Below are 57,671 nucleotides of genomic sequence, written 5' to 3'. Positions count from 1 at the left end.
CAACACCGGTGTGCTTGATGGTATGGCCGGCCTGGCGGTGCCGATCCTGGACCGCAATGGGCATGCCGTTGCGGCCCTGAGCGTGGCGACCATCAGTGACCGCCTGGGGCCCAACCGCATGCCAACCGTGGTGGCACTGCTAAAGCGCGAGGCGGCGGCGATTGGCGAGCGTGTCAACCCGTTCGACCCGGTACTGCGCCGGCCTTCGCATGTTTTTGGTTGAATCGGCAGGCAGGACGCCGGCCCCGGCACCATCCCTGCGGGAGCGGGCGTGCCCGTGAAGAATCCAACGCGGTGGCTGGCACCGGCTGCGCCGGTGTTCGCGGCTGAAGCCGCTCCTACATAGGTATCGCGTGAGCCCGAAGCCTGCGCAGTAACTGTGGGAGCGGGCGTGCCCGCGAAGAATCCAGCGGTGGCTGGCACCGGCTGCGCCGGTGTTCGCGGGTGAACCCGCTCCTACAGCGCGGCCTTACTCCACTGCCTCGGCCACGCCCTGGTCCTCACCCAGAAACCCGCCGCTTTGGTGCTGCCACAGCCGCGCGTAGGTGCCATTCTTTGCCAACAGTTCGCTGTGGGTGCCTTGCTCGATGATGCGCCCTTCGTCCATCACGATCAGCCGGTCCATGGCTGCGATCGTCGACAACCGGTGGGCGATGGCGATGACGGTCTTGCCCTGCATCATTTCATCCAGGCTTTCCTGGATGGCCACTTCGACTTCCGAATCCAGCGCGCTGGTGGCTTCGTCCAGCAGCAGGATCGGCGCGTTCTTCAGCATTACCCGGGCAATGGCGATGCGCTGACGCTGGCCGCCGGACAGCTTGATGCCACGCTCGCCCACCAACGTGTCGTAACCGCTGTGACCTTGCCGGTCGCTGAGCTGGCTGATGAAACCATCGGCCTGGGCATTGGCAGCGGCAGCGCGGATTTGCGCCTCGCTCGCATCGGGGCGGCCATAGGCGATGTTGTCGCGAATCGAGCGGTGCAGCAGCGAGGTATCCTGGGTGACCATGCCGATCGCGCTGCGCAGGCTGTCCTGGGTGACCTTGGCGACGTTTTGCCCATCAATACGGATCTCGCCACTGTCCACGTCGTAAAAGCGCAGCAGCAGGTTGATCAAGGTGGACTTGCCGGCACCAGAACGGCCGACCAGCCCGACTTTTTCGCCCGGGCGAATGTGCAGGCTCAGGTCGTTGAGCACCTGCCGCTCGCCGTTGTAGTTGAAGCTGACTTTGTCGAAACTCACTGCACCACCCGTGGTCACCAACTCGACGGCACCCGGTACATCCTGCACCTTGGGGCCGCGGGTGAGGGTGGCCATGCCGTCTTGCACAGTGCCAATGTTTTCGAACAACGAAGTCATCTGCCACATGATCCAGTGCGACATACCGTTGATACGCAGGGCCATGGCGGTAATCGCCGCCACCGCCCCGGTGCCGACCTGGCCCTGGTGCCACAACCACAACGCGTAGCCGCCAGCACCAAAGATCAGGCCCACCACCAGCGCCTGGTTGACGATTTCGAACTGGCTGACCAGGCGCATCTGGCGAAAGCCGGTCTGCTTGAAATCCTCCATGGCCGCACGCGCAAAGTGCGCTTCGCGTTTGGAATGCGAGAACAGTTTCACTGTGGTGATGTTGGTGTAGGCGTCGGAAACCCGCCCAGTCATCGATGACCGCGCATTGGCCTGTTCCTGCCCGACCTTGCCCAGGCGCGGCACGAAGTACAGCATGGCCAGCCCGAACAGCAGCACCCAGGCAATGAACGGCAGCATCAGTTTCAGGGCGAAGCCACCGGCCAGGGCGATGATCGCAATGAAGTACACACCAATGCCAGGCAGGATTTCGATGACGGTGAACAGCACTTCGCGCACCGCCAGCGCTGTCTGCATCACCTTGGTAGTGACCCGGCCAGAAAACTCGTCAGAGAAGAACGACAAGCTCTGGCGCAGCATCAGCCGGTGAAAATCCCAACGCAGCCGCAGTGGCAAGTTGATCGCCAGTACCTGGTGCTGAACCATGGTGCGCAGCGCCACCAGCCCGATACTGACTACCAGGACGATACCGATGCCCCACAGCACATGGCTTTCCTGCGGGCCAATGGTGCCGCCGGCCTGCCAGGCCGACAGCAGGTCGACCACCTGGCCGAGGAAGGCAAACAGCCAGGCTTCGTAGATCGACACCCCGGCACTGAGCAGTGCCAGCGCCAGAATGTAGCCGCGGGCGCCACGTGTGCAGGCCCACATGAAGCGCAACAGTCCAACCGGTGGCGGTGGTACTTCGTCGGGGGGGAAGGGGTCGAGCCATCGCTCAAAGATACGAAGCATGCTTGTCTCCGGAAAATCAATTTTTGCCTGACCGGTAACCATACAGCACATTGCGGCATTCGCCTGTCGGTAGACACCACAGATGCAGGCTTGATCAGGCACGCCGGCCTGGCATGGACTACCTGGCCATCGAGGGATGCGCATGTCGCGATCAGGTATTAAATGACCTGTTTTGGGCAGGTATGAATCAGGCAAATATAGAACTTGCCGCGCGACGACACCGTTATGCTGGCGAACGACAAAAAAACGCTATTTTTGTGGCGGATTTTTTTGCCGTGAACAGGCGCTGCGTCACGTTTCAGAACCTACTGGTAGCGCCGCGTAAATGTCAAATTGCGCCACGGATAATTACTATTTCTTACATTTTTTCACAGCGCTACAGTGATGGAGACTTGACAGAAAAGCAGAACTAAATTTCCGCGAGAGTTACTTTCTGCATGTCTCGGTTTTACCCATTCTACGGCGTTGACCATCGATCAAAGCCTCGCCTATCCTATGTCTACACATAGTAGACAATAAGCCAGTCAGCGCACCTACCCGGAAAGTTGCGCCAGTGAGCGCGTGTGCGCGCGTTTCGGCTATAGGCGCAAAGTCCACTATGAAGTACGAGTTGAACGTCTTCAGGTTCCAACAATAATTAAGACCACAAAGGGCACTCGCGGTGACAAGTAATACTGTTTCTATCGAAGATGTACCGTTAAACCGATTCCATCAATTAATGACCTTGCGTGCCGGTGGTGGCTGGATCCTCGACGGTTATATCCTGAGTATTATCGGGGTGGTGATCGTGCAGTTTTCCGAGTACCTGAAACTGGACTCGTTCTGGCAAGGCATGGTGGCTGCTTCGGCCATGCTCGGGACTTTTTGCAGTGGCTTCCTGGGCGGATGGCTGACTGACAAGATCGGGCGCAAGCGCCTGTTCTTCGTCGGCCCGGTCTTGTTCATCGTCGGCTCTGTAGGCACCTTCTGGGTCGAATCAGGCATTGCCTTGTTCGCACTGCGCTTCCTGGTTGGCGTAGGGGTAGGGCTGGAGTACCCGGTGGCCGGCTCGTTGCTCACCGAGTTCCTGCCGCAGAAACACCGTGGCCGGCGCTTGGCCGGCCTGACCATCCTGTGGTTTGCCGGTGCGGCACTGTCCTACATGGTGGGCAATTTCATTCTGGCACGCGGCGGCGATGATGCCTGGCGCTGGGTACTGGCAAGCGCCGGTGTGCTTGGCGTTTTGCTGTTCATCATCCGCCTGAAAACCCCCGAGTCGCCACGCTGGCTGATGAGCAAGGGCCGTTTCGACGAGGCCGACCGCGTTATCAAGCAGGTCTACGGGCCGTCGTTTTCCATCGCCAACATGCCTGAGCAGGCGAAAGAGCAAAAAGTGTCGCTCGGTGCGCTGATGCGTTCGGGCTACGGCAAACGCATGCTGTTCGTTGCCGTGTTCTGGAGTTCTGCGGTGGTACCGATGTTCGCGGTGTACTCGTTTGCACCCGTGGTGTTGCAGGCACTGAACCTGAAAGGTGCCTGGGCCTCCTACGGGTCGGTACTGATTACCTTGCTGTTCGTTGTCGGCTGTATTGTCGCGACGCGCATGATCGACACCCTCGGGCGGCGCCCGCTGATCATTCACAGCTTCTTGTGGTCGACCCTGGCGTTGCTGGGGCTTGGGGTGTTTTCCAACGGCTCCGAGGTCCTGGTGCTTCTGCTGTTCGGCGCTTATGCGCTGTTCATTGGCGGGGCGCAGGTACTGGAGCTGGTTTACCCCAACGAACTGTTCCCTACCGAGATCCGCGCGTTTGCGGTGGGCATGGGGTCGTCCATGTCGCGGATCGGCTCTGCCGCTGGCACGTGGCTGGTGCCTATTTCGCTGCAGAGCATCGGCATTGGCAACACCATGCTGGTGGCCGCGCTGGTCTCGCTCGCCGGGCTGATCGTATCGGTGTGGCTGGCACCTGAAACGCGCGGCATGAGCCTGGAAGCGGCGGCATCGCTGGAGCGCTGAAGCAGGCGGAAAGGTTGGGGGAAGAGTGGCTGCGATTGGTTTGGCGGGGGGTGGGGTGAGGGCTTGCAGGTGCATGGCTGAGGATTAGGGGTGATGCACAGATCGAGTGCCGCGGATGTTCGCCGAAACATTTACAGCGCCTAGGAGATCGAGCGCCGCAGGTGTTCACCGAAACATTTTCAGCGCCTATGAGATCGAGCGCCGCCCGCGCGGCGCTTCGCGGCTAAAGCCGCTCCTACGTTTGTTTCGGGCCAATTATTTCTGTGGAATTTGCGCGCGAACGCTTTGGCGCATGCCTCGATATCGCGTCGTACAAACAAGGCGGTCGCGCGCGTCTGGCACAGGCGATACTGGCCCGAAACAAATGTAGGAGCGGCTTTAGCCGCGAAGCGCCGCGCGGGCGGCGCTCGATCTCCTAGGCGCTGAAAATGTTTCGGTAAACACCTGCGGCGCTCGATCTCAAAGGCGCTGAAAATCTTGCGACAAGCACCTCGCAGCCAAAATGCCTTATCAGCCCGATCAAAAAATAGCCCCCCAGGCCTGCCTGTGGGGGCTTTTGCTTGTGCCCAGAAAAACCCAAATAAAAGCTGTTGTTTACACAACTTTGCAATTTATTACATTTTCGGTTGATTCCATTTCGCCTTGGTGCTGTAGAATTGACGAGTTTCGCCGAGACCTCTGTGTTTTGTCGTTTTATTGACGTGGATCACAGGTCCTCAACGACACATGTGTCAGATTCACCTTTCAAACCGTTTCAATTTTTAATGCAGAGCCAGTGTTTTGACGAATGGAATGCCGTTACTGGCAATTTCCGGCTTAGGTGCCGAAAGCAGCCAGTTGCATGTACAAGGACTGTATTGGTTAGCCTGTGACACCGCAGAAGACGCCGCCTTGCTATGCCGCCAAGTGCTCGGAGGGATGCCCGAACACGCTAAAGCAACCCTGATCGCCGATGCGCAAGCCATGGCTGATGTGCTGGGTTCGCTCGATGCGGCGCAGGGGCCGGCGGAACTGGCGCTGTACGAAGCCTCCCCACAAGCCACCCTGCACCTGGTCGATGATCTGCCGCGCATTGATGTGCCTGGGCGCGTGCTCGTGCTGCTGGCGCCTGCCGACATCTGGGCGGCCGGCACGGTCGAGCGCTGGTGCAATACGCTGCGCCCGCTGCTGTTGGCCGAGGCTGCGCTACTACTGGTAATAAGCAGCGGGCAGAGTGCCGGGCTGGTGGAGCACCTGCGTGCGTTCAACCAGGGCGTCGACGGGCTGGCCCAGGTGTACCGCGGCAAAGGCGGGGTGCGCTACCTGCAGCATTTCTGGAGCAACCTGCTCGGTAAGGCCGGCACCCGCGACGTTGAGCTGGTGCGCCAGGACGCAGGTTTTGCCGCCGCCAGCGCGCCACAGGCTCCCACCGACACCGGTGGCGACGAGCTGCTATGCCTGGCCCAGCGCTCGGTACTGGAGGGTGCGCCCGCGTTCTCCGAACACTGGCAGGTCTGCGAAAACCTTGACGAATTGGCCGCCAAGGCCAGCCGAGCGGTTTCTGCCACGGTGATATTCGCCATGGACGGTGGGCAGCGTCTGGATAGCCTGGCGCGCCAGCTGCACCAGCTGCGCCAATTGCGTGGCAATGCCCTGAAGCTGGTAGTACGCGAGATGGCGCCGACCCTGCGCTATCAGGATGAGCAGCTGTTGCTGGCCTGTGGCGCCAGCCAGATCGTGCCATTCGGCGCCAGCCTGTCGCGCTTCCTGACCATGGTCGAGAGCATCCAGGGGTACGTCTGGCGCCGGCACCTGCCAAGCGACTTCGATGCCTTGCTCGCACGCCTGCGGCCACTGGCCCTGTGCGGGCTGGTGGCGCCCCGTACGTTCGCCGAAGCCGTGCAGACCATGTGGCACGGGGTGCGTAACGGCGAAATCGTCCACCAATTGCTGGTGTTGCGCCCGGCCCCGGGCCTGACCCCGCTGCAGGCATGCTCGCGTACGGTGTTCCGCCGCGACGGCGACATCGCTTGTGTGGTTGGCGATGTGCTGTTGCTGTTCCTGTTCGCCTGCCGCTCCGAAGGCGTCGAACAGGCGCTTGACCACATCTTCCAGTTGTCATGGAAAGAGCTGTTCATCAGCCAGGAGGTGCTTGCCGGCGTCGACAGCCTGAACACCCCGGCCTTCCTCGACGACAGCTTGCCACGGCCACCCCGGCCAGACCCGGCGGCGCCGCTATCTGCACTGACCAGGCCGGCCCTGGCACCGCGCAAGGTTACCCTGGGCAAGCGGGGTAACGCATGAACTTCGTGCAACTGCTGCAAGTGGTCGGCATTACGGCGCTGGTTACTTTGGGCCTGGCCCTGCTGGTGCTGCGCGTGCACGCCGTGTTGCGCGGCTGGTTGCGCCGCCGCCTTTCCCCCCGTTACCTGAAACCGTTGGGCGTACGCCACCGCGCAGCACGCCGGGAACCCCGCAATGACTAATACCACAGCCTCCCTCCCGGTACTGGCCAGATGGCCTGGACTGGGAGGGTGGAATCTCTATTTCCTGGCCAAGTTCCTGCTAGTCGCCTTGGGCATGCTCGACTTCCAGGTGCTGCCGAACCTGCTGTTTGCTGCGTTTCTGCTGATCCCGTTGCCGTGCAAGTGGCTGCGCATAGCGCGGCAGCTGGTGGCAGTGCCGTTGGGTATCGCATTGTTCTACCAAGACACCTGGTTGCCACCTTTCAGCCGCCTGCTGGCACAGCCAGGGGTGCTGGATTTCTCGTGGGACTACCTGCTCGAACTGCTGGGCCGCTTCATCAACTGGCAGTTGCTGGGGGCACTGGCGCTGTTGCTGGTGGGTTACCTGTACCTGCGCCATTGGTTGCGCCTGAGTACCTTGAGCCTGCTGGGGCTGGCGTGGCTGGCCGTTGGCGGCCTGCCGTCGCTGGTCGCGAGCCATGCGCCCAGCGCAGTGGCAGGCAGCTCGACCGAGCCGGTGCCGGCCGCTGCGCTTGCCGACAATGCCACGCTCGACAGCTGGCTTGAGCGGTTCTTCAGCAGTGAGCGCGAACGGGTGACAGCGTTCCCTGCCGTGAACGCGGATGAGCAGCCGTTCGACCTGCTGGTGATCAACATCTGTTCGCTGGCCTGGGATGACCTGTCTGCCGTCGGGCTGCGGGACAACCCACTGTTGTCGCGCATGGACGTGCTCTTCGATCAGTTCAATTCGGCTACCTCCTACAGCGGGCCGGCTGCCATTCGCGTGCTGCGTGCCAGCTGCGGGCAGTCGTCGCACGCGGGCCTGTACCAGCCGGCCCCGGAGCAGTGCCTGCTGTTCCAGAACCTGGCCAGGCTTGGTTTCCAGAGCAACACCTTGCTCAACCACAGCGGCCGGTTCGACAACTTCATCGGCGACATCACCCAGCAGCACATGCCGCAACCTGGCATGCGCAACACCGACTTCCCACGGGCACTGGTGGGCTTCGACGATTCGCCGATTGCCAGCGACCTGGACGTGTTGCGCCGTTGGTGGGGGCAGCGCAAAGGGACGTCGGCCGAGCATGTGTCGCTGTTCTATAACAGCATCAGCCTGCATGACGGCAACCGTATCGTCACCGCAGACGGCGGTACCCGCGTGGCCGATTACGCCACCCGCGCCAATCGCCTGTTCGGCGAGCTTGGCACCTTCCTCGATGAGCTGGACCGCAGCGGCCGCCGTGTAGTGGTGGCCATTGTCCCGGAGCATGGCGCCGCGCTGCATGGCGACCGCATGCAGCTGTCGGGCATGCGCGAAATCCCCACACCGTCGATTACCCATGTGCCGGTCGGCCTCAAGTTCATCGGCATGGGGCAGCCTGCCCGCAACGAGCCGCTGCGTGTTTCGGCACCGACCAGCTACCTGGCCTTGTCCGAGCTGATCTCGCGCGTGTATGCGGGCCTGGGCCAGCAGCAGGTGCTGGATGTGCCCAGCCTGCTGACCGACCTGCCGACCACCGAGCAAGTCGCCGAAACCTCCGGTGCGCAGGTTTTGAACTACCAGGGGCGCGCCTACATGCGCCTGCAAGGCCAGCCCGACTGGCAGCCCATCCCCAAGGAGCGTCCATGACGCCTGGCAATGCTGACCCCGCCGATCGTAGCGACGATATTGCCCAACTGCGCCAGCACCTGGACATGCCGGGCCTGAACTACCAGGACATCTCCATGCTGGTGGGTGTTCAGCAGGCCATGCAGCGCTGGCCGTTGCTGGCTGAGAGCTGCCGGGCCAACGCCCAGGGCCTGGGCTACGCAACTGCGTCGCAACGCGGCGTGGTGTCGCCATGACCAGCCTGGCGTTGCATGGCGTACGCGGCGGCCTGGGGCGCAGTGCCTTGCTGGCCGCGCTGGGCTATGCGCTGCAGGGGGTGGGCGAGCGGGTGCTGCTGATCGACCTGTGCCCAAGCAACTTGCTCGGGCTGCACTTCAACTTGCCCCTCGACATACGCGAGGGCTGGGCGCTTGCCGAGCGGGAAGGGCGGCCGTTCAGCGATGCCTTGTACGAGGTGGTCGATGGCCTGTGCTTGATGCCGTTCGGCAACCTGCCTGCCGGCACGCAGCCGCCGTTGCCAAACGCTGCGACCTGGCGCACGCACCAGGCCGAGCTGGCCGAGCACTTCGACTGGTTGCTGTTCGACCTGCCACAGCCGCCGGCCGATGCGTTTGGCTACAGCGTCGAGACCGATGTGCAGGTGCTGGTGGTCGAGGCTGAAATGGCTAGCCACCTGCTGCTAGGGCGCCGGCCGATCGAGCACTACGACCTGCTGCTGGTCAACCGCTACGACCCGGCCAGCCGCTTGCAGAGTGACCTGTTGATGGTGTGGCGCGACCTGTTTCGTGATCGCTTGCCGATCCAGCTGGTGCACCGCGACGAGGCCTTTCTCGAAGCCCTGGCGTGCAAGGCACCGCTTGGCCATTACGCGCCGCAAAGCCTGGCCTGCCGGGATGTGCAGAGCCTGGCGGTGCGCTGCCTGACGAGGCGCCAGTCGTGAGCTTGAACCCGCTGTCGGCCTACGCCTGGTTCACTGCACGCGGCGCGCGGTGGCCAGTTGCCGTGCTGTTTACCCTCGGCGTGTGGCTGGCGTTCCTGTTCCTGCGCCTGGAAGCGCCCGCCTGGCAGGCGCTGTTGGCCGAGCGCCAGCGCTTGTACCCGCAGCTGACGGGCAAACGCCCGAGCCTGGGCGACCCTGTGCGGCTGTTGATCCAGAGCCTGTGGCTGCTGCTGCGGCGCCAGCCGGTGCCGCGCGCCCCAGGGCACGCGCGCCGCGCCTGGGCTGCCGTAAATGTGCAGCTGCGGGGCACAGGCAAGTGGGTACGCCACTACCATGGCCTGCTGATCGGCAGGCTGCAACAGCTGCCCGCGCGCTACCGCACCAGTGTCTTCACCCATGCAGCCTCGGCGCGTCTACGCGGCTTGAGCACGTTCGCCCGGCGGGCGTTCTACAGCGTACTGACACTGTGCGCCATCGGCCTGGCCCTGCTGTGTGTGACCGAGCCGTTCGGCTACCTGGCGCAGCTGGTGTTCATTTGCCTGCTGCTGGGTATTGCCATGCTGGTGCGGCACATGCCAGGCCGCTTCCCGACCCTGATGCTGATCGTGCTGTCGACCATCATTTCCTGCCGTTACCTGTGGTGGCGCTACACCTCGACCTTGAACTGGAACGACACCACCGACCTGGTGTGTGGGGTGATCCTGCTGGCGGCCGAGACCTATTCGTGGTTCGTGCTGATTCTGGGCTATATCCAGACCAGCTGGCCGTTGCAGCGCAAACCGGCCAACCTGCCGACCAACCCGCAGCACTGGCCGACCGTCGACCTGCTGATCCCTACCTACAACGAAGACTTGTCGGTGGTGCGCACCACGGTACTGGCCGCCTTGGGCCTGGACTGGCCACGCGAGTGCCTGCGCATCTATATCCTCGATGATGGGCGGCGCGATGCGTTCCGCGCGTTCGCCGACGAAGTGGGGGTGGGCTATATCGTGCGGCCGGACAGCAAGCATGCCAAGGCCGGTAACCTCAACCACGCACTGGGTGTGACCGACAGCGAGCTGATCGCCATCTTCGACTGCGACCATGTACCGGTGCGTTCCTTCCTGCAACTGACCGTGGGCTGGTTCCTCAAGGACCCGAAGCTGGCACTGGTGCAGACGCCGCATTATTTCTTCTCGCCGGACCCGTTCGAGCGCAACCTCGGTTCGTTCCGCCGCCGCCCCAATGAAGGCGAACTGTTCTACGGCCTGATCCAGAACGGCAACGACATGTGGAACGCGGCGTTCTTCTGCGGCTCGTGTGCCGTGCTGCGCCGTAGCGCATTGAAGAGCATCGGCGGCTTTGCCGTCGAGACCGTCACCGAAGATGCCCACACCGCCTTGCGCATGCACCGCCAAGGCTGGTCGTCGGCGTACCTGAGTATCCCGCAGGCAGCTGGCCTGGCCACCGAGAGCCTGTCGGCGCACATTGGCCAGCGTATTCGCTGGGCCCGCGGCATGGTGCAGATCTTCCGCACCGACAACCCGCTGTTCGGGCGCGGCCTGAGCCTGTTCCAGCGGGTGTGCTATGCCAACGCGATGCTGCACTTTCTGGCCGGCCTGCCGCGGCTGGTGTTCCTCACCGCGCCACTGGCGTTCCTGTTGCTGCATGCCTACATCATCTATGCGCCGGCGTTGATGATTCTGCTGTACGTGCTGCCGCACATGATCCACGCCAGCCTGACCAACTCGCGCATGCAGGGCAAGTACCGGCAAACCTTCTGGGGCGAGGTCTACGAGACCGTGCTGGCCTGGTACATCGCACGGCCGACCACGGTCGCGCTGTTTGCGCCGAAAAAAGGCAAGTTCAACGTCACCGCCAAGGGCGGCCTGATGGAGCAGGAGCAGTTCGACTGGCGTATCGCCCAGCCTTACTTGTGGCTGGCGGCGCTCAACGTGGCTGGCCTGGGCTTTGCCGTGTGGCGCTTGTTCACAGGCCCTGCGGCAGAAGTCGGCACGGTGATCGTCAGCTCGCTGTGGGTGGTCTACAACCTGCTGATCATCGGTGCCGCGGTTGCCGTGGCCGCCGAAGTGCGCCAAGTGCGCCGTGCCCACCGCGTGCAGATGTGCCTGCCGGCGGGGCTGGTGCTGGCCAGCGGTCACGCCTACCCCTGCAGCCTGGTCGATTATTCCGACGGCGGCGTCGGCCTGCAGTTGCAACAGGGGCTGGTGCTGAAGCCAGGCGAGCAGGTGCGCCTGCTGCTCAACCGTGGCCAGCGCGAGTTCGCCTTCCAGGCCTATGTCACCCGTACGGTCGGGCAACACGTGGGCCTGGTGTTCCACGACCTCAGCCAGCAACAGCGCATCGATCTGGTGCATTGCACCTTTGCCCGTGCCGATGCCTGGCTTGGCTGGAACGAGCAGCATGAGGTCGAGCGGCCGCTGCGCAGCCTGGTCGATGTGCTGAAACTGGGTGCTGTCGGTTACCTGCGCCTGGTCGAGCACATGCCGCCGTGGCTGCGGGCGTGGTTGCGCCCACTGCGCCTGCTGGTGCACTGGCTGGCCAGTTACAGGCCCCGCACGCCGCGGCCTTTCCCTTCCATGAACCCTGTTGATCGAGACGCATGATGACTGGTTATCCCGCGCGTACCTGGGGCCTGGCGATGGCACTGTTTGCCGCCTTGTCGCAAAGCGCCGCTGCCGCCTCTGTAGCCCCGCTTGCCGAGCCCGCCGTACCCACGGTACCGAACTGGCCGGTGACGAAAACCTTCGAGCAGCTCGGGCATGCGTCCGACAGCCTGCTGCTGGGTGTACGCAACAGCGAGCATATCGAATTCGGCCTGCGACGCGACCGCCTGGCCACCGACGCCAGCTTGCAACTGGACTACACGCCTTCGCCCGCGCTGCTGCCTAACCTGTCGCACCTGCGTGTCTACCTCAACGACGAACTGATGGGCGTGGTGCCGGTGGAGAAGGACCAGCTGGGCCAGCGCGTGCGCCGGCAGTTGCCACTGGACCCTAAGCTGCTCAGCGACTTCAACCGGGTACGCCTGGAGTTCGTCGGGCACTACACCGACATTTGCGAAGACCCGGCGCACAGCGGCCTGTGGCTGAACCTGAACCGCAAGAGCCAGGTGCAGTTGCACGAGCAGGCGCTGGCGCTGGAAAACGACCTGGCGTATTTCCCGCTGCCGTTCTTCGATGCGCGTGATACGGGCAAAGTAGAGCTGCCGGTGGTGTTCAGTGGCGTGCCGAGCCTGGGTGAGCAGCGGGCGGCGGCGATCCTGGCGTCCTACTTCGGCAGCCAGGCCGGCTGGCGCAAAGCAACCTTCCCGGTGCTGTACAACAGCCTGCCGGCCCGGGCCGACAAGCCCGCACCGAGCATCGTGTTCGCGACCAATGACCGCCGCCCGGCATTCCTGGCCGACCTGCAGCAGTTTCCACGGGTCGACGGCCCGGTACTGCAGATGATCGACCACCCGCACGACCGCTTCAGCAAAGTGCTGTTGGTGCTGGGCCGCAATGACGACGACCTGGTCAAGGCCGCCTCGGCGCTGGCGGTTGGCAACAACCTGTTCCGCGGGGCCCGGGTGAAGGTGGAGCAGATGACTGCGCTGCAACCGCGCCAACCCTATGATGCGCCGAACTGGACGCGCACCGACCGGCCGGTACGCTTCGCCGAACTGCTCGATTACCCTGAGCAGCTGCAGGTCAGTGGCCTGCAACCGCGGCCGGTCACGCTGGAGCTGAACCTGCCGCCCGACTTGTTTGTGTGGCGCAACCAGGGTATTCCGCTGCGCACGCTGTACCGCTATACGGCGCCGGCAGTGAGCGACGAATCGCGCCTGAGCATCAGCGTCAACGACCAGTACATCACCAGCATGCCGCTGGTGGGCAATGACCGGCGCGGCGGCACGCTCGAAGAAATGCGCCTGGCGGTGTTGTCCGGTGACAGCACGGCACTGACTGAGAAGTCGCTGGTGCCGGCGCTGAAGATTGGCGACCGCAACCGCCTGCGCTTCGATTTCAGCTTTGCCAGCACCCTGGGCAGTGCCCAGCGCGACCGTTGCCAGACGTCGCTGCCGGTGGACGTGCGTGCGGCCATCGACGACAACTCGACCATCGACCTGTCCGGTTACCATCACTACATCGCCATGCCCGACCTGCGCGCATTTGCCCGCAGCGGCTTCCCGTTCAGCCGCATGGCCGACCTTTCCGAGACCCTGGCCATCGTGCCAGCCAAGCCCACGGCGATGCAGGTTGGCATTTTGCTCGACACGGTTGGCGGGCTGGCCGGGCAGATCGGCTACCCGGCACTTGGCCTGAAGCTGGCTGATGACTGGCAACAGGCCGCAGCGGCAGATGCCGATTTGCTGCTTATCGGCAGCTTGCCTGGGGCGCTGGACGATGTGCCCAACCTTGGCCTGCTGCTCAGTGCCCAGCGTGACTGGCTGCTGCAAGGCCGTAGCACCGGGCTGCCGGGCAGCCAGCGTTTCGATACCGCAGCGGTGCCCGCCAGCAGCCGCGTGGCAGTCAGTGCGCAGGCGCCGATTGCGGCCATCACCGGGCTGAAATCGCCGTTCCATGAGCAACGCAGTGTGGTTGCGCTGCTGGCGAACAGCGACAGCGACTACGCGTTGTTGCGTGACGTGCTCGGCGATGTGGGCAAGCTTGATGCCGTGGCCGGCTCGGTGACGCTGGTGCGCAGCAGTGGCGTGAGCAGCCAGTTTGTCGGCGACTACTACTTTGTTGGCGCACTGCCGTGGTGGCTGTTGCTGTGGTACCACTTGTCCGAGCACCCGGTGCTGCTGGCGGCTATCGCGGCCATCTGCGTGGTGCTGTTCGCCTTCCTGCTGTGGCGGGCACTGCGCTGGGCGAGCCGGCGTCGCCTGGGTGAGGCGCAATGATGATGCGCCAGTGGCTGGCAGGTTTGGTCGCCTTGGGCTTGCCCGTTTTCGTCAGTGCCGCGCCGGCCTGCCCGTGGCCGGCCTGGGACCGCTTCAAGGCCGAGCTGGTGAGTGTCGACGGGCGGGTCATCGACCCGAGCGATGAGCGACTGATCACCACCTCGGAAGGGCAGAGCTATGCGTTGTTCTTCGCCCTGGTGGGCAATGACCGGCAGGCCTTCGCGCAGCTGCTGCGCTGGACCAGCAACAACCTGGCTGAAGGCGACCTGGCCGGGCACCTGCCGGCCTGGCTGTGGGGCCGTAACGGCCAGCAACAGTGGCAGGTGCTGGATGCCAACAACGCCAGTGACGCCGACCTGTGGATTGCCTACAGCCTGCTGGAAGCGGGGCGCCTGTGGCGCGAGCCGGCCTATACGCAACTGGGGCAGCGCTTGCTGTGGCGCATTGCCGCGCAGACCGTGCGCAAGCTGCCGGGGCTGGGGGTGATGCTGCTGCCAGGTGACTACGGCTTCGAGGATGCCCACGGCACCCGCTTGAACCCGAGCTACCTGCCGCTGCAATTGTTCGACCGCTTCAGCCTGGTGGACCCGCTGTGGGGTGAGCTGGCAGCCAACACCCGCCGTTTGTGGCTAGCTTCGTCGCCCAAGGGCTTTGCCCCGGACTGGCTGCTGTGGACGCCGGCCGGTGAGCTGGCGGCAGACCCGCAACATGGCAATGCCGGCGACTACGACGCCATCCGTGTTTACCTGTGGGTCGGCATGCTGGCCAAGGACGCGGCACAGCGTGCCGAACTGGTGGCCCATTATGCCCCGATGGCGGCCTTGACCCAGAAACAAGGGTTGCCACCAGAGCAGGTGGATGCCCACAACGCCAAGGCCAGTGGCCATGGCCCGGCGGGTTTTTCTGCGGCGTTGCTGCCATTGCTGGCGGCGTCGCCGGAGCACGTGGCGGCCTTGGCGGCCCAGCGCCAGCGCTTGCGCGAGCAGCCGGTCGAAGCCAAGGCGTATTACAGCCAGGTGCTGGCGCTGTTTGGCCAGGGCTGGGACGAAGGCCGCTACCGGTTTGACTCGTACGGCCGCTTGTTACCGACCTGGAGCGCGCCATGCAGCGAATGATTGGCGTGCTGATGCTGGCGGCAGTGACCTGCCAGGCCGCGGCGCAACCCAAGGATGCCAGTGAGCAGCGGCAATGGTTGCTGGACCAGGTACGCCGCGGCGAAGCGCTGCACCGCGACGACCTGGTGCGTGATGCGCTGGGCCGCCTGCAATTGCTCGAACCGCGCAACCCGGATGTGCTGTTGGCGGCCTTGAAGCTGGCATTGCGCGAAAAGAACAGCGCCGAGGCCGAGCAGTTGGGTGCCCGGATCAGTGCCATCGCGCCTGGCAGCTTGCAGGCACGCCAGGCCAGGCGCCTGCTTGAGCTGCAGCAACCAGAGATCGCGCGGCGCTTGCAGCAAGCGCGACTGCTGGCCGTTACCGGGCGCAATGAAGAGGCGTTGGCGGCTTATGAGCAGTTGTTCGCCGGTGAACCTCCCAGCCTTGAGCTTGCCCTGGACTACTGGCGCGTGCGTGGCAACCTGCCGGGTCAACGCCCTGAAGCGATCAGGCAGTTGCAGCAGCTGGACCAGCAATACCCAGGCAATGCCGGGTTGCGCCAGACCCTGGCCGGCTGGTTGTTCGCCGAAAATCGCGACCGCGAAGCGCTGGCATTGCTCGACCAACTGGCCCGCGACCCCGGTGCACGGGATGCCGCTGCCCAGCGTGAGTTCGACTACCTGGCCGGGCAAGCGGTAAGCGCCGCCAGCGCCGCGGCCTGGCAAGCCTTCCTCCGACGCTACCCGGCCTCGCCACTGCTGGCGCAGGCCAGCGAGACCCTGCGCCAGCAGCGTAGCCTGCTGGCTGACCCGTCCTGGCAAGCGGGCCAGCGCGGCAAGGCGTTGCTCGACCAGGGCCGCAATGGCGAAGCTGAAGTGCAACTGCGCCGGGCGTTGCGCCAATACCCGGATGACGCCAGCCTGCATGGCGCCCTGGGCTATGCCTTGATGTCGCAAAAGCGTTACGAGGGTGCCAACGCCTCTTTCCGCGCAGCGACAGCCAAGGAGCAGGACAGCTACAAGATCAGCAAATGGCACGACATGGAGTTGGTGAGCCGTTATTGGGCAGTGCTGCAGAAGGCAGACCGCGCGCTTGAGGCAAAGGACATGCGCACAGCGCGTTCACTTTATCAGCAGGCACGCCAGCAGCGCCCGGACGACCCGTTCGCCTTGTTGGGGCTGGCGGATGTTTCGTTGGCCGAAGACGATGCGGCTGCTGCCGAACGGCAGTATTTGCAGGTCCGGCGCATGGCGCCGGATAACGAAAGCGCCGTGCGCGGCCTGATGCGTGTGTACCAGGCGCAATCACCCGACAAGGCCCGGGCGTATCTGGACAACCTGCCGCCACGCCAGCAAGCGCAGTTCGCCAGCTTGCGCCGCAGCCTGGAGCTTGCACGCCTGCGCCAGCAAGGGGACCAGGCCCTGCAGCGCGAAGATTGGCCGACAGCCAGCAAAGTGCTGGGCCAGGCCACGGCCTTGGCCCCCGATGAGCCTTGGCTGGTTTATCAATTGGCCAACAGCCTGCGCCACCAAGGGCGCACCGCCGAGGCCGATGTGGCATTTGCCAGGGTTGTGCAACACCAGCCGCACGACCCGGCAACCCGCTACGCCCACGGGCTGTACCTGGAGTCCAGCGACCGTGATGCCTTGGCCCTCGACAGCCTGGGCGCAGTACCGCAAGCGGCCTGGAATGCCGACATGCACGCGCTGGAACAGCGTATTCGGCGGCGCATGACCCTGGCCTCGGCGCAGCAGCTGCAGGCCCAAGGCCGCAGTGCCGAGGCGACAGCCCTGCTCGAAGCCAGCCTGGCGCGTGGCGAGGGTAGCCCAGACGACCTGATGCTGTTGGCCGAATGGGCAGCAGCGCGCGGCGAGCCTGGCAAGGCGCGTGGCTATTACCAACGCGTGCTGGCCGTACAGCCCGGGCGACCCGAAGCGCGCCTTGGGGTGATGGAAAGTGCGGTGGCCGAAGGCAACCTGGCGCAGGCCCGGCACATGCTTGGCGTGCAGGTGCCACAACTGGCCACGGATGACAGCAACGCCCAACGGCGCCTGGCGGCTGTCTGGGTCGCCTTGGGCGAGCACCAACAGGCGGCCAGGCTGCTCGACCGGATAGCCGCGCAGCAGGCTCGCCCCGACCCGTTGTTGCGGCGTGACGCCGCCCGCCTGGTGGCGCAGGATGACCCGCAACGGGCATTGGACCTTTACGCTGCGGCGATGGCCGACGCGCAGTTACTGGAGCGTGCCTCCGTCTCGCCACGGGATGACCGCGCACTCACATTGGCCAGCCGCGAGCAGGACGCCGATGACTGGCTGGCACGCAGCCTGCGTAGCGACGTCGATGCGCTGTATCGCCAACGCAATACCCACGTGACGCTGAAGCACGACTATGGCTGGCGCGAGGACGACGGTACACCGGGTACGTCCGAACTGAGTACTCAGTCGACCTTGTTGCATGTCGATACCCCTTGGCAGGACGGCACTGCTTTTGCGCGAGTGGAGCGCATTGGCATGGATGCGGGGTCGTTCGAGCAGAACGACCAGGGGGGGTACACGCCTGATTTCGGTAGCTGTCAGTTTGTTGGTCAGGGCACTGACGGAAAGTCGCTGCCCGCCTGCGAGGGCGGTTCGCAAACCGCTGACGGCAGTGTGTTGGCGCTGGGTTGGCAGGGCAGCCGCTGGGCCTTCGACCTGGGTAGCACCCAAGGCTACGCGATCAACAACTGGTTGGGTGGCGCCACGGTCAACGGTGACCTTGGCCAGGTTGGGTGGTCGCTGACGGCTTCGCGGCGGCCAATGAGCAACTCGCTGCTGTCGTTCGCCGGGGCACGCGACCCTCGGACGGGTGTGCACTGGGGCGGGGTCACGGCCAACGGCGCCACACTCGGACTGAGCTGGGACAAAGGCGGTGACAACGGGGTCTGGGCCAGCCTGGGGCACCACTGGCTGTATGGCGAAAACGTCGCCGACAACCAGCGCACCCGCGCCATGGCCGGCTATTACCACCGCGTGCTGGATAAGGCCGACGAGCGTGTGCGCGTTGGCTTGACGCTGATGCACTGGCGGCACGACAAGGACCTGGGTGGCTACAGCCTGGGGCAGGGCGGTTACTACAGCCCGCAGCGCTACAGCTCGGTGGGCGTGCCGGTCACTTATGCCTGGCGCAACTACGACTGGTCGGTCCTGCTGGAAGGTTCCGTCAGCTGGTCCCAGGCCCACAGCGGCCGCAGCCGGCTCTATCCGGACTTGCACCTCAACCGCAAGCTGATGGATCGATATGACATTGGCGAGTCCAACATCGATGCCAGGCTCGACGCCAGCGACAGCAGCGGGCTGGGTTACCGCCTGCGCGGCCTGTTCGAGCGGCGGCTGAGCGACCAATGGGTGTTGGGCGGCGGGTTCGACTGGCAGCACAGCGATGACTATGCGCCTAGCCATGCCATGCTCTACTTGCGCTACCTGTTCGAGCCATGGCGCGGCAACCTGGCGCTGCCGGTGACAGCGCTGGAGCCCTACAGCGAGTGGCGTTGACTGCGGGGTTTGCCTTTGCACGGCCATTGTAGGAGCGGGTTCACCCGCGAATGCGTCGTTGAACCCACTGATGCATTCGCGGGTGAACCCGCTCCCACAGGGGCAGTGCAAGTTTTTTGGAATTTGAGCAAGGCAGTTGCTCTCATCTGGACAGCATCGGCTGTTGACACAGCGTGTGCCGCCGCACCATTATCCAGCCATACCCACGCAACGAGCTTACCAGCATGACCTTATCCAACCACGCCATTACCGCTTCGGGCTTCATTGCCCAGGCAGGCGCGTGCGTTGCCGTTGCCAAGAAATCCAAGAAACAGCCGCTCATCTGACCGAGGCGCGCTGTCTCGTCAGGTGGGCTGACGAGACAGATGGCGCCAGGTATCCCTGCCAGACCACTTCGACTCTTCGCCCTGCTGACGCTGACTTTCGGTCAACATCAGGAGTTTATGCATGTCGAATTTCCGTGGTATCTGGATCGCCCTCGTCACGCCATTGCGCGCTAATGAAGTCGACTTCGCCGCCCTGGAAAAACTGGTGAAGAAGCTGCTCGCAGAAGGTGTGAGCGGTTTTGTGGTGTGCGGTACCACCGGGGAGGCGGCGGCGCTGTCCAAGGCCGAGCAGCTGGCCGTGCTGGATGCGGTGCTGGCCTGGGTGGAGCCGGGCAGGGTGGTGATGGGCCTGTCGGGCTATAACCTGGGCGAACTGTTGGCCTTCCAGGCTGAAGTTCAGCAGCGTGAGATTGGCGGGCTTCTGGTTCCTGCACCTTGCTACATCCGGCCTTCGCAGGCCGGCATCGAAGCGTTTTTCAACACCGTGGCGGATACCGCCAGGGTGCCTGTGATCCTCTACGACATTCCCTACCGTACCGGGGTGCGCATCGAGCGGGAAACCCTGCGGCGCATCATGCGCCATCCGCGCATAGCGGCAGTCAAGGACTGCAGTGGCGACAGCGAGACCACCATGGCCCTGATCCAGGACGGCCACGCCCAGGTGCTGGCCGGTGAGGACCTGCAGATCTTCAACAACCTGTGCCTGGGCGGCGCGGGGGCCATTTCGGCATCGGCGCATGTGCACGCCCACCTGTATGTACGCATGCTGCACCAGGTTGACCAAGGTGATTGGCTAGCGGCGCGCGGTACGTTCTACCAATTGCTGCCCTGGATAACCATGGCCTTTGCCGAGCCTAACCCTGCTGTGGTCAAGGCGGCATTGCAGCTGCAAGGGTTGATCAGCGACGAGCTACGCGAACCGATGCAGCCGTGCACCCTGGCGACCCGGGACAAGCTGCCGGCTGCACTCGGGTTGCCGGCTGTATTGTAGGAGCGGGCTTGCCCGCGAAGCAGGCGACGCAATGGATGGCACCGGCTTTGCCGGTGTTCGCGGCTAAAGCCGCTCCTACACCGGTACAGCGTGAGCCCGAAACCAGCGCAGTACCTGTGGGAGATCACACAGCCCTACCGGGCTGCGCTGTCGCGCAGAGAACCAATGTTGGCAGGCGCTCAATACCTTGTGGGAGCGGGTTTACCCGCGAAGAAGTTAACGCGGTGCATGGCACCGGCTGCGCCGGTGTTCACGGCTCCCACAAGGCGCAGCGCATGCCGATCATGCCGCCGTTGCCGTAACCGCCCTGGCCTCACCAATCAGGATGTCTTCGAAGAACGCACCGACCGGTTCGGTGGGATGGCACAGCTGTATTTCCAGCACCCATACCACCTCGCTCGGGACGAACTCCACCTCGGCCAGTTTCTCCTGGCTGTACAGCACATGCGGGAAGTCGGCGATGCGATGCCCGGCAAGGTTGCGTTCCAGCTGCCAGCCTTTGGCCTGGGCACTGCGCTCGGCGAAGTCATACAATTCGCGCCCGGTCAGCCCGCGGCTCCAGGCCAGGCGGGTCTCGTCGAACACTTCATGCAGTGCCTTGACGCAGGCCTGGTGCAGTGGGTGTTGGCCAAACACGAAGGTGTCGCCGTAGTCGCCTTCATAGCCGTCCCATACCGGCCCAACGTCGACCACGACAATATCCGTGGTACGTAATGCACGTTGCAGATCAACGCCTTGCCGCGGTGTACGCACAGTATCGTCGCCAAAGCGGATGTAGGTCGGGTGCCAGGTGTGCGACGCACCCATTGCCTGCAAGGTGTGTGCGGCCATTTCCAGGGCCTGCGCAGTGGTCATGCCGACCTGCAACTGGCTGGCGATCGCGGTCACGGCGCGTACCGACTGCTCGCGAGCTGCGAGCATGCCGTTCAGTGAATAGCGTGGGCCGACCTTTTCCAGCTCGGGGTGCAGCGTGCTGGTTGCCGAGGCCTGCGCAGGCGATGCGCCGCTGGCAACAAAAGCCTCAGCGACAAAACGATGCGGTTGTACGCCTGCTGCAAGGCATTGCTCGCGGGTTTGGCTGATCATGCTGGCATTGCCGCAAGCATAGACCTGGGTGGTGGCCCAGCGATGCGCTTGGGCCAGCGCCACTTGCTGGATGCGTGCCTTGGCTGAGAGAACCGGGTGCCAACGCAAGTGCGGATAAGCGCGGCTGGCCTGGTCGAGAAACTCGCGGTCATAGAAGTCCGCCGTCGACGCGCCTCCCCAGTACAGCGTGACTTCGGTGTCGCGGGCCAGGGCAGTCAGCAGCAAAGGCTTGATGCCAGCGTAGCCTGTGCCGGTGGCGAACAGTACTAGCGGGTGCTGGTCTTCGTGTTGCCAGGTACAGGCCCCCAGCGGGCCTTCGAGTTTTACCGAGTCGCCTGCTTGCAGGGCAGGTAGCAGCCCCTCGGTGAACAAGCCGCCGCTGACCGTGCGGATATGGAACACCAGCCGCCCTTGATCCTGCGCCGGCAGGTTGGCAATGGAAAAGCAGCGGCTGTCGCCGTTGTCGAGCTGGAACTTTACGTACTGGCCAGCTCGTACGTCCAGCGGCTGAGCAGGTTGCAGCACCAGCTCGACGATATCTGCACTCAGTGCGCGCTTGCTGTAAACCTGGGCCTGAAACTGCAGTGCCGGGGCATCCAGGGACCAGCCAGGGATCTCCAGGCGCATGTCGCTGCAGGCGTGACTCTGGCACAGCAGCATCTCGTCGGCGGCCAAGGGGTAGGAGGGCGCAGGTGTGTCGGCACAGCGCTGCTTGTCCTGATACTGCCCCGACACCACCTTGACCTTGCACGAACCGCAGGCGCCGCGGCGGCAGGAGAAGGGCACCGGCAAGCCACTGGCGAGCATGGCATCGAGCAGTAGCTCCTGGCTGGCTTCGAAGGTTTTGCCCGAAGGCGACAATTCAATGACATGGCGGCTTTGCATGAACACCTCGGCGTAGATAGAGGTTCGATTGTTGCTATAGTCCAGGACCAGCAGAACCTCCAGTTTTGGAAAATTCACATGGTCCAGCTTCGCAAATGGCAACCGCTGCTCAGGCTCGAGGGGGCGCAGGCTTCGTACCGGCAGATCGTCGAGGGGCTGGTGGCGGCGATCAGCGAGGGCCGCCTGCGCCCTGGCACGCCGTTGCCGGGCACGCGGGAAATGGCGCAGTTGCTGAACGTTAATCGCAAGACGGTAATCCTTGCCTATGAGGAAGCCGAAACCAAAGGCTGGCTGCAAAGCGTGCAGCGCCGGGGCACCTTTGTCAGCCAGCAGGTAGCGGCTGCTACCCAGGTCATCCCCGCAGCCTTGCAGCCTTTCGCGCTGGCGCTGCCAGAGGAGCCCGCCGTTGCCTACTTTGCGGCCAACGAGCAGGCTGCAGCGCAACAGGGGCGGCCGGGTGCGTTGTTTTTCGACAACGGCGCCTGTGACCACCGCCTGTTGCCACAGGCGGTTCTGCACCGCTACTACCGCAATGCCTTGCGCAGCAGCTTCACCAGCAACAGCGTGCGCCACGGCAGCGAATGCAGCAGCCTCTACCTGAGCACTGCCCTGGCCGACATGCTGCGGCACAACCGCAGCCTGAACGTTGGCGCCGAGCATATCTGCCTGACTCAAGGGGTGCAGATGTCGCTGTCGCTGGTGGCCAGCGTGTTGCTTAAACCGGGTGATGTGGTGCTGGTCGAGCGCCTCAGTTACCCGCCTGCGTGGGAGATTTTCCGCCAGCTGGGTGCGACGCTGGTCACCGTGGACCTGGACCATGAGGGTTGCCGGGTCGATCAGATCGATGCCCTGTGCCGGCAACATAAGGTGCGGATGATGTACATCACGCCGCATCACCAATTTCCGACCACCGTCAGCCTGCCCGCCGGGCGCCGGCAGCAGTTGCTGGAGCGGGCGCGTCAGCATGGCTTCTGCCTGGTCGAGGAAGACTACGACTACGAATACCACTTTGCCGGGCGGCCCTACCTGCCTTTGGCCAGCGACCGTCAGCAGCGGCATGTGATCTATATCGGGACAATGTCCAAGCCCTTGGGTAGTACGTTTCGATGCAGCTACATCGTCGCGCCGCCCGAGGTGACCGCTGTGTTGGAGCGCCGGGCGACGCTGACCCTGGGGCAGGGCGATGCAGTGATGCACAGGATGCTCGCCGACCTTATCAATGAGGGTGAGCTGAAGAAGCACTTGCGCCGGGTCAACCGCGAGTACCGGCGGCGCCGCGAGACCTTGCTGGAATGTTTGCGCGAAGGGTTTGGTGAGCAGATAAGCGTGCGTGAGCCGGAGGGCGGGCTGGCGCTGTGGGTTAGGTTTGACGAGGCGATCAATGTCGATCAGCTGGTCGACAGGGCGCTGGCAATGGACCTGGTGGTGCGCAGCGGGCGGCAGTTTTCGCCGTTTGGTCATGCCGAGAATGCCTTGCGCCTGGGGTTTGCTTCGCTGGATGCGGATGAAATCCGGTTGGCAACTCAGCGCCTCGTGCAGGCTGCGCGGAGGTGATTTCACCCTCCATGTGTGAGCAATTGCCTTTGCTGTGTGCACTGGCCTCATCGCCGGCAAGCCAGCTCCCACAGGTATTGCACAGGGCTTGAGGCCGATACGGTCGAGGTGGGGCTGGCTTGCCGGCGATGGGTCGCAAAGCGGCCCCTGTCTTGAGCAGGTTACTGGCGCCGCCACACCTCGCCTTGCTCGCTGACCACCCACGGCCTGTCAGCCGCATCCACCAGCACCCCGCCCACCCAACGTTGCACAGGGCTGTGATCAAGCCAGTGCTGCTTGCCTGCCAACACCTGCTCGGCAAGCGCAGTCAACCGCAACGGCCGTTGCGCCCAGGCCTCGCCTGGGCCTTCCAGCAGCAGCGGCTGTGGCGCATGGATCAGCGGTTGCAGCAGAACATGGAACATCATGTCACCCAGGTAAGGCAGCGGGTCATCCTGCATCATCAACTGGCCAAACACGCGCCCGGCCGGTAGCTCGCCGCGCGCCGCCAGCACGCGCAGCAGCAGGCGTTCGGTAAGGCTCAAACCGTCAGTTGCCCCAGGCAGCTCCTGCAGCTGGCGCGCCAATGCCCGGCCCAGCAATGGCAACGCAGAGTGCTGTCGGCCAGCGAGGCTGGCCCAGGCCTGCGGATCGGCTGCGGTGTAGGCTGCCCATACCTGGCGGGCCAGGGCCAGTGCGTCCTCACCCAGCGCTCGCCGTTGTGGCCACAGCCAGGCGAGTAGGTCGGGGGCCAGCTGACCGATGCCAATGAAGCGCTCGATACCGGGCACCTGATCAATTTCAATCAGCTCCAGCCGGCGCGGCAGGCAGGGCAGGCTGGCAAGCACACGGATCAGGAACAGCTGGTCGTAAGCGTCGGCCTCGCACCACAGCACTAGCTGGCTGTCACTGTTCAACCCGGCCAGTGCCGCCTGCTGCGCTGCCTGGCGTGGTGCAACGTCCTGGGCTGCGAGGTTGAACGCCTGCTGCACATAGGCGCCGCGCACCTGCCAGTACTGTTGTTCGGGCAGTGCTGGTACCGGCCCCATGACCATCGGGTCGTCGAACATCTGGAAAGCGCCAGCAAAGCCGGCGGTGTGCAAACTGTGGGCGATGTCGTTGCCGCAGCGCCAATGTTGTACCGCGGCCTCGCCATCGGCGGTGAAGCCGGGGTGGTGCGCGGCAAAGGCCACGGCATCGGCATGGGCCTTGAGCTTGGGCCAGCTGGCAAAGCCGGCCTCGCGGGCCACCAGCCATTGGGTATCGGCAAGCCGGTAGTCGGGGCCGGGCAGGCCGAGCGCGCGCAACTGCGCGCGGGCGTCGTCGGCCTCGTGGTTTTTCAGTGCGCTCAGCAGGCGCTTGGCGCGTTTGCGCAAGGCGGGCAGGTCGAGCAGGCCGTGGTGGCGGGATGCATTTATGGCGGGCATGCCAACTCCTTATGGGCTCGGTCCGCCGACAAGCCGGGAGCTGGTATGAAAATGTGATGACGCATGGCTCGGGCAACCCCTTTGCGCGGACCGCAGGCGCAGCCAGCGCCCTGGCGCCGACTTTAACGGGCAAGGCATCGGGTGGCAAACGATAGTTTTCCCAAGCGGCATTGCCAAGCGCAACCACTGGCGTCAGTGCGCAGCCGTTGGCAGCATGCCTGTGCGCTGGGCGTTGTGCGCGGCCTCTATCAGTTGCAGGTTGCGATTGCGCAAGGCGTGGTTGCCACCGACCCGCAGGTTGGAGCGCAGCGCCAGGGTTTCGGCTTGCTCATACTGCCCTTGCTGAAGGCGCAGCACGCCAAGGTAGTGCAACGTTGCCGGGTTGTTCGGCTGTATGTGCAGCGCGCGCTCCAGGGTGGCCGCGGCCTGGTCCAGCTGCCCGTCGGCATACTGTTGCGAGGCCGTTTCGATCAGTACGGTCGAGGCATTGTTGCTGCGTGTCGGCGTGTAGCGCTCGCCAGCCAGTGCGCCTTGTGCCGTGATTGCGCTGAACAACAAGAGCAAAGCTGAAAAAACAGGTGTGCTGGGCATCGACGGTAGACTCGACAGGGCTTGGGCAAGCTTCTGGCTGGAGGGGGGGATGCTATCGACCGAAGCGGGGCGTTGAAGTTCCCGCTTGGGCCACTTGTTGCCTGCCCCCTGTCTCTGGTCGGCAACATCTGTTCGGTTACCGCCCATAACTGCCTCCTTGCGCCTCAAGCCTGCGCCAGTACCTCCGATAGCAGCACACCCACCGTCGAATCATCGACCAGAAGTGGTGCCAACAAGGAGTACTGCCCGCATGCTTGCCAACCTGAAGATCCGTACCGGAATGTTCTGGGTGCTGTCGCTGTTTACCCTCACCCTGCTGTTTTCCAGTATCAGTGCCTGGCGGGCCGCGGTGGGCAGTGACCAGCAGATCACCGAACTGGACCAGACCGCGCGCCAATCGGACCGGTTGAACAATGCCTTGCTGATGGCGATTCGCTCCAGCGCCAATGTGTCCTCGGGCTTCATCGAGCAATTGGGCGGCAACGACGAGAGTGCCAGCAAGCGCATGGCAATGTCGGTCGAGCTGATTGACAAGAGCCAGCAGTTGGTCGACGCATTTGTCGAAAACGCTCATGAACCTGCCCTGCACGCGCTGGCAACCGAGTTGCAGGCCACTTACAGCGAGTACGCCAAGGCAGTCGCCGGGCAGCGTGAGGCGACACGCCAGCGCTCGCTTGAGCAGTATTTCAAGGTCAACACCGACGCTGGCAACGCCATGGGCCGGCTGCAGGCGCTGCGCCAGCAACTGGTTGGCACTTTGAGCGAACGTGGCCAGCAGATCATGCTGGAATCCGACCGGCGCCTGGCCCGTGCCCAGCTGCTGAGCCTGGGGCTGCTGGGCGCGACGCTGCTGCTGGCAGCGCTGTGCTGGGCCTTCATTGCCCAGCGCGTCTTGCACCCGTTGCGCGAAGCCGGCCGGCACTTTCAGCGTATTGCCGGCGGCGACCTGAGCGTACCGGTGCAGGGGCAGGGCAGTAATGAGATCGGCCAACTGTTCCATGAACTTGAGCGCATGCAGCAGAGCCAGCGCGATACCCTGGGGCAAATCAGCAGCTGTGCCAGGCAACTGGACGCAGCCGCCAGCGCGTTGAACACGGTCACCGAAGAAAGCGCCAACAACCTGCGCCAGCAGGGCCAGGAACTGGAGCAGGCCGCCACTGCCGTCACCGAAATGACCACTGCCGTTGAGGAAGTCGCGCGCAATGCCATCACCACCTCGCAGACCACCAGTGAATCCAACCAGCTGGCCGCGCAAAGCCGTCGGCAAGTCAGCGACAACATCGACGGCACCGAGGCCATGACCCGCGAGATTCAAACCAGCAGCGCACACCTGCAGCAACTGGTGGGGCAGGTGCGGGATATCGGCAAGGTGTTGGAAGTGATCCGTTCGGTGTCCGAGCAAACCAACCTGCTGGCGCTCAATGCCGCCATCGAGGCCGCCCGTGCGGGCGAAGCCGGGCGTGGCTTTGCAGTGGTGGCGGACGAAGTGCGCACGCTGGCCTACCGCACGCAACAATCAACCCAGGAAATCGAGCAGATGATCGGCCGCGTGCAAGCGGGCACCGAAGCGGCGGTGGCCTCGATGCAGGCCAGCACCAACCGCGCCCAGTCGACACTGGATGTGACCCTTGCCTCGGGGCAGGTGCTGGAAGGCATCTACAGTGCAATTGGCGAGATCAACGAGCGCAACCTGGTGATCGCCAGTGCGGCCGAAGAGCAGGCCCAGGTGGCGCGGGAGGTGGACCGTAACTTGCTGAATATCCGTGAGCTGTCGAGCTATTCGGCGGCGGGGGCGCAGCAGACCAGTGAGGCGAGCAAGGCGATGGCGGGGCTGGTGGGTGAGATGACGGCGTTGGTGGGGCGGTTCAGGGTTTGAGGTGGGCGCAACGGCCTTTACGTCACCGCCAACCCCTCGGTGCCGCTCGAGGATGCCAAACTCGACATCAAGACTGTCGTGTTTGCCTTTGCCAGGTCCCTGGAAGTCGCGGGTCGTTCGGCCAAGTTCGATGTGGTCGTGCCTGAGACCAGGTTGTCTGGCACTGCGCTGTTCGCTGGCCAGCCCGTGGAGCGAGAGGTCGACCCAAGGGTGCGTTTTTCGGTCAACCTGTATGGCGCCCCTGCGCTGTCCTTGGCCGAGTTCCCCAGCTACCAGCAGGATGTGATCATCGGCACCAGCCTTGCGGTCACGGCGCCGCTTGGCCAGTACGACTCCAGCAGGCTGGTCAACCTTGGCAACAATCGCTGGTCATTCAAGCCTGACATCGGTGTTTCCAAGCGTCTGGGGCCGGTGACCCTGGAGCTGTCGGGGGGCAGATACCCTGTAGGAGCGGGTTCACCCGCGAAGAATCCAACGCGGTATATGCCACCGGCACTGCCGGTGTTAGCTCGGCTGCGCCGCCAGGCTGTTGCTAACGTTGCGCCCCAGCACCAGTACCGTGACAAAGCCGCAGCCCACCAGCGCCGTGGCCAGGCTCAACAGCACTGCGGTGCCCATATGGTCGACCACCTGCCCGCCAAAGAACGAGCCCAGTGCAATGATCACCTGGAACATGGCCACGAACAGCGGCATGCCACGTTCGACATCCTTGGGCGCCACGACAAACATCCAGATATTGGCGCAGGCCGGGAATGCGCCGAAGGCAAAGCCCCACAGCGCGATCAGCATCGCGGCGCCGGTCATGCCGGTGGCAAAGTGCGGGAACAGGGCGGTGCTCACAGCAATCATGAACGCTACCAGCATCAAGGTGTGGCGCACGCTGCGGTTGGCCGCGAAGCCGGCGAAAATGTTGCCCATGAACCCGGCCACGCCATACAGCAGCAACAAGGAGCCAATCGTAGGCCCATCAAAGCCGGCATTCTGTTTGAAGAACGGTGCAACATAGGTGTAGGCGGCAAAGTGTGCCAGGCCGATCAGCAAGACGGCGATCAACCCGACCCGCGCTTGCGGGTTGATGAACAAAGCCGGCAGGTCGCTGACGCGAATGGCCTTTTCCGGCAACAGTCGCGGCAGCAGGAATACCTGCGCTAGCAGCACGGGCACCCCCACCAGTGCGGTGACCAGGAAGGTCATGCGCCAGCCCATCAGGCCACTCAGCCAGGTGCCCACCGGCACGCCCACAACCGTGGCCAGCGTTACCCCGGCCATGATGATCGAGTTGGCCTTGGCGACGCCCATGCCATCAGGCGCCAGGCGGCCGCTGAGGGCGATGGCGGTCGCCCAGAAGCCGCCGATACTCACACCCAGCAGCACGCGGCCGACTAGCAACAGGTTGAAGTCGCCGGCGTAGGCCACGATGGCGTTGGCGATGATCATGATCAGCGTCAGGCCAATCAGCAGGTAGCGCCGGTCCAGTGCACCTACGCCCACGGAAATCAAAGGCGCGGCCAGCGCAGCCATGATGCCGGGCAGGGTCACCATCAAGCCGGCAAGGCCGGCACTGATGCCGAGGTCGCTGGCGACGTCGTTGAGCACGCCCACCGGCAGGAATTCACTGGTGACCAGGGCAAAGGCACCCACGGCGACCGAGAGGATTGCCAGCCACTGCTGCGTGACACTCTGTTGGCTATGTTCGGGAAGGCCGCGAGGGGCCTGGCGGTTGCTTGGCATGGGTTCGGTTCCATGAGAGGTGTCGCCTGTAGCAGGCGCAGGAGCGGGGGAGATTTGCAGGCGATTATAGGGACGGCCCTGCCAGGCCAACAGGCGAGCCGCTTGATAGTAAACATCAGCGCAATCGATGAAACACCTTGGGTAGAGCGCTTGCTATCAGCCCCCTGCAGGATCACGGCAACGGCGGAGGGCACAGATCGAGCGCCGCGCGGGCGGCGCTCGATCTCGAAGGCGCTGATGCTTCAGCCAAACACTTGCAGATCACTCGGCGCCAGGTTCGACACCCCGTTTATCACGGTGATTGCCACTGCGTTGCCGTTGGCAGCACCGTCGGCATCGTAATACAGCGTGTGATTGTCCTGGTTGAAGATCAACTGCGCGCCTGTGGTTTCCTGTGCGGCTCCGGTGACGTTGGCCAAGGTATCGGCGATCGATTGGCCATGCAGGTCGAACACGCCTGCGGCAAGGGCAACCACGTCGCTGCCGGGGGAGAAGTCCGTGATTACGTCAGGCTGGGTACCTGGAAGTTGGGCGAACTGGAAGGTGTCGTTGCCGGCCCCGCCGGTGAACACGTCGATGGCTGAGGTGCTTTCAAGCGTATTGTCGGTGCTGTCTCCGGTGACAGGGTTGGTTGGGGGGGCATCGGCACTGCTTGTTATGGTGAGGTCAGGGCGAGTAATCGCCGTGAAGTCATCAATAGCGAATGACGCTCCGCCATCATGTATTTCGACTTTAGAAATTGAAAAACCACTGGACGTTACAGACAGGAAGGTGTTTGCCGGGGCGTTAGCTGGAAGCAGCGCTTGGCCGACCAGGTTATTGTTAGTGTCATAAGCGAATATTCCGACATCAGCGGGGCCAGTGACATAGGCTGACACTGTTTTTATATCGGCGCTCGACAAGTTGAATGTCATGAGCCCACCAGGTGAATAGGCCACTTGAGATCCTGAGTGAGAGGTGAGTCCCAAAAGCGCAGCATTAATTGAATTCGCGCCATGGACAAGGACGCCCTGAGCTTGAAACTGATTGGTGATGGCTACTTCGTCGGCAAGGTTGTCAAAGTTAAGATGCGTGGTTGTGCCAATGCCTACTTCGCGAGCCAGGGTGTTGCCCGCAATATCTTCAATTGCCAGTGTTGCACTGACTTTGCCCGCTTGAAAGCCTGACAGATTCACCACACCGTCGTGCCCCAGGGCCTCGTGACCTGCGCCGTCGCGGAAGGTAAGGACTGCTGTTGCATCCGTATCCAGGCCGGACAACACGTAAGCAACGGCTGCTTTCTCCGTTGCGTCGATGTTGAGGTCCGGGAAGCTCACGTCCGCTGGCTGATCCGTATCGGCGCTGACATCCAGGTTGTAATCATGGCCTACGCCCGCCAGCATGTTGCCGCTTGTGTCGATAACGCGCACGTCTAGCCTGTCATGCCAAGAGACAAGGCCGATCAACGCCGTCCATGCATGGTTATCCGGGGACACTACTGCATCAACCCACGTATTGCCGCCATCAGCGGTTACTTGAAGCTTCTCACCGTCGTGAAGTACATCCGTGTAAGTGCCATTGACTGTCTGAACGGGCAAGCGGGTAATGAAATCGTTTGCCAAGCCTGTGTCATCGCTCAGGAACGTAACGGTAGCCAAAGCCGTCGGCCCTTCAGGTACCGCCTGCAGGTCGAGGTTTGCCGAAGTCGTGGTGTCATTCACGCCATCGGTGATCACTACGCTGAACGCTATGGCGCCATTGCGATTGGCGACGGGGTTGAAGGTCCAGCTGTTGTCGTTGTTGTAGACCAGGCTGCCATCTGCCGGGTCGACACTCAGGCTTTTCACGCTTGGCGCATGGCCGCTGTCAGAGGCATTGGCCAACAGTTGCGATGCAGTGATGACATAACTCGTGTCTTCGGTTCCGGCAGGCAGCGTCACTGGGCCAGTGATCAAGGGGCTTATGGTGTCGAGTTGCAGCTGGGTGCCGGTACCTGTAGCGGTATTACCGAAAGCGTCGGTAGCGGTGACCGTTACCGATATCGGGCCGTCGCTCAACCCGGACAGATTGGCACTGCCGTTGTTGCCTGTAACGGAATGGCTGCCATCGCTAAAGGTAACGATGGCCACGGCATCACCATCGAGGCCGGTGATGGTGTAGGGCACTGATGTTTTCAGGGCTGCGCCGACAGTGGCGTCATTAACGGTAACTGACAAAGGTAAATCCCGATCAGCTGAACTGTCCAACAGCAGGGTAGGTGTTACCGATGCCTGATAAGTAAGTGTATCCAATGCAATGGGCGAGCCTCCGCCGTCTATAGTAATTCGGCTGATCGGCAGAGCATTTGATGTTAGTGATGTAAGTAAATTGCTTCCTTGCGGAATAGATGTTTGTGCCAAGACTTGACCGTTAGCATTGTAGGCGGTGATTGTTGCGCCTGCATCGGAGCTAATATATGAATTGATTTTGATGATGTTGCCGATGCCTGTAGAGAAGCTAATGTCAATTAACCCCTCGTCGCTATATGCCAATTGAGCGCCTGACTGGGCGGGGAGGCCGGGCTGGCTTTGTATAACTATTGGCGAGGAAAAAATCACTCCAGCATACTGAGTGCCGACAGAAGAACCTGTTGGGAGGTTGTCGAATGTTAACGTTGTCTGCGCGCCTCCGCCTCCTCCTACAATTACCCCAGTGGTGAATGTATTTCCTGCTATATCAGTTGCCGTGATTAATGCGCCGACCGGCCCATCCTCGAACCCCGAGAGGTCGACAACGCCGTTGACACCCACGGCCTCATGCCCACTTTGATCGCGGAACACCACCGTGGCAGTGGCATCAGGATCGAGGCCTTGAATGCTATAGCTAACGGCATGTTTTTCCGCCGCGTTGATTTGATTGTCCGGTACGGTCAGCCGAAGATCATTGCCACTGTCCGCGGTGACGTCATACAGATAACTGTGCCGAAAACCGGACTGGACCTGGCCCAGATCATTGATTGTTCGCACCCGCAGCAGGTTATCGCCCTCGGACAACACCACCCCTACAGCACTCCAGGTGTGTTGCACGGGATCTACCGCGGCGGCTACCCAGGTTTGACCCTCGTCCGCTGTCACCTCGATCCGCTCGCCACCAGCCAGGCTTCCAGTGAACGTGCCTGATACCGTTTGCACCGCCTCCCGAGTGACGAAATCCCCAACGATGCCAGTGTCATTGCTGAGCGCCGTCACCGTTGCTACTGCCGTGGGCGCAACGGTCACCGCAGCCTTGAGCTGCGCGGTGTTCCAGGTCAGGCCATTGTCGAAGCGCACCCGGTCTATCTCGTTGTCGCTACCCAGGTAGAACCCTTTCACGGTCAATGTCGCGCCCGTGGCGATCACCTGCATCTGCAAATCGTTCGACAGGCGCACGAAGCGCACCTGGTTGCTGTTCAGGCCAACCAGTTGCAAGGTATCGACGTCTTTAGCGGCACCACCACTGTTGTCGATCTGGTCGTTGCCATAATTCTGGCCATAGACGTAGGTGTCGTTGCCGCGCCGCCCAGCCAGTACATCGTTGCCGGCACCACCGTCGAGGCGGTTGTTGCCGCTGTTGCCGGTCAGCAGGTTGTCCAGGCTGTTACCGGTGCCATCGAGGTTGCCGCTACCGGTGAGTTCAAGGTTCTCGAGGTTGGCGCCCAAGGTGTAGTTGAGTGAACTGCGCACGGTGTCGGTGCCGGCGGCAAGCCCTTCGCTGACCGTGTCGCCGGCCTGGTCGACGATAAAGATGTCATCACCCGCGCCGCCTGCCAGGGTATCGTTACCCGCGCCGCCATCGAGGATGTCATTGCCGTCGTCGCCATTGAGGCGATCATTGCCAGCGCCGCCGAGCAGCACATCATTGCCAGCACCGCCGTTCAGCACATCGTTGCCCGCAGCGCCATCGAGGCGGTTGTTGCCGCTGTTGCCGGTGAGGGTGTTGTCCAGGGCGTTGCCAACCCCGTCGAGGTTGCCGCTGCCGGTCAGGTTCAGGCGTTCAACGTTGCTGCCCAGGGTGTAGTTGATGCTAGCGCGCACCAAGTCATCACCGGCTGCGGCGGCCTCGACCACCACATCGCCAGCGGCGTCCACCACATAGGTGTCATTGCCCTGTCCGCCCTCCATGCGGTCGTTGCCGGTACCCCCATCCAGCGTGTCGTTGCCAAAGTTGCCGAACAACTGATCGTTACCGCCCAGCCCGAACAAGGTGTCGTCAGTGGGGTTGCCATTGATGACGTCTGCGCCTTCGGTAGGGGTGACAGGCAGGTAATACAGGTTCGCCAGTGCTTCCTTGACGCCCCAGCGGGTGCCGTCGGCAAACACGATGCCGTCAATGGCATGGTCGGCATCGACGAAGCATTGCCTGACCGTGAGGGTTTCGCCGCTGGCCAGTACGCTGAGCACCAGATCATTACCTATGCGGGTCAGGCGGATCTGGCTGGCCGTGAGGTTGGTCAACTGGATGAGGTCGACGTCTTTGTTGTTGCCGCCCGAGTTGTCGATTACGTCGTTGCCATAGCCGCGCCCGTAGCGGTAGGTGTCGTTGCCGGTGCCGCCGATCAACAGGTCGTTGCCAGCTCCGCCATCGAGAATATCGTTGCCTCCCAGCCCAATCAGGGTGTCGGCCGTGGCACCCCCTGTCAGCGTGTTGGCACCGCCGGTGCCGATGATGGTCGCCATCTGGGAAACCCTCGTGAGTGCCCTGGGAAAGGGGGCCAGGGCATTCAGAAAAGTTTAGCTGCTGGCCTTGGGCAGGCCTCACGGTATGGGCTGAATGCAGCAGCCGCCCGTCGTCCCATGTCACCTGGCCAGCGGGTGATCTTGCTTATTCAGGCACGACACCCCCCAGTAAGCGCAGCCGCGAACGTTTCTGGCGTGGGGCTTTCCTGCCAGGTTGGCACATCGTCCGGCAAGACCAGCCAAGGCTGCTTGTGCTTTACCCAGATATGCGCGACGGGGCGGAGCGAGGAACGTTCATGCAGGGTGCCAGCCCTGAGTACCCACAGCCTCGGTGCGGCGGAGGTGGTGTTGTACATTCGGGTATGGCAGGTGGCGCACAGGTAATGCCGAGCATGCTGCCCTTGTTGTTCATAGTGGTATTCGACCGTGGGGCCGGTAAGCGTGAATGCGCCCTCCGGTAGCAGGGCATGCAGCGCGAAGCCGCCGCCGCTCCATGCTTGGCAATGTTGGCAATGGCAGGCGTAGACCGCCAACTGCGGTGTGGTTGGCGAGTGATAAGTCACTGCGCCGCAACGGCATTCACCGGCAAGTTTCATGGTTGTGTTTTTCCGTAGTTACGCCTGGAGCGCTTGATTGATGAGACAGGTTTCAGTAAAGGATGCGGTAGATCCTGCTTGATTGAAACTGATCAAAGATGCCTACCTGCTCATAGGAAATGTATGAACGCCCCGCAACTACAGTGGGAAACCCAACGGGTTTTCCTGGCCGTCCTTCGAACTGGCAGCCTTTCTGCCGCCGCCCGTGCCTTGGGTATTGCCCAGGCTACGGCACGGCGCCGGGTCGACGCGCTGGAGCACAGCGTCGGTACCAGCCTGTTTGTCCGCTCACCGGCGGGCTTGATGCCGACCGACACGGCCAGGGAACTGGTCGCGCATGCCGAGTCCATGGCGCTGGCCGCTGAAGCCTTCGCCCGTGCTGCCTCGGCCCAGGCCAGTGTGGCTGGCGGTACCGTGCGCGTCACCGCCAGCCAACTGCTGGGTGTCGAGGTGCTGCCACCAATGCTGCGAACGCTGCGTGAGGAGAGCCCCGAGCTGGCCGTGGAGCTAAGCGTTTCGAACCGGATGGAAGACCTGGCATTGCAGGAGGCCGATGTAGCGGTGCGTATTCGTCGCCCCAGCGAGGCGATGGTGGTTACGCGGCATGTGGGGGACTTGCGGGTGGGGCTGTACGCAACCCAAGCGTTGCTGGAGGAGAAAGGCAGCCCTCAAACCCTTGCTGACCTGCACCGTTACCCGTTGATTGGCCCAGACCGCAACCTGACAGAGCTGGCGTTCCTGGCGCAGCAGGGCCTGGCCTGTAGCCCGCCGAGCAGCGTTATTCGTACCGACTGCCATCTGGCTCAATTCGCCGCGCTCAGGGCGGGGCTCGGCATTGGCGTTTGTGCTAGCCAGTTGGCCAGGCAGCACGGGCTGGTGCACGTGCTGCCCGATGAGGTCGGTTTCCGCGTCGATATCTGGGTTGCCATGCACCATGATCTTCGGCGGGTAAAGCGGGTTGCGCAGGTTTTCGATGGGTTGTCGCAGGCGCTGCAGCGGTATCTGGAGGTGGGTTAGCCAGCCTACCTCCAAGCTACCCGGCAGCGCCCTCGATACGCCCTGCAACCTATGGCGAAACCAGCACGTCACACTGCGATTCGTTCAGTACATGCTTGGTGACGCTGCCAACCAACAGCTCTTCCAGCGCGCTCGCACCCTGCTTGCCGACCACTATCAGGTCACACTCCAGCTCCTGTTCCTGCTCGGCAATACGCCAGCCAGGGTCGCCATGCACCACCATTTGCCGGGCATCGGCCACGCCGGCAGCCTCGCTCAATTCGGCCAATTGTTTCACTGCATCCTTGCGGATGACATTGCGGTAGTGGGTGAGGGTGTCGTGGTCGATGTGGGCGAAGCGCATGCTGCCTTCGAAGGGGGCTTCGTACACATGCAGCAGAATGATCTCGGCCTGCGGCGCAATCGCCTTGGCCAGCTTGATGGCACGCAGCGACACAGGTGAAAAATCGACTGGAACCAGCACGGTGCGGTAGGCATCGCGGGGGGCCGGCTTGACCACCAGCAAAGGGCAGGGCATGCGGTTGAGCATTTTCTGCACGGTAGAGCCCAGCAGCAGGCGCCGCGCCACGCTCTGGCCCTTGGCCCCGCACACCAGCAGGCTGCTGCGCTTGTCCTGCACTACCCGGGTGATTTCCGTGGTCACCGAGCCGTTGGCCACTTGCACGCCAGCGGAAATGTCATAGCGCTGGAACAGCAAGGCAGCCAGTGCGTGCAGTTTTTCGCCGGCAGTATCCAGTACCCGCTTCAGCAGGTCGTCATCAGGCACCACCAACTGCTTGAGGCGCTCGAAGGGTGCTGGGTTGGCAACGTAGAGCAGGTCCAGTGAGGCCTGTTGCGCCTTGCTCAGGTATGCAGCACGTTCTGCTGCGTTGCGCGCAAAGGGCGACAAGTCGGTGGCTACCAGGATGTGTTTCAGCGGGCTCATGTGGGGCTCCTTATCCAGTTCATTCCTTGCTTGCAGCCATCGTCTCGTGAACCTGCGACAGCGGCTTGATGTGCGTCAATGGAGTGAAGGTGGCGAGGCGGATCACGTCGGCAATAGCACGCGCAATACCCCTGTCACGACAATAGCAAACACCACCACCGGCAGGATGGAGAACCGCGACGCCGCGTACACGGTAAGCCCTAGCGCAACCAGGTCGGCCGGGTGCCCGGAAACGAACTTGGGGGCGATCACGGCAATCAGCACGCAGCCGGGTGCGGCGTTCAGCACCTGGGTCAGTTGCGGCCCCAGCGTACGGTTGCGCAACAGCAAAAAGCCCAGTGCACGGGTCAGGTAGGTGACCACGGCCATGCCTACAATGGTGACCAGCGTAGCGATGTCGATCATGGCTTGGCCCACAGGTAGGCCGTCACCAGGCCGGCCACGGTGCCGGCAAGCACGTACCAGCCACCGGGGATCAGCAGGTAGAACAGCGCTGCGGTGACCAGGCTGAACAGCCAGGGCAGGGCGGCGTGCACGCCTTTCCACATGCCTTTGAGCAGCACCAGGAAGACCGCAGCGAAGGCCATGTCGAAGCCATAGCTGCGCAGGTCGCCGAGTAGCGGCCCGACCTGCGCGCCAAGGCTGGTGAAGGTGACCCAGGTGGCCCACAGGCACAGCGAAACACCCATGAAGTAACGCAGGCTGAAAGCACCGCGCTGGCGCGCGTCGGCCAGGCCCATGGCCCAGCTCTCGTCACACATGAAGAACAGGGCGCCCAGCGCCTTTGGCAGCGGCAGGTGGCGCAGGTACGGCGCCAGGGTCGCGCCCATCAGCAGGTGGCGGCTGTTGACCAGCAGGGTCATGGCGACGATCACCAGGATTGCCGGCGGCGAAGTCCACAGCTCGATGGCGGCGAACTCCGAGCCACCGCCGAAGTTGAGCCCGGTCATCAGTGCCACTTCACCGGCGGCGAGCTGCTGCTGGGAAGCCTGGGCACCGAGCACCAAGGCGAAGGGGATGAAGCCCAGCAGCACAGGCAGGGCGGCTACGGCGCCACGGCGCAGCTCGCTTTGTGGTGTGGTGGCGGGGGGATCGTTCAGTACAGGTTCAAGGGTATTCATGGTCACCTCCAGGGGAGGTAAATTATTCCAATGTTGCGCTGGAATTGGCTTGCGTAGTTGCTCTCTCGTGTCGATTATTTGGCATCTGCTACTCATGATTAAACGTTTGAGGTTAATAGATGCCAATCAAGCTCGATGCTATCGACCGGCGCATTCTGCGGGCGCTGCAGCGCGACGGCAGGCTGCAGAACCAGGAACTGGCCAAACAGGTGGGGCTGTCTGCCTCACCGTGCCTGCGGCGGGTGCGGTTGTTGGAAGAGGCAGGGGTGATCGAACGCTATGTGGCGCTGGTGGACCCGGCCAAGGTGGCGCTGGGCCTGACCCTGTTCGTGCGGGTGTGGCTCAAGCGCCAGGATCAGGAAACCACCGACGAGTTCGTCGAAGCCGTGCGCCAGTTGCCTGAAGTGGTCGAGTGCCATGTGATGGCGGGTGACTGCGACTTGCTGTTGCGGGTGGTGGCCGCCGACCTTGAGGCCTACCGGCGCTTTCAGATCGCGCACCTGACCAGCCTGAGCGTGGTGCAGAACGTGAAGACCGAAGTGCCGATGGAGAAGATCAAGCTGACCACCGAGTTGCCGGTGTAGCCACGGTATGGCGAGTGCCCATGCGGTGCATGGCACCGGCGTTGCCGGTGTTCGCGGCTCAAGCCGCACAGGTACAGCGTAAGCCCGAAGCCTGCGCAGTCTCTGTGGTTATGGTGGATTACCTCTGGCTGAAAACCGGGCTAACTGTTGCTGCACTGTCGGCCCTGCAACAGCAGTTCGGTGAGCGTGTGCATGGCCGGTGTCGCCTGGCTGCCTTTGCGGGTGACCAGTTCGTACGGGTCGCTGACCGAGCCCATGCTCAGGGGCAGAATGCTGACCTGTTGATTCATTGCACATTGCCGGGCCACGTCGATCGACACCAGCGCGACGAAGTCGGGGCGGTGCTGCAGCAGCGACAAGGTCGCCAGGATCGAGGTGGTTTCAACCAGATGCAGGGGGAAGCGCAGCCCGGCATCGTGGAACTCGCGCTCCAGCTGCACGCGCATCGGCATGTTGGCCCGGTACACGATCCAGCGGCTCTCGGCCAGCTCGGCAAGGCTCAGGCTTGGCGCGTGCTTGAGCGGGTGGTCGATATTGGCGATGACCGCCAGCGTTTCGTCCTGGACAAACGTGCTGGCAAACAGCTGCGGTGTATTGCTGACGCTGGTACGGCACAGGGCGATGTCCAGGCGGCCGCTCTCGATCTGCGCCAGCAACGACTGGCTGGTGTCTTCGATGATTTCAAACGACATCTGCGGCTGGATACTGGTGAGCTGTGACACGGCCTTCATCAGCAACGGCACGGCGCCCATGATCGCCCCCGCTGCCAGGCGGCCACCGACCCCGCGCAGGATCGCATCCAGGTCATGCCGCAAGTTGGAAAGATCCGTTTGTACCACACGCGCATAGCGGATGGCGCAGTGCCCGGCAGCCGTGGGCTCCAACCCGCGGTTGGTGCGGTTGAACAGCACCGTGCCAAAGGTGGTTTCGATTTCCTGCAGCGCCTTGCTGGCACCGGGCTGGGTAAGCCCGACGCTGCTTGCCGCCCCCAGCAGCGAGCGGTGTTCGTCCAGTTCGATGAGCAGGCGCAGGTGGCGGGCATGCAGGCGGGACATGATCGAATTGAGTGACGGGGTCATCTGGTATGCGTCCGGGTTATACCGATATGGATTGTTCTCAATACCATGGCCGGGCGCGCATTCCTATACTGGCGCTGCACGGTGTCGCATCCAGTGCGGCTGAACCGCCCATAACAACAACGCCAGGAGGCTGCGGAGGCCCCATGTCCCTGATCAACTACATCACCCAGATCCAATTCGATATCGGCGCCATTGCCCGCCTGCCAGCCGAGTGCGAGCGCATTGGTATAACCAGGCCTTTGATCGTGACCGACCGTGGCGTGCGTGCTGCCGGTATCGTCGATGTGGCGTTGAATACCTTCAACTACAGCAGCGCGCAACTGCCAATCTATGACGGCACGCCGCCCAACCCCAACGAGAACGCTGTGCGTGAAGCCGTGGCCATGTTCCAGGAGTGCGGCTGTGACGGCATCATCGCCATTGGCGGCGGTTCGGCAATCGACCTGGCCAAAGGCGTGGCGGTGTGCGCCAGGCACGAAGGGCCATTGAAAAGCTTTGCGGTGATCGAGAGCGGGCTGGCCCGCATCACCCCGGCAACCGCGCCGGTAATTGCCGTGCCGACCACGGCGGGCACGGGCAGCGAGGTAGGGCGGGGCGCTATCCTGATCCTTGACGACGGGCGCAAGGTGGGGGTGATTTCGCCCCACGTGGTGCCCAAGGCCGCCATCTGCGACCCGGCGCTGACCCTTGGCCTGCCGGCATCGCTCACCGCCGCCACCGGCATGGACGCGATTGCCCACTGCCTGGAAACCTTCATGGCGCCGGCGTTCAACCCGCCTGCCGACGGCATCGCCCTGGACGGCCTGTGGCGCGCCTGGCGTTTCATCGAAACCGCCACCCGAGAGCCGCAGGACCTGGACGGCCGCATCAACATGATGAGCGCTTCGCTGCAAGGCGCCCTGGCGTTCCAGAAGGGCCTGGGCTGCGTGCACAGCCTCAGCCACGCGCTGGGCGGCATCAACCCGCGGCTGCACCACGGCACCCTGAACGCAATCTTCCTGCCGGCCGTCATCAGCTTCAACCGCAAGGCCGAAACGGTAGTGACCGAGCACAAGATGGCGCGCATTGCCCAGGCGATGGGGCTGGCCGATGAAAGCCAGATCGAAGAGGCCATCCGCCACATGACCCGCACCCTGGGCCTGCCGACCGGCCTGCGCGAACTGGGCGTCAGCGAGGACCTGTTCCCGCGCATCATCCAGGGCGCACTGGCCGATCACAGCCACCGCACCAACCCACGGGAGGCGTCTGCCGAGGACTACCAGTGGCTGCTTGAAGCGTCCATGTAATTCGCTGTCCGCTGTTCAACCAATAACAACAAAAGTGAACGCCCATGACTACCAAGTATGCGCAAGCCGAGCTTGGCCGCTCGCCGGAAGCTGTCGCCAGCTCGAACCCGTTCCGCAAGTACCAGGCCATCACCGTCAGCCTGTTGCTGGTGATCGGCATCATCAACTATGTCGACCGCAGTGCGCTGTCAATTGCCAACACCTCGATCCAGCGCGACATGGGCATCACTCCGTCACAGATGGGCATTCTGTTGTCGGCGTTTTCCCTGGCGTACGCTTTTTCGCAGCTGCCCTTGGGCATGATCATCGACCGCCTGGGCAGCAAGATCTCCTTGGGGGCAGCGCTGCTGGGCTGGTCGGTGGCGCAGACGGCTTCTGGCCTGATCAACAGTTTTGGCGCCTTCATTGGGTTACGGGTGGTGCTGGGGATTGGCGAGGCACCGATGTTCCCGTCGGCGGCAAAAGCGCTGGCGGAGTGGTTCGAGGCCGAAAAGCGCGGCACGCCGACCGGCATCGTGCTGTCATCGACCTGCATCGGGCCATGCCTGGCGCCGCCGCTGCTGACGCTGCTGATGGTCACCTGGGGTTGGCGTGGCATGTTCATCGTCACCGGGGTGTTCGGCATCCTGGTCGCCGCTTGCTGGTTTGCCTTCTACAAGAGCAAGCAGCGCTACCTGGCCGAACTGCCTGCCGAAGAGCGTGAACGGCTGCTGGCGGCCCAGGCCCACAAACAGCCGGTGGCAAGCGCCAGGCCGAGCATGAAGGAACAGCTGGCTGCGTGGGCCGAGTTGTTCCGCCACAAGAGCACCTGGGGTGCTGTGCTGGGCTTCATGGGTGTGATCTACATGCTGTGGCTGCACCTGACCTGGCTGCCTGGCTACTTTGAGCGTGAACATGGCTTGAGCCTGTACCAGACGGCCTGGGTGGTATCGCTGGCCTATGTGTTCGGCGCCTTGGGTACCATTGTTGCTGGCCGCATCTGCGACCGCCTGGTGAAGAACGGCGCTACTGTGCTCGGCAGCCGCAAGCGGGTGGTGGTGAGCGCGCTGTTCGCGGCGGCGGCATTCACCGTGCCGCTATCGTTTGGCAGCGGTTTTATTCTCAGTGTGGCGCTGCTGTGCTGCGCGCTGTTCAGCGTGAACATGGCCAGCTCCACTGCCTGGATGATTGCCAACACCGTGGTCGATAGCCAACGCGTGGCCTCGTTTGGCTCGATCCAGAACTTCGGCGGTTACCTGGCGGGTTCGGTGGCGCCGATCGTGACCGGCTTCAGCATCCAGCAGACCGGGTCGTTTGCTTCGGCGTTCCTGATCAGTGCTGCGGTGGCGGCGGTGGCGGCGCTGGCTTATGTGTTGCTGCTGAAGCAGCCGGTTTGCACCGATTGCTGACCGCACAACACGTGTAGGAGCGGCCTTGTGTCGCGATCGGGCCGCAGAGCGGCCCCGGCGATATGTGATGTGTAGCTGAAATCCTGGGGCCGCTTTGCGGCCCGATCGCGACACAAGGCCGCTCCTACAGGGGGATCGCGTCAGGCGGTTAAATAACGAATTGTGATGCCAGGCATCATGACAATATATTTATCCTTATCAATTTCAGGCCCTAGCATCTGTAACCCGCCATCGCCCATCACCATGAGGTTTTGATGAACAGTTCGCTCTTCGTACACCAACGTACCGCAGCCTTGTTACTGCAGCACTGGCGCAGCGGTGAGCTGCTGACGGAACTACCTGCCAGCCTCAAGCCCGAGACGTTGACGCAAGGCTATGACAGCCAGGACCAGCTGTTCGCCGCCGCCGCAGGCCCGCGTGCCGGGTGGAAGCTGGGTGTCGGCAGCCCCGCAGCCATGCGTGCGGCCAATTTGTCCCGGCCCCTGGTTGGCCAGCTGGAAGCGCAGCGTTGCCACCCTGATGGTGTGCACATCCAGCTGCCGGCCGTGACGCCGGTGACTATCGAATGCGAGGTCGCCTTCGTGCTCGGCCGCGATATCGCACCGCAAGCCGGGCGGGTACCGGTCAGCGAAGATATCCGCGCCACCTGCGTTACCTTCGAAGTGGTGCGTTCGCGTTTTGTCGACCGCAAGGCTGTCGGCTGGCCGAGCTTCGTGGCAGACAACGTGGGGTTTGAGGCATTGGTGATCGGCAACAGCCTTGGCGCAGGCATCGATATACCGTTACTGGCCACATTGGCCGAGACCACCGAGGTGTACGTAGACGGCGAATTAAGGGCACGTGGCTTGACTGGCGATGCGGCGACTGACCCGCTGGTGTCGCTGGCCCACCTTTATGCGCATGCTGTCGAGCGGGGCCAGACCCTGAAGGCTGGCGATGTGGTGACTACGGGGGCCATGTGTCAGCCGTTCGACCTGGATGCAACAGGGCACAAGGTCAGCGCCAGGTTCCTCGGCCAGACGCTGTCGCTCACGCTGTAACTGCCGACCACTGCTCGAACGCCGCCTGCATTTTTTGTCGCGTCAGCGGGTCGGCAGGAATCAGGTGCTCGATGCGCAGCGATTGTACGGTGATGTCCAGCGGCATGCCGAAAGTGGTGAAGGTGGACAAGAACCTCAGCTCGCCTTGCGCAGTGTCTACACGGGTCAGCAGCACTGGTGTGGTACTCGCTGCCTGCAAGGGGTTGCCCGGGGCCGGCAAGTCGCGCAAGCGCTCTGCCAGCGCCGGGTTGCCGCTAGCCTCCCTGGACGCGCGTTGCCAGGCAGCAGCGCGGATCTCCTGGGCATTGGCCAGATGGTCGCCCAGGCCGCCGGGGCAAAGCAGTGTTTGCAGCAGGTTGAGGCCTGCCGCCGGCTGCTGCGCAACACCTGCCATCGCCAACAGCAAACCCGTACTGGCATTGGCGTCAATGACATCCCAATTGCTGTCGATGACGATCGCCGGCGCGGGGTTGTTGGCCTGCAGGATATGCTCGATGGCGGCATGCACCAACGCCAGTTCAGGCGCGTCCAGCGGCGAGGTGGCGTAGCGGGGCGCGTACCCGGCAGCGACGAACACTTCGTTGCAATGTTCCAGCGGCGCACCAAGTGCTGAAAGCAGGGCATGCAGGGTGCTCGGGCTGGCCTTGGCGCGCCCGGTTTCCACGCAGCTCAGATGACGCTGCGAGAGCCCGGCCAGCAGCGCAAGTTCAAGCTGACTGAGCCTGGCCTGCTGGCGCAAGTGGCGCAGCTGCTGGCCTGCCGAAGTGTGCGGGGCGGGGTTGCTTCGATGGAACAGATGATGGTTCATGCGTTGCCCTGATCGTCCTTGAGTGCAGTGTCGATGACCTCTCAGGTCATTGAGCGCAGGTAACCCTAGCACTACTGTGCCGGCAAACCCTACTCAGGAGAGAACGATGGCCTTGCGTATCTGCGCGCTGGCGTTGCTGGTGCTGTTTTTGCTGTATACCGGCTGGACGATGCTGATTGCCGAGCAGTCGCTGGTGGCGTTCGGGCTGGAACTGATGTCTCGGCCAGACACCGCCCAGGTGGTCATCGACCTGTACCTGATGGCGGGGCTAGCCTGCCTCTGGATGGTGAGAGACAACCGTGCACGAGGAAGCGCAGGGCGCTCGGTGCTGCCCTACCTGCTGTTGACCGCCGTGTTCGTTTCACTCGGGCCGCTGCTGTATTTGGCGAACAGAGGCGTTGCCGGGGAGCGCCAGCCATGAGCAGTGGCTTGCAGGTCTATGGGCTGTGCGTGGTAGTGCTGTTCCTCAAGATGTTCCTGGTGTCCTGCTATCAGGGCTATCACCGCTTGCGCTTCCTGGCTTTCACCAACCCGGAGGATGCCGCTGTGTTCAAGCGCGCCGCGCAGGCTGCGGAACGCCCGCAGGTGCTGCGCGCGGCCAGGGTGTGGGCCAATGACCTGGAGAACATCCCGGCCTTCTTCGTCTTGGGCGGGCTGGCTGTTGCTCTCGGAACACCAGCGGCTCTCGGTGCGTGGCTGAGCATCGTGTTCACCGTCGCCAGGGTGCTGCACACCTGGGCCTATCTGGCGGGTGTGCAGCCGTGGCGAACGCTGTTCTATGGTGTTGGAGTTGTCTGCCTGCTGGGATTTTGTGCAGACATCGCGCTAAGGGTTATGCATGGCTTTGTCCCCTTGTAGCTAACCGCATACGCACCACCTGTAGAAAAACGCTGTCGCGCAGAGGGATAAATTCGTAAGCGCGACGCGACCTCTGTGGGAGCGGGCGCGCCCGCGAAGAATCCAACGCGGTGCATGGTACCGGCTACGCCGGTGTTCGCGGCTGAAGCCGCTCCTACACCGGTACAGCGTGGGCCCGCAGCCTGCGCGCTACGTGGGAGCGGGCTTGCCCCGCGAAGCAGGCGACGCGGTGGCTGGCACCGGCTGCGCCGGTGTTCGCGGCTGAAGCCGCTCCTACACCGGTACAGCGTGGGCCCGCAGCCTGCGCGCTACGTGTAGGAGCGGGCTTGTCCCGCGAAGCAGGCAACGCGGTGGATGGCACCGGCTGCGCCGGTGTTCGCGGCTGAAGCCGCTCCTACACGGGTACAGCGTAAGCCCGCAGGCTGCGCGGTACGTGTAGGAGCGGGCTTGCCCGCGAAGCAGGCGCTACAGTATCAAGTCGTTAACAGTCAATGTGGTCACTCCCGTTAGCTGAATCGAGAATTCCGCAGCGGCATCGCCATCGGTATTGCCGTACAACACGCCAGCTGAAAACTTCAGTTGGCCTGCTGCCGTGAAGGCGGCGTTGGCGGCGATGAAGGAAACGAATGGGTTGTCGGCGCTGGTGGTGGTGTTGGCATCCAGTGCAGAGAGGTCGATTTTGTCGATGCCGCTCTCGAAGTCGGTGATCACATCCCGGGTTGAACTGCTGGTGCCCATCTCCGCCAGCGCACCGAATTTGAAGATATCTGCGCCTGCACCCCCTGTCAGAATATCCTTGCCCAGCCCGCCAATGAGGGTGTCATTGCCGTCGCCGCCGAACAGCTGATCGTTACCTTTGCCGCCATCAAGCACGTTGTCGCCGTGGCTGCCGGTCAGGTTGTCTGCATAGTTCGAACCGATCACGTTTTCGATGCTCATGACCACGTCAGCCCCGGACGAGCCGCTGGCCGTTGTCGCACTCGATTCACTCAACGTGAGTGTGATGCCTTTGCCTCCTTTGACCGGCGCGTAGGTATAGGCAAGCGTATCGATGCCTGCGCCACCGTCAATGTGATTGACTCCGTTCCCGGCGTAGATCAGGTTGTCCAGGCTGTTACCGGTAATATGCGATGCACCCTTGGCAAAAATACGGGCATTCTCGATATTGTCGGCCAGCACTAAGGTGCCGTTCTCCAGGTAGCTGTAGACGGTGTCGATGCCGCCGACAGCACCCTGCGTGGTTTCCACCACGCGGTCATCAGCATTGTCGACGGTGTAGGTATCGTCGCCATCACCGCCAATCAGGGTGTCGGCGCCGGCACCGCCGTCAAGCAGGTTGTTCTGCGCGTTGCCGGTAATGACGTTGTTCAGGCCGTTGCCCGTTCCGGACAGGGCCGAACCGACAAGCACAAGGTTCTCGACATTATTGCCAAGCGTGTAGGAAGCAGCGGTAGACCTGACGATGTCAGTACCCTGGCCGGCAAGTTCAGTCACAGTGTCTCTAGCGTCGTCAACCAGATACACGTCATTACCTTCACCGCCCCTCAGGGTGTCACGCCCGGCGCCGCCATCCAGCATGTCATTGCCGGCGCCGCCGGTCAGCACATTATTGCCACTGTTGCCGGTCAACACATTGTCGAGCGCATTGCCTGTGCCGGAAAGGCCGGCAGTACCTTTCAACAGCAGATCTTCGACATTAGCCCCCAGCACGTAGCTGATGCTGGCCTCGACCAGGTCCCGCCCACCCTGGGCGTTTTCTACCACGACATCGCCCGTGGCGTTGACGATATAGCGGTCGTCACCCTCGCCACCGTACAGCCTGTCGTTGCCGTTACCACCGTCCAGAAGGTCATTGCCCAGGCCACCCACCAGCTGGTCGTTTCCTGCACCGCCAATCAACTGGTCATCGCCGGCCAAGCCGTAGATGACGTCAACACCCGCCGTGCCGGCCAGCGTATCGGCAGCATCGCTGCCTGACACACTGCCTGGCGGCGGGGCGATGACGAGCAGAAACTCATCGCTCACCGCCAGCCCATCCGGGTCACTGGCGGTGACCCGGATGCTGTACGTCCCGGCATCGGGGATGGCGGGGGTGCCGGAGAAGGTTCGGGTGTTGGCATTGAATTGCAGCCAGGTGGGCAGGGCAGAAGCATTGGCTGCTGTCGCCGTGTAGCTCAGGGTATCGCCGTCCCGGTCGGTAAACGCGTTGGCAGGCAAGGTGAAGGTAAAGGCCGCACCGAGGGCGATGTTCCGGTCCTCCAGAGGCGTGCTCAGTACAGGCGCCGTGTTGATGTTGGACGCCGCCACCGTGACGGTTACCAGCGCACTGTTGCTGCTATGCCCGTCGCTGATCGTATAGCTGAACTTGGCTTCCCCGACGAAATTGGGGGTTGGCGTAAAACTGACGTTGCCATCGGCGTCAAGCACCACTGTGCCGCCCACGCCACTGGCAACTGCAACCAGTACCAGCGGATCACCTTCAATGTCGCTGTCGTTGCCCAGTAACTGCGTTGCGGTGTACGTCACCGGTGTGTCCTGGGTGGCCGTCAGGGCATCGGGGATGGCCTGCGGTGCATCGTTGACCGGTGTCAGGTCCAGTGTTGCGCTGCCTGTGGTGCTCACACTGGCGTCGCTGACCGTGAAGCTGAACGTGACGGAGCTGTCGTCGTTGAGTGCGGGTGTGTAGCGCCAGCTGCCATCCAGGTTGTCGACCAGGCTGCCGCCGCCGGAAGCGATCGTCAGGGCGCTGGCCGTCAAGGCGTCACCATCGACGTCGCCTGCGTTGGCCAGCAGCTCGGCCTGGGTGATAAGCCGCTCGCCACTGTCTTCGGCGATGGCGGTGAGCAGGGTGGTAGTGATGGTCGGGGCATCGTTCACCGCGGCAAGGTCAAGGCGCTGTACTGCGTTGGCGCTGCCGCCCTTGCCGTCGACGACGACATAGTTCAACAGCAGCGGGCCGTTGTAATCAGGGGCTGGGGTGATCATCCAGCTGCCATCGTCATTGCGGGTCACCGTGCCATGGTCAGCGACCAGCTCGGTGACAGAAAGCGCATCGCCATCCACATCGATGAATCCGCTCAGCAGTGCCGTGCTGGCGACGATGTAGGCCGTATCTTCGCTGCCGTTTGCCAAGGTGGCGGTGGGCGCGCCGGAGGGTGCTGCGTTGGCGGTGCTTGTCACCTGTACTACCAGGTCTGCCTGGGCAGGCGCGGCCTCGGTATTGCCGGTATGGTCGCTGGCTACTGTGTAGAACGCGTAGCTGTGCCCCGCCAACCCGGTATAGGTGGCGCTGGTCAGCGTGGTGTTTTCCAGCCAGGGGGTATAAGCGCCGCCGTTGTCGGAAACGAACACCGTGAAGCCCGCCAGGCCTGATCCAGCGTCATCGCCTTGCCAGCTCACTTCGAACTCGGTGCTTTGCACGGTTCGCAGCGCCGGGCTGCCGGTTGTGGCGGCAGCGTCCATCTGGCTGGTGGGTAGCTGGGCGTCGATGGTGTTGAAGATCGGCGGCGTGTCGATGGGTTCGTTGGTATCGAATACGATGGTTGCCTTGGCATCGATCACAGCCCCCGTTGCGGTGCCAGCAGCGGGCCTGACGCTGAAGTTCACGTAGCCTTCGCCGATGCCGTCGGCATTATTGGGCGGCAGGAAGCCGACCAGGGGGTTGTCAGGTATTTCACCGGTGTTCGGGTCGATCGCCGTCAATGTCCAGAAGGCCTGGTGACGCTGAACGTCGATGCCCGCCACGACATCGACCAGGAAGCCCTTGCTGGCGATCAGGTCGATACGGTTGACGTAGAAGGCGACGCCTTCGGGAACTTGGATGTCGATGTCGCCCCAGCCAAAGTTGCCGAGGCGGAAACTGTTTATTCCGATGTCGTTGTCCAGCTCCAGCGTAATGGTGACCAGGCGAGCCGGTGCGGTTGCGGTGGGCTGGTTTTCGAAGCGGATAGTGTAGGGTAGGGTATCGGTGCTGCTGACCCAATGTTGTTCGCCGTAGCCGTCTGGGCCGAGGATGTCGTTGGGGTCGGAGGGGGCGACGATTTGGATGGTGTTAGTGGTTTCGGGGGTTGTAGGGATGTTGGCTGGTAGATCCTTAAGCCGATACCACACGATTTCATCTTGACCTTTTGCTTTCAAAATCCAACCCGTATATCCGTTTTGGAAAATCTTACCGGTTCCTGGCGCATGCCAAACATCCGCCGCTACCGATTGTCCTTTATTATTTGTATACGTCCCCGCCAAATTTCCACCATATAAGACAACGTGGCCTGGAGAGCCTGAGATGTAACCGATGTCTCCGATTTGATGAGGTCCTGTTGCCGGCTCGAAATAGGGGCTTGCGCCGAAAGAACTAGAGCCGATAGGGCTTTTTCCCAAATTAATGCCAGCTTGGTTATATATTGCCCAAATTGAACCTGAACAATCCGCCCCTGCTTTTGAAAAGTTATCTCCTGGAACGCTTCGATAAGGAACGCCCGATTTTATCCAGTCATTTACTGCATCTACCAGCGATTGCTGTTGTGCCTGAGTCAACTTTAGGCCAAGCGGATCTATACAATTAGTTGGGTCATTGATCACGTATCCGTATAAATTCATTCCACCAGATACATTGATTGGATCTAAAGAAATAAATCGACCTTGCGCGTCATCAAAAAATCGCGCTCGCATAAAATTCAATCCATTTCCCTCATCCATCACCCCCCATTGCCCTAAATATTCAAACGGATTGTTGACGGTTTCGCTGGCAATCAGATTCTCGCCAAACGGCAAATAACGATACTGGTTGACATAGGTGCCATTGGAGTTGGTTAAGCCCGCCGTCGAACCGATCGCATCGAAGTCATAATAACTAGCACCGTTCGCAGCATTACTAAGGCTTTCCAGTCCCAGCCCATAGTTATAAACGGCCACTTGGTTACCCGCCGCATCGTATTCCGCCGCCACGTTCACCATACCGGTCGGGTCGAGTTGATAGTCGGTGCGTATACCGTTGTGCACACTGGCAATACGGCTACCGAGCGCATCGTATTCATAGGCCCAGCTATCGCTCGGCGTCGCAACGCTGATCAGCCGGTTCTCGGTGTCATAACCATAGGTGGTTGTGATGCCGTTATCGGTCTTGCTTTGCAGATTGCCGTCGGCATCGTAGGTGAAGGTAGCATTACCAGACTGGGTGTATTGATTGAGGTTGTTAGCGACGTAGTTCTCGGCAGTGCCATTGTCCGTGACCGAGACGCGATTGCCGGCGGCGTCGTAGCGGTACTCGATGTGGCGGCCGTCGGGCAAGGTGACTCCGGTCAGTTGGCCGATGGCGTCGTAGTCGTAATGGGTGTTGCCGTCCAGTGTAGAGACATCGGTGCGGCGCCCCATGGCATCGTAGTTGTAGTCGAAGCGCGAATTGACCGTGCCATCGGCCTTGAAATTGACCAGATGGGTGAGGTGACCATTAGTGTCGTATTGGTAGGTGGTGTAAGTACCATTGCCGTTATCACCACGGGCTAGGTGGCCGGTGTTGTCGTAGCTGTAGCGGGCGATCAGGTTGCCCGTGGCGTCGGTCAGCTCGGCCAACTGGCCGTCAGCGTTGTAGCTGTAGTTGGTGACGTGGCCGGCCTGGTCGACCATCTGGGTGCGATGGCCTGCCGTATCGTAGCTGTAGCTCAGGAAGCGACCGGCGGCGTCAGTGACCTTGATCAGTTGGTCGGCAGAGTCGTACTGGTAGACGGTGTGGCTGTCGGCGTCGGTGGCGCTGGTCAGGTTACCACGGGCATCCCAGGTGTAGTTGGCGCTGCTGCCGTCGGCATAGGTCTTGGTGATGAGCTGCCCGCGGGCGTCGTAGCTGTAGCTGATACCGTCACCGCTGCGATTGAGCGAGCCGGTGAGATGACCTTGGGCGTCGTAGCTGTAGGTTTCGCTGCTGCCGTCGGCATAGGCAATCTTGCTCAGGTTGCCGTGATCATCGTAGCCATAGCCGATGGCGTTGCCACGCTGGTCGGTAACGCTGGCTAGTTTTCCGAAACCGCTTTCATAGTTGAACTGGACTTGTCCGCCGAGGGCATCCTGGACCGAAACCGGGTTGCCGTTGGCGTTGTACACGAAGCTGCTTGCGGTGCCATCGGGGTTGACGATGCCGGTCAGGTTGCCGTCGGCGTCATACCGCAACTGGCTGACATGGCCCTGTGCGTCTTCGATCTGCGCCACCTGGCCCCGCTCGTTGAGGAGCAGATGAGTAACCGCGCCACTGGCATCGGTGATCGTGACGCCATTGGTGCTGTCATAGGCGTAGCTGTATTCAACCGAACCGGTACTGTAGTGGTTGAGGCGCCCCTGGTCGTCGTACGAAAAATGCTGCACCAGGCCATCGGGCTGAGTGATGGTGCTGACCATGCCGAAGGCGACACCCGGCGTCGTGACGTAGTCGTAATGGGTGGTGCCGTTGGCGGTGGTGACATCGGTCAGCAGGGTGTTACTGGCGTCGTAGGCATAGGTGACGGCATGTCCCACCTGGTCGGTCATGCTGGTCAGGCGCCCTGCGGCGTTGTAGGTGAAGCTCAGGCTATCGCCATTGCTGGCAACAACCTGGCTAAGTAGCCCACTGTTGTAGGTGGCAAGCAGCTGGTTCCCGTTGCTGTCGGTGATGCTGTTGAAGCTGCCATCCGGGTTGAACGCGGTCTGGGTACCATCCTGCTGGCGCAGGAGGTAGGCATTGCCAATGTTCATGAGCTGCGCAGTGCCAGTGCCTACAAAGCTGCCATCGGCCTGATGGACAAAAATGACCTGCACGCTCCCCATCCGGACCACGACATCGCCATTGGCCTGTTGGGTAGCGGTAATATCCCAGGCGAAGGTGTGGCCGTTACCGAGTGCGCCCGGTGTGGCGGGGCGCAAAAAGGCGCCGTTGGCAGTGGCCTGGGCGTACTCCATGCCGGAAAGAGTACCCACGTTGTTGCTCACCGCTTCGAGCTGATCCAGGCGCGTGGCATTCTCGGCCAGGGCATTCTGGTAGTCGGTGGTGGTGCTACCCAGTTGCTCAATGAGGTTGAGCTTGAGCTGGGCCCAGGAGGCTTCGTCGATGCCTACTGGCTTTACGGCCTCCAGTTGCGCATTCCAGTCGATGACCTCATCCGGCGTCATGCTGGAGACGCCGAGGCTGACTGTGCCCCGGCCATTGAAATTCGGCCGGAAGTAAAGCTGGATGCTACCCTCGGCCCCAGGGCTGAAGATGCCCGCCGGCCCCTCTTCATTGATCGCCAGGAATTGCAGGCTGGTGCCACCGAACTCGGCATCTTCCGGTAGCTTCAGCAACGCATTGCCGGACACGCTAAGCAGCGGAGCAGTAACGTCCGTCTCGCCGACGTTCTTGTAAACGATGCGCACGACGCCACTACGCCCAACCAACAGCGCCGAAGGCGTCTCGACGCCATATTCGACGTGGCCCAGGGCACCGGTATTAACGGTGAACGCATCGTTCAACAGCGCGGTCCTGCCGCCGTCCGACAGCTTGACGTCATAGGCTTCGGTAGCCATGCCGGTCAGGTCAAAGGTGGCCCATAGTTCGGTACTGTCCTTCCACAGTACCTGGCTGGCGCTGTGCGCTACCCCATCACTGCCCACCAGTTGAGCTGTGGTCTGTTCGGAGAATTTGGCACCGTCGATGCGAAGGGTAACTTTGCCTTTGTTACTGCCGGCGTGAGTGCCAATGTCTGAAATCGAAAACTGCAGTATGTCGGCAGTCAGGGTATAGGGCACTGGCGAATACTCAATTTCCTGACTCAGCGGATTGATCCGCCCGGCCATATTGGCATCCGGGCTATAAGCCATGATGTAGTAGGTGCCGGCATGGGTGTTGGCGACCACCAGGTCCTGGTCCGGCGAGTCTGCCAGCGTAAAGGCAAAGTCGAACGCTGAGCGGGTCGGCAGATGGCCATAGCTGACATATAACTCGGTGTGGCCACTGGCTGCGAGGCTGTCGTAGGCAAATTTCAGCGTCTCGCCTGCTGCTACATCAACCCTGTAGAAGGCCTGGCCGGCTTGTGGTTTGGCGTATACGCCGGCGTCCAGCAAAGTGTTGGTGACCGGGGTTCCCGGGGTCAGCGTCGGCACATCGACATGGACCGTTGCGGTGGAAACCAGCTGGTTGTTGCCCTCATTGGTTTCGGTCTGCTGATTGCGGATATCGCTGCGGACGATGACGTAATAGTCGCCTGGCAGCAGGCCGGGCATTTCGCCAGTGGCGGTTTGCGAATAGGAGCTGCCACCATTGACTGGCCCATTGGTATTGACCCTGGCAAAAAGGGTGTCGTTGATATCCCAGACGTTATCCTTGGACAAATACACCGTATCAAGCCAGGCCCCGTTTGCAGTATTGCCACTCAGGTTGGCGATGGTGTAGCTGATATGGGTAAGGTTGCCGGCAATTCCGAGCGAGGGCACGTCAATGGCCGTGGGGGTAAAGTCCACGGGCGGCGGCAAGGCAATCTGCAGCGGTTGGCTACCGCTAGTGACGTTATTAGCCTCGGCGTTACGCTCGTATATATCATTCCAACTGTCGACCATGGCGAATAGGTAATACTGACCCGCTACGCCTTTGGGTATCAGGAAGCTCTGGCTCAACGATACCGTGCCGTTTGCCGCCAGTGAGGTTGGATAATCGTTAAAACCCAGGAAAATGTCGCTGCTTCGATCGAATACCGCATCAAGTGACAGATAGAAGGATTGTCGCCACCCGTTTTGCGTCGGCGCATTGTTCAGGTTTTCGACGTTCCAGTTGACCGTAATGTTCTGGCCACTGATAGCAGGACCGGTCGCGCGTAAATCCTGAATGACGAGGTCCGGTGTAGGGCTCTGGGTAATGGTAGTGAGCGTGGCGCTGATCGCCGAGTTGTTTGCAAGTTGCCCTCCCTCAGGAATAGCCTCTAGGGTGTCGGTTCGCACGAACGTCCAGTAATCGCCTTGCAGGTCGATGGGCAAGTCAATATTGACCGAGCGGTGCTCCTGTTGCTGCGCGCCCAGCCCGTTGACGTGCCTGGCAGCGAAAAATCTCAGGTCATCGGCGTTGCCCAGTATGGTGTCTTTCGAGAGCACGACCTCATCAAACCATGGTCTGCCCTCAATGAAATGGGTCGGCCCGGGCCCCTGATTGGTGACCGTATACTGGACGGTAAGGGGTTGCCCGGAATTGGCGCTGGTCGAGGTGGTGACTGCAGAAACCTGAAGATCGGCGGGCCAGGGTTGTATCTGTACCGTGGCAGCGCTCGCGTTATTGGTTTCGTTGGTACCTTCGTATACAAGATCATGCTCAATACCAGCTCCATCGTCCGTCACGACAAATAGCTTCGAATCACCCGTCCATTCGGCCGGTAGGGTAACGATAGTGCTGGCGGAATAACCCTCGCCTGCATTCAGCAAGCCTGCATGCTGGACCAGGGCCAGCGTGCGGTCGTCTTCATTGCCCAGTACCGCATCCTTGGACAGAACGACTCGGTCTACCCAGGCACTGGCGATACTGTCGCCCAGACCTTGGTTGGTCACCGTCCAGTTGACCCTCAGCCCCGTGCCTTGGAGGACGGACGCTGGAGTGCTGACGGTGCTGACGACCAAATCGGCGGGCCTGGAAACGATATCGATCGGGGCGGCTACCAGGATGTTATTGGCATTATCCAGCTCAAAGACTTGGTTGCGATTGTCGGTGCTGACAATCAGGTAGTAGTTACCGGCAATCCCGTTGGGCAAAGTGGCCGTGAAATTCTGCACATACTGGTCGCCGATACTGAGGGTGCCCGCACGATGCAAATCTGTCGGGCTCAGTTTTATGTCGTCGGCATCGAGCGTTGTATCGCTGGACAGGTAAACGGTGTCGTACCAGCCGTTGACTGCCGGGGCGGTGAGGCCATTGTTGGCCACGGTGAAACTGATATTGAGACCATGTCCGGCGACCGCCGGCCCGGCGGTGCTGATGGAGACTGGCAGCAAGTCCGGTGGTGGAGTCAGGCGTACCAGGGTGGCCTCGCTGTCAAAAGCCTTGTCGTTGGATTGCAGGGGGTTGCTGACGCCTGGCGCCGGCGTGAGCCGGACGAAAAAGTAAGCGTCGCCGGAATAACCACTCGGCACCACAACATCCATGCTGGTTGAAAACAGGCTTTGATGATTCGGGGCCGGCAATAAGGAAATGGGTGAGCCGTTGCCAATTGAGCCGAACCCGTCAGGGGCATAGAACGTCTGCACGACCGTGCGCAGAAGTACATCGCTGGCGTCCAGCACGGGGTCCGTCGAGAGGAAAACCTGTGACACCCACGCCACGGCAAATGGATTGGCCGGTATCAAGCCCGGGCCGCCACCACCCGGACTGAAAAAGTTCAATGAAATAGGCGACTCGCCAACATTGCTGACGGAGTAGCGAATGTTCACCACCTGGTCCGAAAATGCCTGGGCCGGTGCACTCACCAGCTCAACCTGCAGATCGGACTGTTGTGCCAGTGGCACAGGCTGGATGTCGACAACTGGGCTGGCCAGCAGATTGTCGTCCTCGTGGCCTATCTCAAGCAGGTTCTTGCTGGAGTCAGCCTGTACCAGGATATGGAAATTACCTTGAAGATTGTTCGGCAGGGTAAAGGTCGCCTGGTTGACATAGGACTCGCCAATGTCCAGGTAGCTTGGGTTTTGCACATGCCCCAGGAGCAAATCGGTGCTGAATGCTCCGGTGTTCAATTGCTCATCTGTCGATAGCCAGACAGCGTCGGTCCAGGTGGCTGAGGTGGTCGGGCTGGTGCCGGTGTTCTTCACCACCCATTGCACGGTGATCGTGTTGCCTTGAAAAACAGCCGTCGGCGCGGTAATGCGCTCGACAACCAGGTTTGGAGTGGGGGGCAGGCTGAAGTGGATCAGTGAACTTGCCGCCGTCACGTTATTGGCTTCACCCAGCCCACCTTCGGGTACCGAATTGCCGGCATCGGTCACGACTACGAAACGATAGTCGCCCAGTGCATCGAGCGGAATCTGTATTGACTGGATACGCTCCAACGGTGAATCCGGGTTGAGCGTGCCGGTAAAGCTGAACTCGCCCATGAGGCGGTCAAGTTCAGGGGTGTCTGGATCATCCAGGTAAACCAGGTCACTCCAGGTGCCGGTAAGTGGGGCCTCACCACGATTGGTGATGGTCCAGGCAAGCTCGATTGGCATTCCGGTATTGGCCAGTGAAAGCGGGTAACGGGTGGCCACCTGGCTGACCACCAGGTCGCCATCGACATTTTTAACCGTAACGATCAATTCCTGATCTACGCTGAGTCCGCCTTGATCGGTCGAGCGGACCGTTATGCTGTGGGTCGGATGGGTTTCAAAGTCGATCAGGCTGGCATTGGCTACCAGCAGCGTGTTGCCTTGCAGCAAGAAGCGGCCATTAGCGTCATCCAGCAGCAGGTAAGTGAATTGAGCGTCATGGTCGGGGTCCTCGGTACTCAGTGTCCCCACCTGTTCGCCATCACTGCCCAGTTCGTAGATACCCGTGGAGGTCAGCGTGATGGTCGAGGGGCGCTCGTTGACATTGTTGACGCCAATACTCAGGGTTTTTTCGATGCTCAGGCCGGTGCTGTCGGTGGCCCGCACCTGGATGTCGTGCGCGGCTGCCGCTTCGTGGTCCAGCAGGCTACCGTTGCCCACCTGCAGTTGCTTACCAACCAGCACAAAGCGGCCATTGGCATCGTCAAGCAGCTGATAGGTATGCGCGTCGCCGGCATCGGGATCTAGGGTCGACAGTGTGCCGATCACTGTTCCGGCGGCAGCGTTTTCATCGACTGACGACACATCAAGCAGCAGCTTGCTGGGTGGTTCGGGCAGGTTCACCACGGTCAGGGCAAAATCGCTGCTTGCCTGGGCGCCGGCACTGTCGGTCGCGATGACCCTGACACTGTAGGTGCCAATGTCGGGATCATCCGGCGTACCGCTGAAGGTACGCGTCGCGGCATCGAAATGTAGCCAGCTCGGAAGGGCCGAGCCTTCAGCCAATATCGCGGTGTAGTTGAGCGTGTCTGCTGTGTCCGGGTCGGCAAAGGTGCTTGCCGGCAGGACGAAGCTGAACGGCTGACTGTCCGTTGCGGTTTGCGCTTCGATGGGGTCGGCAGCTACCGGTGCGTGATTCAGGGTGCGAATTGTCAGGGTGAATGTGTCGGCAACCCTCGCACCGGCCAGGTCGGTTGCGAATACGCTCAGCGCCAACGTGCCAGTATCAGCAGCGCTGGGCGTTCCGGAAAACTCACGGGAAATCGGGTTGAAGTTCAACCAGGTCGGCAAAGGCGAGCCGTCGGCCAGCGTTGCGACATAACTCAGTGAATCACCGACATCGACATCAAGGAAGGTGTTCGGCGCAAGCGTGTAGCTGAACGGCTGGCCTTCCGATGCCGTCTGGTCGGAGATGGCGTTGAGGACGACAGGCGCGTCGTTGACGTTGGCCACACTCAGGATGAAGGTAGTTGCAACACTGGCGCCGAGGCTATCGATGGCATTGATTCGAACACTCAGTGTGCCCACATCCGCATTGGCCGGGGTACCGCTTAGCGTACGTGTGGCGTCATCGAAATGCAGCCATGTGGGCAGCACCGAGCCGTCCGCCAGGTTGGCGGTATAGCGCAGGGTGTCGCCGGCATCCGCATCAGCGAAGGTGGAGAGGGGCACCACCAGGGTGAATGCCTGGTCCTCCACTGCAGCTTGATCGGCGATCGGTTCGGCTACCGTTGGCACCTGGTTGTTGCCAATTGAAGCGGCAGTCCACACTGTGCCGTCGGTGAACTCGATGCGCTCGACCTGGTATTGGGTGTTGTTCTCGATGGGGGGGGGCAGGAACCAGTTCTGCACCGTGACCCGGTCCACCCCATTGTGGTGGGCGAGCACCAGGTCCATGCCGTTCTTGCTGACCAGGATGTCGCTGGCGGCAATGCCGGGGCCGAATTTTAGTACATCGGTCATCAAGGTGGTGGTGAAAACATCTTCCTGGATCAGGTCCTGACCATCGCCCAGATTGAACTCGTAGACATCCGCGCCGCCTGT

General features: G+C 62.2%; 35 protein-coding genes and 1 pseudogene (1 of these 36 cut by a window edge). 23 read left to right on the top strand and 13 right to left on the bottom strand.

From position 1 onward, the window contains the following. On the top strand, positions 1–223 hold the end of the coding sequence (locus tag ACIP1G_RS08650) for an IclR family transcriptional regulator (protein ID WP_400735492.1). Its footprint begins 605 nt before the window's first position; only the last 223 of its 828 coding nucleotides appear in the window; its start codon lies off the left edge, out of view; it ends in the stop codon at positions 221–223. A gap of 246 nt (positions 224–469) precedes the next feature. On the opposite strand, the gene ACIP1G_RS08645 is transcribed toward ACIP1G_RS08650, so the two are convergent. Further along, positions 470–2,323, bottom strand: a complete 1,854-nt coding sequence (locus tag ACIP1G_RS08645; protein ID WP_400735490.1) for an ABC transporter ATP-binding protein — start codon at positions 2,321–2,323, stop codon at positions 470–472. 113 nt (positions 2,324–2,436) lie between these two features. On the opposite strand from ACIP1G_RS08645, the gene ACIP1G_RS08640 reads away from it, so the two are divergent. The 12 genes from ACIP1G_RS08640 to dapA all read left to right on the top strand — a co-directional run bounded on the left by ACIP1G_RS08640 (position 2,437) and on the right by dapA (position 20,132). After that, complete coding sequence (locus tag ACIP1G_RS08640) at positions 2,437–2,736, top strand: hypothetical protein (protein WP_400735488.1); 300 nt, start codon at positions 2,437–2,439, stop codon at positions 2,734–2,736. A 248-nt stretch (positions 2,737–2,984) separates the two neighbouring features. Further along, positions 2,985–4,316 carry an MFS transporter gene (locus ACIP1G_RS08635; protein ID WP_400735486.1) on the top strand — a complete coding sequence of 444 codons (1,332 nt, stop codon included), beginning with the start codon at positions 2,985–2,987 and terminating at the stop codon, positions 4,314–4,316. A gap of 792 nt (positions 4,317–5,108) precedes the next feature. Then, positions 5,109–6,599, top strand: a complete 1,491-nt coding sequence (gene bcsE, locus ACIP1G_RS08630; RefSeq protein WP_400735484.1) for a cellulose biosynthesis protein BcsE — start codon at positions 5,109–5,111, stop codon at positions 6,597–6,599. Then, on the top strand, positions 6,596–6,781 hold the full coding sequence (gene bcsF / locus ACIP1G_RS08625; protein WP_400735482.1) for a cellulose biosynthesis protein BcsF: 186 nt from the start codon (positions 6,596–6,598) through the stop codon (positions 6,779–6,781). Before bcsE ends, bcsF begins: the two co-directional genes overlap by 4 nt. Continuing rightward, the gene (gene bcsG, locus ACIP1G_RS08620) at positions 6,774–8,387 is read left to right on the top strand and encodes a cellulose biosynthesis protein BcsG (RefSeq protein WP_400735480.1); all 1,614 of its coding nucleotides are present in this window, start codon (positions 6,774–6,776) and stop codon (positions 8,385–8,387) included. The genes bcsF and bcsG overlap by 8 nt, the downstream gene beginning before the upstream one ends. Then, entirely contained in the window at positions 8,384–8,602 is a 219-nt protein-coding gene (bcsR, locus tag ACIP1G_RS08615; protein ID WP_400735478.1) for a cellulose biosynthesis protein BcsR, read from the top strand. The genes bcsG and bcsR overlap by 4 nt, the downstream gene beginning before the upstream one ends. After that, positions 8,599–9,306 (top strand): cellulose biosynthesis protein BcsQ, encoded by a 708-nt coding sequence (gene bcsQ / locus ACIP1G_RS08610; protein ID WP_400735476.1) that lies wholly within the window; start codon positions 8,599–8,601, stop codon positions 9,304–9,306. The genes bcsR and bcsQ overlap by 4 nt, the downstream gene beginning before the upstream one ends. Beyond that, entirely contained in the window at positions 9,303–11,912 is a 2,610-nt protein-coding gene (gene bcsA, locus ACIP1G_RS08605; RefSeq protein ID WP_400735474.1) for a UDP-forming cellulose synthase catalytic subunit, read from the top strand. Before bcsQ ends, bcsA begins: the two co-directional genes overlap by 4 nt. Then, complete coding sequence (gene bcsB / locus ACIP1G_RS08600; RefSeq protein WP_400735472.1) at positions 11,909–14,191, top strand: cellulose biosynthesis cyclic di-GMP-binding regulatory protein BcsB; 2,283 nt, start codon at positions 11,909–11,911, stop codon at positions 14,189–14,191. Before bcsA ends, bcsB begins: the two co-directional genes overlap by 4 nt. Then, positions 14,191–15,306: a cellulose synthase complex periplasmic endoglucanase BcsZ gene (bcsZ, locus tag ACIP1G_RS08595; RefSeq protein WP_400735583.1), complete on the top strand. Its 1,116-nt coding sequence runs from the start codon at positions 14,191–14,193 to the stop codon at positions 15,304–15,306. Before bcsB ends, bcsZ begins: the two co-directional genes overlap by 1 nt. Further along, positions 15,294–18,815 (top strand): cellulose synthase complex outer membrane protein BcsC, encoded by a 3,522-nt coding sequence (bcsC, locus tag ACIP1G_RS08590; protein ID WP_400735470.1) that lies wholly within the window; start codon positions 15,294–15,296, stop codon positions 18,813–18,815. The genes bcsZ and bcsC overlap by 13 nt, the downstream gene beginning before the upstream one ends. A 447-nt stretch (positions 18,816–19,262) precedes the next feature. Continuing rightward, positions 19,263–20,132, top strand: a complete 870-nt coding sequence (dapA, locus tag ACIP1G_RS08585; protein WP_400735468.1) for a 4-hydroxy-tetrahydrodipicolinate synthase — start codon at positions 19,263–19,265, stop codon at positions 20,130–20,132. A 282-nt stretch (positions 20,133–20,414) separates the two neighbouring features. Here the strand turns inward: dapA and ACIP1G_RS08580 are convergent, their stop codons facing one another. Beyond that, on the bottom strand, positions 20,415–22,181 hold the full coding sequence (locus tag ACIP1G_RS08580) for a M24 family metallopeptidase (protein WP_400735466.1): 1,767 nt from the start codon (positions 22,179–22,181) through the stop codon (positions 20,415–20,417). On the opposite strand from ACIP1G_RS08580, the gene ACIP1G_RS08575 reads away from it, so the two are divergent. Next, the gene (locus ACIP1G_RS08575; protein WP_400735464.1) at positions 22,182–23,657 is read left to right on the top strand and encodes a PLP-dependent aminotransferase family protein; all 1,476 of its coding nucleotides are present in this window, start codon (positions 22,182–22,184) and stop codon (positions 23,655–23,657) included. A 161-nt stretch (positions 23,658–23,818) separates the two neighbouring features. On the opposite strand, the gene ACIP1G_RS08570 is transcribed toward ACIP1G_RS08575, so the two are convergent. Together ACIP1G_RS08570 and ACIP1G_RS08565 are read right to left on the bottom strand one after the other, a co-directional pair. Beyond that, complete coding sequence (locus ACIP1G_RS08570) at positions 23,819–25,063, bottom strand: DUF1835 domain-containing protein (protein ID WP_400735462.1); 1,245 nt, start codon at positions 25,061–25,063, stop codon at positions 23,819–23,821. Between the two features lie 192 nt (positions 25,064–25,255). After that, positions 25,256–25,618: a tetratricopeptide repeat protein gene (locus ACIP1G_RS08565; protein ID WP_400735460.1), complete on the bottom strand. Its 363-nt coding sequence runs from the start codon at positions 25,616–25,618 to the stop codon at positions 25,256–25,258. Between the two features lie 286 nt (positions 25,619–25,904). Here ACIP1G_RS08565 and ACIP1G_RS08560 point away from each other — a divergent pair, with 286 nt between their 5' ends. Both ACIP1G_RS08560 and ACIP1G_RS08555 read left to right on the top strand, forming a co-directional pair. Next, positions 25,905–27,530, top strand: coding sequence for a methyl-accepting chemotaxis protein (locus tag ACIP1G_RS08560; RefSeq protein WP_400735458.1), 1,626 nt, complete (start codon positions 25,905–25,907; stop codon positions 27,528–27,530). A gap of 39 nt (positions 27,531–27,569) precedes the next feature. Continuing rightward, positions 27,570–27,872: pseudogene (locus tag ACIP1G_RS08555) on the top strand (transporter); the annotation flags it as partial. A gap of 162 nt (positions 27,873–28,034) precedes the next feature. Here the strand turns inward: ACIP1G_RS08555 and ACIP1G_RS08550 are convergent. The 3 genes from ACIP1G_RS08550 to ACIP1G_RS08540 all read right to left on the bottom strand — a co-directional run bounded on the left by ACIP1G_RS08550 (position 28,035) and on the right by ACIP1G_RS08540 (position 34,530). Then, positions 28,035–29,261, bottom strand: a complete 1,227-nt coding sequence (locus ACIP1G_RS08550) for an MFS transporter (protein ID WP_400735456.1) — start codon at positions 29,259–29,261, stop codon at positions 28,035–28,037. Between the two features lie 242 nt (positions 29,262–29,503). Continuing rightward, entirely contained in the window at positions 29,504–33,934 is a 4,431-nt protein-coding gene (locus ACIP1G_RS08545) for a cadherin-like domain-containing protein (RefSeq protein WP_400735454.1), read from the bottom strand. 149 nt (positions 33,935–34,083) lie between these two features. Continuing rightward, positions 34,084–34,530: a GFA family protein gene (locus ACIP1G_RS08540; protein WP_400735453.1), complete on the bottom strand. Its 447-nt coding sequence runs from the start codon at positions 34,528–34,530 to the stop codon at positions 34,084–34,086. A gap of 123 nt (positions 34,531–34,653) precedes the next feature. Here ACIP1G_RS08540 and ACIP1G_RS08535 point away from each other — a divergent pair, with 123 nt between their 5' ends. Next, the gene (locus ACIP1G_RS08535) at positions 34,654–35,547 is read left to right on the top strand and encodes a LysR family transcriptional regulator (protein WP_400735451.1); all 894 of its coding nucleotides are present in this window, start codon (positions 34,654–34,656) and stop codon (positions 35,545–35,547) included. Positions 35,548–35,596: 49 nt separating this feature from the next. On the opposite strand, the gene ACIP1G_RS08530 is transcribed toward ACIP1G_RS08535, so the two are convergent. From ACIP1G_RS08530 to ACIP1G_RS08520, 3 genes are all read right to left on the bottom strand, one after another. Continuing rightward, complete coding sequence (locus tag ACIP1G_RS08530; RefSeq protein WP_400735449.1) at positions 35,597–36,472, bottom strand: universal stress protein; 876 nt, start codon at positions 36,470–36,472, stop codon at positions 35,597–35,599. A 102-nt stretch (positions 36,473–36,574) separates the two neighbouring features. Further along, the gene (locus ACIP1G_RS08525; RefSeq protein WP_400735447.1) at positions 36,575–36,877 is read right to left on the bottom strand and encodes an AzlD family protein; all 303 of its coding nucleotides are present in this window, start codon (positions 36,875–36,877) and stop codon (positions 36,575–36,577) included. After that, positions 36,874–37,593 (bottom strand): AzlC family ABC transporter permease, encoded by a 720-nt coding sequence (locus ACIP1G_RS08520; RefSeq protein ID WP_400735445.1) that lies wholly within the window; start codon positions 37,591–37,593, stop codon positions 36,874–36,876. The genes ACIP1G_RS08525 and ACIP1G_RS08520 overlap by 4 nt, the downstream gene beginning before the upstream one ends. 119 nt (positions 37,594–37,712) lie before the next feature. Here ACIP1G_RS08520 and ACIP1G_RS08515 point away from each other — a divergent pair, with 119 nt between their 5' ends. Then, on the top strand, positions 37,713–38,177 hold the full coding sequence (locus ACIP1G_RS08515; RefSeq protein WP_081742284.1) for an Lrp/AsnC family transcriptional regulator: 465 nt from the start codon (positions 37,713–37,715) through the stop codon (positions 38,175–38,177). 140 nt (positions 38,178–38,317) lie between these two features. Here the strand turns inward: ACIP1G_RS08515 and ACIP1G_RS08510 are convergent, their stop codons facing one another. Continuing rightward, positions 38,318–39,256 carry a LysR family transcriptional regulator gene (locus ACIP1G_RS08510; RefSeq protein WP_400735443.1) on the bottom strand — a complete coding sequence of 313 codons (939 nt, stop codon included), beginning with the start codon at positions 39,254–39,256 and terminating at the stop codon, positions 38,318–38,320. A gap of 143 nt (positions 39,257–39,399) precedes the next feature. On the opposite strand from ACIP1G_RS08510, the gene ACIP1G_RS08505 reads away from it, so the two are divergent. From ACIP1G_RS08505 to ACIP1G_RS08495, 3 genes are all read left to right on the top strand, one after another. Then, a complete protein-coding gene (locus ACIP1G_RS08505) occupies positions 39,400–40,542 on the top strand; it encodes an iron-containing alcohol dehydrogenase (protein ID WP_400735442.1) in 1,143 nt (380 codons plus the stop codon). 44 nt (positions 40,543–40,586) lie between these two features. Beyond that, the gene (locus ACIP1G_RS08500; protein ID WP_400735440.1) at positions 40,587–41,930 is read left to right on the top strand and encodes an MFS transporter; all 1,344 of its coding nucleotides are present in this window, start codon (positions 40,587–40,589) and stop codon (positions 41,928–41,930) included. A 254-nt stretch (positions 41,931–42,184) separates the two neighbouring features. Then, positions 42,185–42,970 (top strand): 2-keto-4-pentenoate hydratase, encoded by a 786-nt coding sequence (locus ACIP1G_RS08495; RefSeq protein WP_400735439.1) that lies wholly within the window; start codon positions 42,185–42,187, stop codon positions 42,968–42,970. Here ACIP1G_RS08495 and ACIP1G_RS08490 read toward each other — a convergent pair. After that, a complete protein-coding gene (locus tag ACIP1G_RS08490) occupies positions 42,960–43,778 on the bottom strand; it encodes a helix-turn-helix domain-containing protein (RefSeq protein WP_400735437.1) in 819 nt (272 codons plus the stop codon). The two genes, ACIP1G_RS08495 and ACIP1G_RS08490, sit on opposite strands and share 11 nt — an antisense overlap. Positions 43,779–43,884: 106 nt before the next feature. On the opposite strand from ACIP1G_RS08490, the gene ACIP1G_RS08485 reads away from it, so the two are divergent. Beyond that, the gene (locus tag ACIP1G_RS08485) at positions 43,885–44,199 is read left to right on the top strand and encodes a DUF2834 domain-containing protein (protein ID WP_400735435.1); all 315 of its coding nucleotides are present in this window, start codon (positions 43,885–43,887) and stop codon (positions 44,197–44,199) included. Continuing rightward, a complete protein-coding gene (locus ACIP1G_RS08480) occupies positions 44,196–44,636 on the top strand; it encodes an MAPEG family protein (RefSeq protein WP_400735434.1) in 441 nt (146 codons plus the stop codon). The genes ACIP1G_RS08485 and ACIP1G_RS08480 overlap by 4 nt, the downstream gene beginning before the upstream one ends. Positions 44,637–45,101: 465 nt before the next feature. On the opposite strand, the gene ACIP1G_RS08475 is transcribed toward ACIP1G_RS08480, so the two are convergent. After that, complete coding sequence (locus tag ACIP1G_RS08475; protein ID WP_400735432.1) at positions 45,102–57,590, bottom strand: cadherin-like domain-containing protein; 12,489 nt, start codon at positions 57,588–57,590, stop codon at positions 45,102–45,104. Between the last annotated feature and the right edge of the window lie 81 nt (positions 57,591–57,671).

The sequence above is a fragment of the Pseudomonas sp. NPDC089392 genome, from assembly GCF_044749595.1.
Lineage (GTDB): Bacteria > Pseudomonadota > Gammaproteobacteria > Pseudomonadales > Pseudomonadaceae > Aquipseudomonas.
Note: the sequence above shows the minus strand (reverse complement) of the source record. Positions and strands in the feature narration are given on the sequence as shown.

What these genes read in the sequence shown, in the direction of transcription:
- ACIP1G_RS08645 (WP_400735490.1), bottom strand. Translation starts at nt 2,323, where the DNA reads ATGCTTCGTATCTTTGAGCGATGGCTCGACCCCTTCCCCCCCGACGAA.
- ACIP1G_RS08640 (WP_400735488.1), top strand. Translation starts at nt 2,437, where the DNA reads ATGGACTACCTGGCCATCGAGGGATGCGCATGTCGCGATCAGGTATTA.
- bcsE (WP_400735484.1), top strand. Translation starts at nt 5,109, where the DNA reads ATGCCGTTACTGGCAATTTCCGGCTTAGGTGCCGAAAGCAGCCAGTTG.
- bcsF (WP_400735482.1), top strand. Translation starts at nt 6,596, where the DNA reads ATGAACTTCGTGCAACTGCTGCAAGTGGTCGGCATTACGGCGCTGGTT.
- bcsG (WP_400735480.1), top strand. Translation starts at nt 6,774, where the DNA reads ATGACTAATACCACAGCCTCCCTCCCGGTACTGGCCAGATGGCCTGGA.
- bcsR (WP_400735478.1), top strand. Translation starts at nt 8,384, where the DNA reads ATGACGCCTGGCAATGCTGACCCCGCCGATCGTAGCGACGATATTGCC.
- bcsQ (WP_400735476.1), top strand. Translation starts at nt 8,599, where the DNA reads ATGACCAGCCTGGCGTTGCATGGCGTACGCGGCGGCCTGGGGCGCAGT.
- bcsB (WP_400735472.1), top strand. Translation starts at nt 11,909, where the DNA reads ATGATGACTGGTTATCCCGCGCGTACCTGGGGCCTGGCGATGGCACTG.
- bcsZ (WP_400735583.1), top strand. Translation starts at nt 14,191, where the DNA reads ATGATGCGCCAGTGGCTGGCAGGTTTGGTCGCCTTGGGCTTGCCCGTT.
- bcsC (WP_400735470.1), top strand. Translation starts at nt 15,294, where the DNA reads ATGCAGCGAATGATTGGCGTGCTGATGCTGGCGGCAGTGACCTGCCAG.
- dapA (WP_400735468.1), top strand. Translation starts at nt 19,263, where the DNA reads ATGTCGAATTTCCGTGGTATCTGGATCGCCCTCGTCACGCCATTGCGC.
- ACIP1G_RS08575 (WP_400735464.1), top strand. Translation starts at nt 22,182, where the DNA reads ATGGTCCAGCTTCGCAAATGGCAACCGCTGCTCAGGCTCGAGGGGGCG.
- ACIP1G_RS08570 (WP_400735462.1), bottom strand. Translation starts at nt 25,063, where the DNA reads ATGCCCGCCATAAATGCATCCCGCCACCACGGCCTGCTCGACCTGCCC.
- ACIP1G_RS08560 (WP_400735458.1), top strand. Translation starts at nt 25,905, where the DNA reads ATGCTTGCCAACCTGAAGATCCGTACCGGAATGTTCTGGGTGCTGTCG.
- ACIP1G_RS08550 (WP_400735456.1), bottom strand. Translation starts at nt 29,261, where the DNA reads ATGCCAAGCAACCGCCAGGCCCCTCGCGGCCTTCCCGAACATAGCCAA.
- ACIP1G_RS08545 (WP_400735454.1), bottom strand. Translation starts at nt 33,934, where the DNA reads ATGGCGACCATCATCGGCACCGGCGGTGCCAACACGCTGACAGGGGGT.
- ACIP1G_RS08540 (WP_400735453.1), bottom strand. Translation starts at nt 34,530, where the DNA reads ATGAAACTTGCCGGTGAATGCCGTTGCGGCGCAGTGACTTATCACTCG.
- ACIP1G_RS08535 (WP_400735451.1), top strand. Translation starts at nt 34,654, where the DNA reads ATGAACGCCCCGCAACTACAGTGGGAAACCCAACGGGTTTTCCTGGCC.
- ACIP1G_RS08530 (WP_400735449.1), bottom strand. Translation starts at nt 36,472, where the DNA reads ATGAGCCCGCTGAAACACATCCTGGTAGCCACCGACTTGTCGCCCTTT.
- ACIP1G_RS08525 (WP_400735447.1), bottom strand. Translation starts at nt 36,877, where the DNA reads ATGATCGACATCGCTACGCTGGTCACCATTGTAGGCATGGCCGTGGTC.
- ACIP1G_RS08520 (WP_400735445.1), bottom strand. Translation starts at nt 37,593, where the DNA reads ATGAATACCCTTGAACCTGTACTGAACGATCCCCCCGCCACCACACCA.
- ACIP1G_RS08515 (WP_081742284.1), top strand. Translation starts at nt 37,713, where the DNA reads ATGCCAATCAAGCTCGATGCTATCGACCGGCGCATTCTGCGGGCGCTG.
- ACIP1G_RS08510 (WP_400735443.1), bottom strand. Translation starts at nt 39,256, where the DNA reads ATGACCCCGTCACTCAATTCGATCATGTCCCGCCTGCATGCCCGCCAC.
- ACIP1G_RS08505 (WP_400735442.1), top strand. Translation starts at nt 39,400, where the DNA reads ATGTCCCTGATCAACTACATCACCCAGATCCAATTCGATATCGGCGCC.
- ACIP1G_RS08500 (WP_400735440.1), top strand. Translation starts at nt 40,587, where the DNA reads ATGACTACCAAGTATGCGCAAGCCGAGCTTGGCCGCTCGCCGGAAGCT.
- ACIP1G_RS08495 (WP_400735439.1), top strand. Translation starts at nt 42,185, where the DNA reads ATGAACAGTTCGCTCTTCGTACACCAACGTACCGCAGCCTTGTTACTG.
- ACIP1G_RS08490 (WP_400735437.1), bottom strand. Translation starts at nt 43,778, where the DNA reads ATGAACCATCATCTGTTCCATCGAAGCAACCCCGCCCCGCACACTTCG.
- ACIP1G_RS08485 (WP_400735435.1), top strand. Translation starts at nt 43,885, where the DNA reads ATGGCCTTGCGTATCTGCGCGCTGGCGTTGCTGGTGCTGTTTTTGCTG.
- ACIP1G_RS08480 (WP_400735434.1), top strand. Translation starts at nt 44,196, where the DNA reads ATGAGCAGTGGCTTGCAGGTCTATGGGCTGTGCGTGGTAGTGCTGTTC.
- ACIP1G_RS08475 (WP_400735432.1), bottom strand. Translation starts at nt 57,590, where the DNA reads ATGACCGATGTACTAAAATTCGGCCCCGGCATTGCCGCCAGCGACATC.